The organism is Pseudomonas sp. GM25, assembly GCF_000282255.1.
Lineage (GTDB): Bacteria > Pseudomonadota > Gammaproteobacteria > Pseudomonadales > Pseudomonadaceae > Aquipseudomonas > Aquipseudomonas aphyarum.
This window is the reverse complement of the sequence record NZ_AKJQ01000015.1, coordinates 1-55958: the sequence shown is the minus strand read 5'-3', so window position 1 is coordinate 55958 and position 55958 is coordinate 1. Positions and strand designations below refer to the sequence as shown.

52 protein-coding genes and 1 other RNA gene are annotated in these 55958 nt (G+C 61.7%); 33 read left to right on the top strand and 20 right to left on the bottom strand.

Annotated elements, in window-relative coordinates; genetic code table 11:
* Positions 1-173: 173 nt before the first annotated feature.
* A complete protein-coding gene (locus PMI24_RS05960; RefSeq protein ID WP_007951844.1) occupies positions 174-1574 on the bottom strand; it encodes a COG3014 family protein in 1401 nt (466 codons plus the stop codon).
* Between the two features lie 199 nt (positions 1575-1773).
* On the opposite strand from PMI24_RS05960, the gene PMI24_RS05955 reads away from it, so the two are divergent.
* From PMI24_RS05955 to PMI24_RS05940, 4 genes are all read left to right on the top strand, one after another.
* Complete coding sequence (locus PMI24_RS05955; protein ID WP_007951843.1) at positions 1774-2487, top strand: cysteine hydrolase family protein; 714 nt, start codon at positions 1774-1776, stop codon at positions 2485-2487.
* 8 nt (positions 2488-2495) lie between these two features.
* Positions 2496-3395 (top strand): LysR family transcriptional regulator, encoded by a 900-nt coding sequence (locus PMI24_RS05950; RefSeq protein WP_007951842.1) that lies wholly within the window; start codon positions 2496-2498, stop codon positions 3393-3395.
* 86 nt (positions 3396-3481) lie between these two features.
* A complete protein-coding gene (locus PMI24_RS05945; RefSeq protein ID WP_007951841.1) occupies positions 3482-5377 on the top strand; it encodes an FTR1 family protein in 1896 nt (631 codons plus the stop codon).
* A 4-nt stretch (positions 5378-5381) separates the two neighbouring features.
* Positions 5382-5837, top strand: coding sequence for a YaiI/YqxD family protein (locus PMI24_RS05940; protein WP_045121670.1), 456 nt, complete (start codon positions 5382-5384; stop codon positions 5835-5837).
* Between the two features lie 152 nt (positions 5838-5989).
* On the opposite strand, the gene elbB is transcribed toward PMI24_RS05940, so the two are convergent.
* Positions 5990-6658 carry an isoprenoid biosynthesis glyoxalase ElbB gene (elbB, locus tag PMI24_RS05935; protein WP_007951839.1) on the bottom strand — a complete coding sequence of 223 codons (669 nt, stop codon included), beginning with the start codon at positions 6656-6658 and terminating at the stop codon, positions 5990-5992.
* A 116-nt stretch (positions 6659-6774) separates the two neighbouring features.
* Between elbB and PMI24_RS05930 the strand changes: the two genes are divergently transcribed.
* Positions 6775-8010 (top strand): sterol desaturase family protein, encoded by a 1236-nt coding sequence (locus PMI24_RS05930; protein WP_007951838.1) that lies wholly within the window; start codon positions 6775-6777, stop codon positions 8008-8010.
* Here the strand turns inward: PMI24_RS05930 and PMI24_RS05925 are convergent.
* Positions 7991-8647: a DedA family protein gene (locus PMI24_RS05925; protein ID WP_007951837.1), complete on the bottom strand. Its 657-nt coding sequence runs from the start codon at positions 8645-8647 to the stop codon at positions 7991-7993. The genes PMI24_RS05930 and PMI24_RS05925 overlap by 20 nt on opposite strands.
* 208 nt (positions 8648-8855) lie before the next feature.
* Between PMI24_RS05925 and hemB the strand changes: the two genes are divergently transcribed.
* The gene (gene hemB / locus PMI24_RS05920; RefSeq protein ID WP_007951836.1) at positions 8856-9869 is read left to right on the top strand and encodes a porphobilinogen synthase; all 1014 of its coding nucleotides are present in this window, start codon (positions 8856-8858) and stop codon (positions 9867-9869) included.
* An 18-nt stretch (positions 9870-9887) separates the two neighbouring features.
* Complete coding sequence (gene ppk1, locus PMI24_RS05915; RefSeq protein WP_007951835.1) at positions 9888-12113, top strand: polyphosphate kinase 1; 2226 nt, start codon at positions 9888-9890, stop codon at positions 12111-12113.
* A 66-nt stretch (positions 12114-12179) separates the two neighbouring features.
* On the opposite strand, the gene ppx is transcribed toward ppk1, so the two are convergent.
* From ppx to PMI24_RS05890, 5 genes are all read right to left on the bottom strand, one after another.
* Positions 12180-13682, bottom strand: a complete 1503-nt coding sequence (ppx, locus tag PMI24_RS05910) for an exopolyphosphatase (protein WP_007951834.1) — start codon at positions 13680-13682, stop codon at positions 12180-12182.
* A gap of 208 nt (positions 13683-13890) precedes the next feature.
* On the bottom strand, positions 13891-14628 hold the full coding sequence (locus PMI24_RS05905) for an amino acid ABC transporter ATP-binding protein (RefSeq protein ID WP_007951833.1): 738 nt from the start codon (positions 14626-14628) through the stop codon (positions 13891-13893).
* The gene (locus tag PMI24_RS05900; RefSeq protein WP_007951832.1) at positions 14615-15265 is read right to left on the bottom strand and encodes an amino acid ABC transporter permease; all 651 of its coding nucleotides are present in this window, start codon (positions 15263-15265) and stop codon (positions 14615-14617) included. Before PMI24_RS05900 ends, PMI24_RS05905 begins: the two co-directional genes overlap by 14 nt.
* Positions 15262-15942: an amino acid ABC transporter permease gene (locus PMI24_RS05895; protein WP_007951831.1), complete on the bottom strand. Its 681-nt coding sequence runs from the start codon at positions 15940-15942 to the stop codon at positions 15262-15264. Before PMI24_RS05895 ends, PMI24_RS05900 begins: the two co-directional genes overlap by 4 nt.
* Before the next feature lie 21 nt (positions 15943-15963).
* A complete protein-coding gene (locus PMI24_RS05890) occupies positions 15964-16749 on the bottom strand; it encodes a transporter substrate-binding domain-containing protein (RefSeq protein ID WP_007951830.1) in 786 nt (261 codons plus the stop codon).
* A 256-nt stretch (positions 16750-17005) separates the two neighbouring features.
* On the opposite strand from PMI24_RS05890, the gene PMI24_RS05885 reads away from it, so the two are divergent.
* From PMI24_RS05885 to PMI24_RS05855, 7 genes are all read left to right on the top strand, one after another.
* Positions 17006-17713 (top strand): FadR/GntR family transcriptional regulator, encoded by a 708-nt coding sequence (locus tag PMI24_RS05885; protein ID WP_007951828.1) that lies wholly within the window; start codon positions 17006-17008, stop codon positions 17711-17713.
* A gap of 120 nt (positions 17714-17833) precedes the next feature.
* The gene (trxA, locus tag PMI24_RS05880) at positions 17834-18163 is read left to right on the top strand and encodes a thioredoxin TrxA (protein ID WP_003206727.1); all 330 of its coding nucleotides are present in this window, start codon (positions 17834-17836) and stop codon (positions 18161-18163) included.
* A gap of 249 nt (positions 18164-18412) precedes the next feature.
* Positions 18413-19672 (top strand): transcription termination factor Rho, encoded by a 1260-nt coding sequence (gene rho, locus PMI24_RS05875; RefSeq protein WP_007951825.1) that lies wholly within the window; start codon positions 18413-18415, stop codon positions 19670-19672.
* Positions 19673-19845: 173 nt separating this feature from the next.
* Entirely contained in the window at positions 19846-21843 is a 1998-nt protein-coding gene (locus tag PMI24_RS05870; protein WP_007951824.1) for an acyltransferase family protein, read from the top strand.
* Positions 21844-21912: 69 nt separating this feature from the next.
* Positions 21913-23379 carry a 4-hydroxy-3-polyprenylbenzoate decarboxylase gene (gene ubiD / locus PMI24_RS05865; protein ID WP_007951823.1) on the top strand — a complete coding sequence of 489 codons (1467 nt, stop codon included), beginning with the start codon at positions 21913-21915 and terminating at the stop codon, positions 23377-23379.
* Positions 23379-24347 (top strand): CDP-6-deoxy-delta-3,4-glucoseen reductase, encoded by a 969-nt coding sequence (locus tag PMI24_RS05860; protein WP_007951822.1) that lies wholly within the window; start codon positions 23379-23381, stop codon positions 24345-24347. Before ubiD ends, PMI24_RS05860 begins: the two co-directional genes overlap by 1 nt.
* 197 nt (positions 24348-24544) lie before the next feature.
* Positions 24545-25213: a gamma-glutamylcyclotransferase gene (locus PMI24_RS05855; RefSeq protein ID WP_007951821.1), complete on the top strand. Its 669-nt coding sequence runs from the start codon at positions 24545-24547 to the stop codon at positions 25211-25213.
* Here PMI24_RS05855 and glpT read toward each other — a convergent pair.
* Positions 25189-26538 carry a glycerol-3-phosphate transporter gene (glpT, locus tag PMI24_RS05850; protein ID WP_007951819.1) on the bottom strand — a complete coding sequence of 450 codons (1350 nt, stop codon included), beginning with the start codon at positions 26536-26538 and terminating at the stop codon, positions 25189-25191. The two genes, PMI24_RS05855 and glpT, sit on opposite strands and share 25 nt — an antisense overlap.
* A 328-nt stretch (positions 26539-26866) precedes the next feature.
* Here glpT and PMI24_RS05845 point away from each other — a divergent pair, with 328 nt between their 5' ends.
* Positions 26867-27481, top strand: a complete 615-nt coding sequence (locus tag PMI24_RS05845; RefSeq protein ID WP_007951818.1) for an energy transducer TonB — start codon at positions 26867-26869, stop codon at positions 27479-27481.
* 61 nt (positions 27482-27542) lie between these two features.
* On the opposite strand, the gene PMI24_RS05840 is transcribed toward PMI24_RS05845, so the two are convergent.
* Complete coding sequence (locus PMI24_RS05840; protein WP_007951816.1) at positions 27543-28520, bottom strand: NADPH:quinone oxidoreductase family protein; 978 nt, start codon at positions 28518-28520, stop codon at positions 27543-27545.
* A gap of 150 nt (positions 28521-28670) precedes the next feature.
* Here PMI24_RS05840 and PMI24_RS05835 point away from each other — a divergent pair, with 150 nt between their 5' ends.
* A complete protein-coding gene (locus PMI24_RS05835) occupies positions 28671-29078 on the top strand; it encodes a flagellar basal body-associated protein FliL (RefSeq protein WP_007951814.1) in 408 nt (135 codons plus the stop codon).
* Between the two features lie 140 nt (positions 29079-29218).
* Here PMI24_RS05835 and PMI24_RS05830 read toward each other — a convergent pair whose 3' ends face one another.
* Positions 29219-29671, bottom strand: a complete 453-nt coding sequence (locus PMI24_RS05830) for an EVE domain-containing protein (RefSeq protein WP_007951813.1) — start codon at positions 29669-29671, stop codon at positions 29219-29221.
* A gap of 197 nt (positions 29672-29868) precedes the next feature.
* On the opposite strand from PMI24_RS05830, the gene PMI24_RS29340 reads away from it, so the two are divergent.
* Positions 29869-30024 carry a hypothetical protein gene (locus PMI24_RS29340; RefSeq protein WP_007911192.1) on the top strand — a complete coding sequence of 52 codons (156 nt, stop codon included), beginning with the start codon at positions 29869-29871 and terminating at the stop codon, positions 30022-30024.
* Positions 30025-30059: 35 nt separating this feature from the next.
* Here the strand turns inward: PMI24_RS29340 and PMI24_RS05825 are convergent, their stop codons facing one another.
* The 4 genes from PMI24_RS05825 to PMI24_RS05815 form a co-directional block, all read right to left on the bottom strand.
* Positions 30060-30665 carry a 5-formyltetrahydrofolate cyclo-ligase gene (locus PMI24_RS05825; RefSeq protein ID WP_007951812.1) on the bottom strand — a complete coding sequence of 202 codons (606 nt, stop codon included), beginning with the start codon at positions 30663-30665 and terminating at the stop codon, positions 30060-30062.
* A gap of 80 nt (positions 30666-30745) precedes the next feature.
* A non-coding RNA gene (gene ssrS, locus PMI24_RS28690) (6S RNA) lies at positions 30746-30924 on the bottom strand.
* Between the two features lie 30 nt (positions 30925-30954).
* On the bottom strand, positions 30955-31272 hold the full coding sequence (locus PMI24_RS05820) for a cell division protein ZapA (RefSeq protein WP_007951811.1): 318 nt from the start codon (positions 31270-31272) through the stop codon (positions 30955-30957).
* Positions 31269-31478: a TIGR02449 family protein gene (locus tag PMI24_RS05815; protein ID WP_007940359.1), complete on the bottom strand. Its 210-nt coding sequence runs from the start codon at positions 31476-31478 to the stop codon at positions 31269-31271. Before PMI24_RS05815 ends, PMI24_RS05820 begins: the two co-directional genes overlap by 4 nt.
* A 125-nt stretch (positions 31479-31603) precedes the next feature.
* Here PMI24_RS05815 and PMI24_RS05810 point away from each other — a divergent pair, with 125 nt between their 5' ends.
* The 10 genes from PMI24_RS05810 to gcvP all read left to right on the top strand — a co-directional run bounded on the left by PMI24_RS05810 (position 31604) and on the right by gcvP (position 43989).
* Complete coding sequence (locus PMI24_RS05810; RefSeq protein WP_007951810.1) at positions 31604-32164, top strand: YecA/YgfB family protein; 561 nt, start codon at positions 31604-31606, stop codon at positions 32162-32164.
* A 27-nt stretch (positions 32165-32191) separates the two neighbouring features.
* Complete coding sequence (gene pepP / locus PMI24_RS05805) at positions 32192-33526, top strand: Xaa-Pro aminopeptidase (protein ID WP_007951809.1); 1335 nt, start codon at positions 32192-32194, stop codon at positions 33524-33526.
* Positions 33523-34710, top strand: coding sequence for a 2-octaprenyl-6-methoxyphenyl hydroxylase (gene ubiH / locus PMI24_RS05800; protein ID WP_007951808.1), 1188 nt, complete (start codon positions 33523-33525; stop codon positions 34708-34710). Before pepP ends, ubiH begins: the two co-directional genes overlap by 4 nt.
* Positions 34703-35188, top strand: a complete 486-nt coding sequence (locus tag PMI24_RS05795; RefSeq protein ID WP_007951806.1) for a DUF4442 domain-containing protein — start codon at positions 34703-34705, stop codon at positions 35186-35188. The genes ubiH and PMI24_RS05795 overlap by 8 nt, the downstream gene beginning before the upstream one ends.
* Before the next feature lie 9 nt (positions 35189-35197).
* On the top strand, positions 35198-36415 hold the full coding sequence (locus PMI24_RS05790; RefSeq protein ID WP_162831785.1) for a 2-octaprenyl-3-methyl-6-methoxy-1,4-benzoquinol hydroxylase: 1218 nt from the start codon (positions 35198-35200) through the stop codon (positions 36413-36415).
* 107 nt (positions 36416-36522) lie between these two features.
* Positions 36523-37527, top strand: a complete 1005-nt coding sequence (locus tag PMI24_RS05785; protein WP_007951802.1) for an extracellular solute-binding protein — start codon at positions 36523-36525, stop codon at positions 37525-37527.
* Positions 37528-37690: 163 nt separating this feature from the next.
* Positions 37691-39307, top strand: a complete 1617-nt coding sequence (locus PMI24_RS05780) for an ABC transporter permease (protein WP_045121667.1) — start codon at positions 37691-37693, stop codon at positions 39305-39307.
* Between the two features lie 158 nt (positions 39308-39465).
* Complete coding sequence (gene gcvT / locus PMI24_RS05775) at positions 39466-40548, top strand: glycine cleavage system aminomethyltransferase GcvT (RefSeq protein WP_007951799.1); 1083 nt, start codon at positions 39466-39468, stop codon at positions 40546-40548.
* A 49-nt stretch (positions 40549-40597) separates the two neighbouring features.
* The gene (gene gcvH, locus PMI24_RS05770; protein WP_007951795.1) at positions 40598-40981 is read left to right on the top strand and encodes a glycine cleavage system protein GcvH; all 384 of its coding nucleotides are present in this window, start codon (positions 40598-40600) and stop codon (positions 40979-40981) included.
* A 134-nt stretch (positions 40982-41115) separates the two neighbouring features.
* Positions 41116-43989, top strand: coding sequence for an aminomethyl-transferring glycine dehydrogenase (gene gcvP / locus PMI24_RS05765; protein ID WP_007951793.1), 2874 nt, complete (start codon positions 41116-41118; stop codon positions 43987-43989).
* Between the two features lie 55 nt (positions 43990-44044).
* Here gcvP and PMI24_RS05760 read toward each other — a convergent pair whose 3' ends face one another.
* The 3 genes from PMI24_RS05760 to PMI24_RS05750 form a co-directional block, all read right to left on the bottom strand.
* Positions 44045-44362: a DUF2388 domain-containing protein gene (locus PMI24_RS05760; protein ID WP_007951791.1), complete on the bottom strand. Its 318-nt coding sequence runs from the start codon at positions 44360-44362 to the stop codon at positions 44045-44047.
* 69 nt (positions 44363-44431) lie between these two features.
* Positions 44432-46216: a GspE/PulE family protein gene (locus PMI24_RS05755; RefSeq protein ID WP_007951789.1), complete on the bottom strand. Its 1785-nt coding sequence runs from the start codon at positions 46214-46216 to the stop codon at positions 44432-44434.
* 90 nt (positions 46217-46306) lie between these two features.
* The gene (locus tag PMI24_RS05750; protein ID WP_007951787.1) at positions 46307-46645 is read right to left on the bottom strand and encodes a hypothetical protein; all 339 of its coding nucleotides are present in this window, start codon (positions 46643-46645) and stop codon (positions 46307-46309) included.
* 126 nt (positions 46646-46771) lie between these two features.
* Here PMI24_RS05750 and PMI24_RS05745 point away from each other — a divergent pair, with 126 nt between their 5' ends.
* Positions 46772-47242 (top strand): Lrp/AsnC family transcriptional regulator, encoded by a 471-nt coding sequence (locus PMI24_RS05745; protein WP_007951785.1) that lies wholly within the window; start codon positions 46772-46774, stop codon positions 47240-47242.
* Between the two features lie 85 nt (positions 47243-47327).
* On the opposite strand, the gene PMI24_RS05740 is transcribed toward PMI24_RS05745, so the two are convergent.
* Entirely contained in the window at positions 47328-48698 is a 1371-nt protein-coding gene (locus tag PMI24_RS05740; RefSeq protein ID WP_007951783.1) for a CYTH domain-containing protein, read from the bottom strand.
* 156 nt (positions 48699-48854) lie between these two features.
* On the opposite strand from PMI24_RS05740, the gene argE reads away from it, so the two are divergent.
* Positions 48855-50003, top strand: a complete 1149-nt coding sequence (argE, locus tag PMI24_RS05735; RefSeq protein ID WP_007951780.1) for an acetylornithine deacetylase — start codon at positions 48855-48857, stop codon at positions 50001-50003.
* Between the two features lie 135 nt (positions 50004-50138).
* Positions 50139-51437 carry an amino-acid N-acetyltransferase gene (argA, locus tag PMI24_RS05730; protein ID WP_007951778.1) on the top strand — a complete coding sequence of 433 codons (1299 nt, stop codon included), beginning with the start codon at positions 50139-50141 and terminating at the stop codon, positions 51435-51437.
* An 82-nt stretch (positions 51438-51519) separates the two neighbouring features.
* Here the strand turns inward: argA and tauA are convergent, their stop codons facing one another.
* Positions 51520-52509, bottom strand: coding sequence for a taurine ABC transporter substrate-binding protein (tauA, locus tag PMI24_RS05725; RefSeq protein ID WP_007951777.1), 990 nt, complete (start codon positions 52507-52509; stop codon positions 51520-51522).
* A gap of 365 nt (positions 52510-52874) precedes the next feature.
* Here tauA and PMI24_RS05720 point away from each other — a divergent pair, with 365 nt between their 5' ends.
* The 3 genes from PMI24_RS05720 to ssuE form a co-directional block, all read left to right on the top strand.
* On the top strand, positions 52875-54218 hold the full coding sequence (locus PMI24_RS05720; RefSeq protein WP_007951775.1) for an OprD family porin: 1344 nt from the start codon (positions 52875-52877) through the stop codon (positions 54216-54218).
* Between the two features lie 308 nt (positions 54219-54526).
* The gene (locus tag PMI24_RS05715) at positions 54527-55165 is read left to right on the top strand and encodes a peroxiredoxin (RefSeq protein ID WP_007951774.1); all 639 of its coding nucleotides are present in this window, start codon (positions 54527-54529) and stop codon (positions 55163-55165) included.
* Positions 55166-55406: 241 nt separating this feature from the next.
* On the top strand, positions 55407-55958 hold a 552-nt coding region (ssuE, locus tag PMI24_RS05710; RefSeq protein WP_007951773.1), incomplete at its 3' end, for an NADPH-dependent FMN reductase.

Here is a 55958-nt window from a genome sequence, read left to right as displayed (position 1 = left end):
GGTGCGGGTCGGGCTGCTGGGACCGATCGGCAGTGGCGCTGGCCTCCTGCCAATTCCTCATAACAAGAGGAGCTTTAATGCCGCATCGCGATAGCGCGGGCGCGGCATTATAAGCGGGCGGTGCTGGCTATGTAATAGCTTTTTAATTGCACCGGTTAGTTAGGTGCCATTACTTATTTCAGGCCGGATACCACGCGGCTTTCCGGCGATGTGGAGGCCTGGAAAGCGCTGCCGTTGGCATAGATTCTGTCGCCCAGGGCGCGCAGGCCGATGATCTGACGATCCTGATCGATGCGGATTTTCAGCGGTGCGACACCGGGTGCGGTAGGCAGATTGATCATGTGCTCGCCTTTCTTCAGCCGCAGGCGCACTACCTGGGTGAGGTTGGGCAGGGTGCGCCAGGTGCGGGTGTCTGCGTGCTCGAATCCATCGTAATGGGTCACATAGGACGCCTTGGCCGGGTTGCGCCGATTGTCGGTGCCCTGGACGTCTGCCGCCAGGAACGCGCGATACGTGGTGCGCTGGATGATCCCGGGCATGTCGTCACGCAGAGTGCGCAAGGACATGTCGGTAATGTTGTTGACCGTGATCAGCTTCTTTGGACGACCGTCGAGGCTGATCTGATTGAAGGGTGGGGTGGACGTGTCGGGCACCATCACCGGAAACGACACATTGGCCACGATCACCTGACCGTCCTCAAGCTTCACCGGATACGGCACTCGCACCGAACTGCGAGCCGGCGCCAGCCCGCTTTGCACGATGATCAGCACATCGCTTTCGCCCGCCTTGAGCCCGGGGCTGTCGAGGTCATGCAATGCCTGTTGGAAGAACGGCATGTCAGGACGCAGTTCTATGGCCTGACGGTAACCGGGTGCGGCCAGATCCTTTTCACCCAGGGCTTCATAAGTGAAGCCGGCCAGATAGTGGCTGAACGCACTTTGATAGCCGTTCTTCAGAGCGATGACCGCCGGCGAGTCCAGCATGACCACCGGGTAACCTTGCAGATCCTTGTAATGAACGCGCGCGCCCTGGGCCTTGGCGGCATTTTCAATGCGCTCGTATTCCAGTTCTCGTTGCCGGGCGATCAGGGTTTCGCGCTCGTGGGTTTTCTTGATGTCCGCACGGGCACCGTCGAAATCATTCACGGCCAACTGGTTCAGGGCCATCTGCGTGGTCAGCATGACCTTTTCATAGTCGTAACCATCGTAGCGACGAATCTTGTCGTTGATGATGCTGCCCCATTGATTGCCCAGGGCGGACAGCAACTTGTCGCCGGTGGTTTCTATGGTGTCCTGACGCTGGATCACCATCTGTTCGGCGCTGCGCCAGGCGACCTGACTTTGCGGCAACTCCCCGGCAGCGCTGAGTACCGCGCCTTTCTCGAAGTAATACAGCAGGTCTTTTTCTTCATCCGGGTTATGCGCCTCGATCAGGGCCAGCGCACCGTTGGTGTCGCCCGCTTTCAACTGATCGGTGGTCTGTTGCAGTTCCAGATCGTAATTGCGGTAGGCCCCGCAACCGCTCAACTGCAAGACGATGCTGAACAACAGGGAAAACAGCAGGCAATGGCGCATGGCGAGGGGTTCTTCCTTGAACAGAAGGGCGGCTGAAGTGGCGCATTATAGTGGGAGATGATGGCTAATTGCCGGGCAGATTTTTTCACATGGTCTGTGCAAAAGTTGCACAGATCATGTGCCAATACTGCCGTGGTCAGGCCGTTTGCGGATTCCTAGACTTGGCCCGACTTACACGCCTCTCTACAGGAACCGCGCCATGACTCTCTCGCAAACGTATCGCTGCAGCTCAGTTTTCAGAATCCTGTTCGCCAGTCTTGGTCTCGCTGCGGTCAGCAGTGCGATGGCCAGTACTGCACCGGATGCTCATCCAACCATTCGTGCAATATCCGGCGCGGCGCCGATCGAGCGCCTTGATCCGAAAACTACCGCGCTGGTGGTGATCGATTTCCAGAACGAGTACTTCAGCGGGCGTCTGCCGATTCCCGACGGCATCGCGGCCATGAACAAGGCCCGTGAGCTGATCCGCTTTGCCGATCAGGCGAAGATGCCGGTGTTCCAGGTCCAGCATGTCGCGCCCGCTGGCTCGCCGGTGTTTGCGCAGGGTGGCGAGGCCGTGAAGTTTCATCCGCTGATGCAGCCAAGGGCGCAGGATCATGTGCTGCAAAAGTCTACGGTCAGCGTGTTCGCCAGCACCGACCTTGATCGGCAGCTCAAGCAGGCCGGCATCAAGACCGTGATTTTCGCCGGGCTGATGACCCACGCCTGCGTTGCCGGCGGCGCCCGGGACGCTGCGCCGTTGGGCTATCAGGTCGTGGTAGCATCCGATGCTTCGGCGACCCGGGCGATCACCCGCGTCAACGGCGACACCGTCGACAAGGACAGCCTGCACCGCGCGGCGCTGGCCGAAATCGAAGACACCTTCGGTGACGTCATGACCACGCAGCAGATCGTTCGCCTGCCACTCGACTGAGGGCTTCGATGAATCAGCTGTTGGCCATGCGCGCGTTCCGTTGCATCGTCGAGTGTCGCGGTTTCACTGCCGCCGCCGAGCGGCTCGACACCACGCATTCGACGATCTCCCGCCAGCTCCAGCAACTGGAGGCGGAGCTCGGTACGCGCCTGATCAACCGCAACACCCGGCGCTTCAGCCTGACCACGGCGGGGCAGCAGTATTACGCAGCGTGCGTGGACATTCTCGATCGCCTGGATCAGGCCGCGCTGGCGGTCGGGCAGGCCCGTGAAACCCCCAGTGGACTGTTGCGCATCAGCGCGCCGGTGGTGATCGGCACGCTGGAACTGGCGAGCTGGCTGCCGGCGTTTCAGCAACGCTATCCCGAGGTTGAGGTCGATCTGTCCTGCGATGACCGTTTTGTCGACCTGATCGCCGAAGGCTTCGACGTCGCGCTGCGTATCTGCGGGCCGCTGGCGGATTCATCCCTGGTGGCGCGTCTGCTGACGGTGTCCGAGCTGGTGCTGGTGGCATCGCCAACCTACGTCGCGCGACACGGTTTGGTGCGCCAGGTCAGTGAACTGGCCGACCATCAATTGCTCGCGTTCGCTGGCGGTGGCGACTGGTCGCTGATCGATGCGCGCGGGCTGGCGACAGCGGTGCGCGCTCAGGGGCGGTTCAAGGTTGATTCGATCAGCTCGCTGCATGCGGCGGCACTGGCCGGTGTCGGGATTGCCGCGTTCACCCGGGCCACGGTGCAGGACGATCTGTTGCATGGCCGGCTGGTGCAGATCCTGCCCAACTACAGCCTCGGCCAGCGGCATTACTACGCGCTCTATCCCCACGCCCGGCATGTGGCGCTAAAGGTACAGGTGTTCGTCGAATTCATGGTCGAGCACTACCGCAAGACGAGTGCACCCTTGCGCTAAAACCCGTCGGGCCGCCAAGAAAGCTTGAGGGAAACGCGCTCGACGTGAACAATATGTAACTTCGCATTTCCATTTGAGACTCATTCATGACTGCCGCGTCCCGATTTCTGGCCTGGCTGGTGTTCCCGTTGTGCGCCCTGAGCAGCTTCAATCTGCTGGCCGACACCGTGGAAGGCGCGCCGCAAGCGCTGCACCTGCTCGATTACATCAGCGCCGATTACCCGCCAACGGTAGCGGCAGGCAAAGTCATTGATGACGGCGAATACCGCGAGCAGCTGGAATTCACCCAGGTGCTGCAAGGGCTGATCGCCGGCCTGCCGGCCAAGCTTGAGAAAGCGGCGCTGGAGCAGGGCGTCACCGCCTTGCACGCCGCGATCACGGCGAAACAGGACGGCGCGGACGTGGCCCGTCAGGCCCGGCAACTGGGCGCGAAACTGGCGGTGGCCTATGAAGTCAGCCAGGCCCCGATCATCACGCCTGACCCGACCCGTGGTGCGCCGCTGTACGCGCAAAACTGCTCGGTGTGCCACGGCGACACCGGTGCCGGCGACGGCCCGGCGGGTCTCGGCATGACGCCGGCGCCGGCCAATCTGCGCGACGCTGCGCGGATGGATCACCTGAGCCTGTACGCGATCTACAGCACTCTCGGCCAAGGCGTCGAAGGCACTGACATGCCAGCCTTCGCCGATCAGTTGGATGATCGTCAGCGTTGGGATCTGGCGACCTACATCGCGCAGTTCAGCGCCGATCCGGCCACGGCCAAATCCGACAAGACCTACAACATTGCCGATCTGGCCCGCCAGACCCCGGCCGAAGTGCAGGCCGCCGAAGGCGCTGAAGCCGCCGCGATCTTCCGTGTACAACGGGCGCAGCCGCCGCAGGTCAAACGCGGCCCGGCGCAGTTGCTCGACTACACTGCCGCAACTTTGGACAAGAGCCTGGCGGCATACCGCGCCGGTGAACACGATCAAGCCTATGACCTGTCGGTGGCGGCGTATCTGGAAGGCTTCGAACTGGTCGAAAGCTCGCTGGACAACGTCGACGCCAACGTGCGCAAGGACACCGAAAAATCCCTGATGGCTTATCGGCAATCGCTGCAGGATGGTTTGCCGGTGGAGCAGGCCGAGCAGCGTCTGGACGCGGCCAAGGCCAAACTCAAGGAATCCGCCGGCCTGTTGGGAAGCGATGGTCTGAGCTGGTCGCTGAGCTACATCTCCGGTTTGCTGATTCTGTTGCGCGAAGGTCTGGAAGCGATTCTGGTGCTGGCGGCGATCCTCGCGTTCCTGCGCAACACCGGCCAGCAATCGGCGGTGCGCAGCGTCAACGTCGGCTGGGGGCTGGCGCTGCTCGCCGGCCTCGGCACCTGGGCGCTGGCGGCGTATGTGATCGATGTCAGCGGCTCCCAGCGTGAACTGTTGGAAGGCGCCACGGCGCTGTTCGCCAGCGTCATGGTGTTGTGGCTTGGGGTGTGGATGCACGACCGTCGGCACGCGGCGGCCTGGCAGGATTACATCAAGCAGAGCCTGGTGGGTGGAGGCGGGCGTTTCGGTTTCGCGATCCTGGCGTTCTTCTCGGTGTACCGCGAGCTGTTCGAAGTGATCCTGTTCTACGAGACCCTGTGGCTGCAGGCCGGTCCCGCCGGGCACAACGCGGTACTTGCCGGCGGTGCGACGGCGCTGGTGCTGCTGTTCGGTCTGGCGTGGGTGATCCTGCGTGGCTCGGCGAAACTGCCGCTGACGCTGTTCTTCAGCATCAACGCAGCGCTGCTGTGCGCGTTGTCGGTGGTGTTCGCCGGCCACGGCGTGAAGGCGTTGCAGGAAGCCGGGATCTTCGGCACCCGGCCGGTGGCGTTCTTCGATTTCGACTGGCTGGGGATTCACGCCGATGCGTACTCGCTGACGGCGCAGGCCGTGGCGATTGCGGCGATTATCGTGCTGTACGGTCGCAGTTGGGTGGCTGAAAAGCGCCGAGTGGCGGCTTGAGATGATGCGCGTATGGATCGATGCCGACGCCTGCCCGAAGATGGCCAAGGAGCTGGTGGTCAAGTTCGCCCTCAAGCGCCGCTTCGAAGTGGTGATGGTGGCGGGGCAGCCGCAGAGCAAACCGGCGCTGGCGATCGTCAAGCTGATCGTGGTGCCGAGCGGCCCGGATGCGGCGGATGATTACCTGGTGGAACACGCGGTGCCGGGCGAACTGGTGATCTGCAGCGACATCCCGCTGGCCGACCGGCTGGTGAAGAAGGGTGTGGCGGCGCTGGACCCGCGAGGCAAGGAGTTCGACGCGCAGAACATGGGTGAACGGCTGGCTACACGCAACCTGTTCACCGACCTGCGTGAACAGGGCCAGGTCAGCGGTGGTCCGGCGGCGTTTGGCGACCGCGAGAAGCAGGCGTTCGCCAATGCGCTGGACCGGATCCTGACGCGGCTGGCGCGCCAGGTTTGATCGTCACCCGCAGCGCTTGATCGTTCCCACGCTCTGCGTGGGAATGCAGCCTTGGACGCTCCGCGTCTGATCTGTATCCGCGGTGAGGCTGGGACGCGGAGCGTCCCGAGAGGCATTCCCACGCAGAGCGTGGGAACGATCACGGTCTCCGGTCAGGCGTCGTTTTCGTGAGTCAGTTCCAACACCCGATCCACCAGCTTGTTGATCCCTGAAGCCGCCTCACTGATCGTCTGCGCCAGCATGTACGCCGGGGTGGTCACCAGTTTGCGCGCCTTGTCTTCGATGATGTCGGTCACCGCGCAGTCTTCGTGGGTGGCGCCCATCTTGTTCATGGCGGCGGCCGTGTCGGCGTCGTTGCCGATGGTGCAGGTCACGCCCGGGCCGTAGATCTTCGCGGCCAGCGCCGGCGAAATGCAGATCAGGCCAACAGGCTTGCCCGCTTCGGCAAAGGCTTCGGCCAGCGCCAGCACTTGCGGCTGCACGGTGCAGCCGGCGCCTTCGATGGCGAAGTTCGACAGGTTCTTCGCCGCACCAAAACCGCCGGGCACGATCAGCGCATCGAAGTCCTCGACATCGGCCTCACGCAGATCCTTGACGTTGCCCCGGGCGATGCGTGCCGATTCCACCAGCACGTTGCGCGATTCGGGCATTTCTTCGCCGGTCAGGTGGTTGATCACATGCAATTGCGCGATGTTCGGGGCGAAGCACTGCACCTGGGCGCCGCGCTGGTCGAGGCGCAGCAGGGTGATGACGCTCTCGTGGATCTCGGCGCCGTCGTACACGCCGCAACCGGACAGGATCACTGCAACTTTTTTGCTCATGGGTTTCTCTCCAGATTCATGGCGTTAAATGTCCACTAATTTGTCGTTCGTTGCCATAGGGTCTAGCCGCGGCTACACCTAGGATCTGTCCACACGGATCTCGATCAGGGCGCGTCATGAACTTCATTTTGTATGCGGTGCCTTTTTTCTTCGTATTGATGGCGGCGGAGCTCATCGCCGACCGCTGGCGCGGGGTGAGCAACTATCGCCTGGCCGATGCGGTGAACAGCATCAGCACCGGGGTGTTGTCGACCACCACCGGCCTGTTGACCAAGGGTGTGGGCCTGGTGACCTATGCGTTTGCCCTGGAGCATCTGGCGCTGGTCAGGTTGCCGGCGGACAGTGTCTGGGTCTGGGTGTTTGCCTTTGTCCTCTATGACTTCTGCTATTACTGGCTGCATCGCATGGGCCATGAACGCAACATCCTCTGGGCCGCGCATTCGGTGCATCACCAGAGCGAGGACTACAACCTTTCCACGGCCTTGCGCCAGACCAGCACCGGGTTTCTGCTGGGCTGGATTTTCTACCTGCCGATGGCCGTGCTCGGGGTGCCGCTGCTGGTGTTCGTCAGTGTCGCGGCGCTGAATCTGCTGTATCAGTTCTGGGTCCACACCCGGCACATTCCCAAGCTTGGCTGGTTCGAATGGTGCTTCGTCACGCCGTCCAATCATCGGGCCCACCATGCACAGAACGCTCTCTACATGGATCGCAACTACGGCGGGGTGTTCATTATTTGGGACCGTCTGTTCGGCTCGTTCCAGGAAGAGGACGACAACGAGCCGGTGGTTTTCGGCGTGACCACGCCGCTGGCGAGCTGGAATCCGTTGTGGGCGAACCTGCAGTTCTACGCGCAGCTATGGGATGACGCGCGCCGGGCCGAGCGCACGTGGGACAAGATCCGGATCTGGTTCATGCGCACCGGCTGGCGTCCGGCGGATGTCGCGGCGAAGTATCCGATGAGCAAGCCGGACCTGAGTCAGTTCCGCAAATTCGAGGTGCCGCTGGACAGTCGTCAGCAGTGGTATGTGGGGTTGCAGTTCGGCGTTTATGTGGCGCTGGGCAGTTATCTGCTGAATCTGGAACGCAGTCTGCCCACCGGCGCATTGCTGCTCGGCTGGGGCGCGGTGGCGTTCGGTTTGTTCGTGTTGGGCGTGGCCCTGGAGAATCGCCCGTGGGCGGGGAGGCTGGAAGTGCTGCGGCTGGCATCGAACCTGCCGCTGGTGTGGCTGGCGCCGCTGGTCGGACTCTGGTCGGCCAGCCCGGGAATGTGGGTCGGCCTGCTCAGTTACAGCCTGCTCAGCGGCATCGGGCTGTATTGCTGCCGCCAGCGACTTACTCGGCTGGCGTCTTAGGGTCGGCGGTCTTGGCCATTTCGGCTTTGTGCCGTTCGGCCTTGGCCAGTTGCTCGGCCTGTTCTTCCTCGTAGACCTTTTTCGCCAGCCGGGCATTCTTGAACCGGCGGCGCAGCCACAGGCCCAGGCCAAGCACCAGCAGCGCGCCCAGTACCCACAATTCATACTTCTTGATGCTGCCGAGCATGCCTTCGAGCATGGCGCCGAAGTGGTAGGCGGCAGCGGCCAGGGCGGTGGCCCAGATCGCGGCGCCGATACCGTTGAGCAGCAGATAGCGTCCCGGCGGATAGCCCGACAGGCCGATTGCCACCGGCATCACCGTGCGCAGGCCGTACACGAAGCGAAAGCTCAGGACCCAGATGTCCGGGTGCTTGCGGATGTGTTCCAGCGCGCGGTCGCCCATCATCTGCCAGCGCGGTTTGCGCGCCAGCAATTTGCGCCCGTGCTTGCGGCCCAGGAAGTACCACAGCTGATCGCCGGCATAGCTGCCGAAGAACGCCACGACCACCACCAGTTTGATGTCCATGTATTCACGGAACGCGAGGAAGCCCGCGAGCACCAGGATGGTTTCGCCTTCGAAAAACGTGCCGAGAAACAGGGCAAAGTAGCCGAAGTCATGCAGAAATTGTTGGAGCATTGTCTGGGTGCTGGCGAAATGAACGCGCAGCCTAACCCTTCGGACACATTCAGGAAAGTGTCGAAATGTGTCTCGACGTGAACATTTCCTACACGGACAATGGAAAGCGACTACCTGTCGCAGGGGTGCACATAACTGTAATACGTTGGTCATAATGGCCATCTATAACTGTCACGCTCGCCCGTTTGCGCGGGCTCAGGAGTCTGCCGTGAGCTTTACCCCAGCCAACCGTCTGTTCCCTGCCACCCGCCTGCGTCGCAATCGCCGTGATGATTTTTCCCGGCGGCTGGTGCGTGAGAATGTGTTGACGGTCGATGACCTGATCCTGCCGGTGTTCGTGCTCGACGGTGAAAACCGCCGCGAAGCCGTGGCCTCGATGCCGGGTGTCGAGCGCCTGACCATCGACCTGCTGCTTGAAGAAGCCGCCAAATGGGTCGAACTGGGGATCCCGGCGCTGGCGCTGTTCCCGGTCACGCCACCTGAACTCAAATCCCTCGATGCCGCCGAAGCCTGGAATCCCGAAGGTATCGCCCAGCGCGCCACCCGTGCCCTGCGTGACCGATTCCCCGAGCTCGGCGTGATCACCGACGTCGCCCTCGACCCGTTCACCACCCACGGTCAGGACGGCATTCTCGATGAAGAAGGCTATGTGCAGAACGACATCACCGTCGATGCACTGGTCAAACAGGCCTTGTCTCACGCCGCTGCGGGCGCCCAGGTGGTTGCCCCGTCGGACATGATGGACGGCCGCATTCAGGCGATCCGCGAAGCGCTGGAGCTGGCCGGTCACGTCAACGTGCGGATCATGGCCTACTCGGCCAAGTACGCGAGCGCCTATTACGGCCCGTTCCGCGACGCCGTGGGTTCGGCCGCGAACCTGGGCAAGGCGAACAAGGCTTCCTACCAGATGGACCCGGCCAACAGCGACGAAGCGCTGCACGAAGTGGGCGCAGACTTGTCTGAAGGCGCGGACATGGTCATGGTCAAACCCGGCATGCCGTACCTGGACATTTTGTTCCGGGTAAAAGATGCCTTCAAAGTGCCGACCTTCGTCTATCAGGTTAGCGGCGAATACGCCATGCACATGGCGGCGATCCAGAATGGCTGGTTGAGCGAAGGCGTGATCCTCGAATCCCTGACCGCCTTTAAACGTGCCGGCGCTGATGGCATCCTGACTTACTTTGCTGTCCGTGCCGCTCAATTGTTACGAGAGCAGAAATAGCCCTCCCAGGAACATTCGATGAATACCGAAGGACTCACTGAAGTTGCCGTAAAAGAAGCTCAACCCGTGGTCGAGCAGATTACCGAAACCCCGCCGGAACTGGAGCCTGCGCCACCCGCGCCGGCAACCGAGCCCGCCGCGGCGGTTCCGGCGATCGCGATTCCCGGCCTGGATGACAGCAGCCTGTACATCCACCGTGAATTGTCGCAACTGCAGTTCAACATCCGCGTGCTGGAACAGGCGCTGGACGAGTCCTACCCGTTGCTGGAGCGGCTGAAGTTCCTGCTGATCTTCTCCAGCAACCTCGACGAATTCTTTGAAATCCGCGTCGCCGGCCTCAAGAAACAGATCACCTTCGCCCGTGAACAGGCCGGCGCCGACGGCCTGCAACCGCATCAGGCCCTGGCCCGCATCAGCGAGCTGGTGCACGGTCATGTAGACCGCCAGTACGCGATCCTCAACGACATCCTGCTGCCGGAGCTGGAAAAGCATCAGGTGCGCTTCATCCGTCGTCGCAACTGGACGACCAAGCTCAAGACCTGGGTGCGCCGCTATTTCCGCGACGAGATCGCGCCGATCATCACCCCGATCGGCCTCGACCCGACGCACCCGTTCCCGTTGCTGGTGAACAAGAGCCTGAACTTCATCGTCGAGCTCGAAGGTATCGACGCCTTCGGCCGCGATTCCGGTCTGGCGATCATCCCGGCGCCGCGTCTGCTGCCGCGGATCATCAAGGTGCCGGAAGAAGTCGGCGGCCCTGGCGACAACTATGTGTTCCTGTCGTCGATGATCCACGCCCACGCCGATGACCTGTTCCAGGGCATGAAGGTAAAAGGCTGCTACCAGTTCCGTCTGACCCGAAACGCCGACCTCGCGCTCGATTCCGAAGACGTCGAAGACCTCGCCCGCGCCCTGCGTGGCGAGCTGTTCTCCCGTCGTTACGGTGACGCCGTACGCCTGGAAGTCGCCGACACCTGCCCGAAACACCTGTCGGACTACCTGCTCAAGCAGTTCAACCTGAGCGAGACCGAGCTGTATCAGGTCAACGGCCCGGTGAACCTGACGCGTCTGTTCAGCATCACCGGTCTGGACAGCCATCCGGAGCTGCAATACACGCCGTTCACCCCGCAGATTCCGAAACTGCTGCAAAACAGCGAGAACATTTTCAGCGTGATCAGCAAGCAGGACATCCTGCTGCTGCACCCGTTCGAGTCGTTCACCCCGGTGGTCGACCTGCTGCGTCAGGCCGCCAAGGACCCGCACGTTCTGGCCGTGCGCCAGACCCTGTACCGCTCCGGCGCCAATTCGGAAATCGTCGATGCGCTGGTGGACGCCGCGCGTAACGGCAAGGAAGTGACGGCGGTCATTGAGCTGCGTGCGCGCTTCGACGAAGAGTCCAACCTGCAACTGGCCAGCCGTCTGCAAGCGGCGGGCGCGGTGGTGATCTACGGCGTGGTCGGTTTCAAGACCCACGCCAAGATGATGCTGATCCTGCGCCGCGAGGCCGGCGAGATCGTGCGTTACGCGCACCTCGGCACCGGTAACTACCACGCCGGCAACGCTCGTCTGTACACCGACTACAGCCTGCTGACGTCCGACGACGCCTTGTGCGAAGACGTCGGCAAACTGTTCAGCCAGTTGATCGGCATGGGCAAGACGCTGCGCATGAAGAAGCTGCTGCATGCGCCGTTCACCCTGAAGAAGGGCATGCTCGACATGATCCTGCGCGAGACCCAATTCGCGCTCGACGGCAAGCCGGCGCACATCATCGCCAAGTTCAACTCGCTGACCGATCCGAAGATCATCCGCGCGCTGTACAAGGCCAGCCAGTCCGGCGTGCGCATCGATCTGGTGGTGCGCGGCATGTGCTGCCTGCGTCCGGGCATCGCCGGGGTTTCGCACAACATCCACGTGCGCTCGATCATCGGCCGCTTCCTTGAACACACCCGAGTGTTCTACTTCCTCAACGGTGGCGAGGAGCAGATGTTCCTGTCCAGCGCCGATTGGATGGAGCGCAACCTCGACAAGCGCGTCGAGACTTGCTTCCCGGTGGAAGGCAAGAAGCTGCTGACCCGGGTCAAGAAAGAGCTGGAGCTGTACCTGACCGACAACACCCACAGCTGGAGCCTGCAATCGGATGGTCGTTACATCCGCAACACGCCGACCGGCAACCAGAACCCGCGCAGTGCGCAGGCGACGTTGCTGGAGCGATTGGGCAGCCCGATTTTGCCGGTCAGCAGCTGACCGCAGGTTTCAAAGCCATAAAAAAGGCGATCCATCCGGATCGCCTTTTTTGTGCCTGCCCGTTACTCAATGCACGGTCAGGACAATCCCCACCCGCGTCAGCCACTCCGCCTCAAGCCCGAAATCCGCCTGGGTCAGCTGGTTTTCATCCAGCCAGTTCTCCGGGAATTCCACGTCGAGGTTGCTGCCGTTGGCATGCAGTGCCACTTGCGGCATCGCCTGGGTGCCACGGATGTGGTGGAACAGGATGGCGAAGCGCAGCAACACGCACAGGCGGATCAGCTTGTCGCCCTCTTCGCCGAACTCGGCAAACTTGTCCTTGGGGATGTTGCGGCGGTGGCCGCGCACCAGCAGGGCGAGCATTTGCTGGTCTTCGCGGGAGAAGCCGGCGAGGTCCGAGTGCTCGATCAGGTAAGCGCCATGCTTGTGGTAGTGATAGTGAGCGATGTCGAGCCCGACTTCGTGCACTTTCGCCGCCCAGCCCAGCAGTTCGCGCCAGATGCCGTCGTCCAGCTCCCAGTCCACGGCCACTTGATCAAACGCGTGCAAGGCTTTGCGCTCGACCCGTGCAGCCTGTTCGAGGTCGACGTGGTAGCGCTCCATCAGCGAGGTCAGGGTGCGTTCGCGCACGTCTTCGTGGTGATGGCGGCCCAGCAGGTCATACAGCACGCCTTCACGCAGCGCGCCTTCGCAGTGATCCATGCGTTGCAGCTCGAGGGCGTCGAAGATCGCTTCGAGAATCGCCAGACCGGCCGGGAAGATCGCCCGACGGTCCGGCTTGATGCCTTCGAAATCGATCTTGTCGACATCGCCGAGCTTGAACAGGCGGCGCTTGAGCCATGCCAGACCTTCGGCATTCACTTCGCCGGTGCCGTGACCGCCGGCCTTCAGCGCCAGGCCGATGGCGCGGATGGTGCCCGAGGAGCCGATGGCCTCATCCCAGGTCAGGCGGTGCAGGGCGTGTTCGATGCTCATGATTTCCAGCCGCGCCGCCGTGTACGCCTGGGCGTAGCGGGCCGGGGTGATCTTGCCGTCCTTGAAATAGCGCTGGGTGAAACTCACGCAGCCCATTTGCAGGCTTTCGCGCAGCAGCGGTTCGAAACGCTGGCCGATGATGAATTCGGTACTGCCGCCGCCGATGTCGGCGACCAGGCGTTTGCCCGGGGTGTCGGCGAGGGTGTGGGACACGCCGAGGTAGATCAGGCGGGCCTCTTCACGGCCGGAGATGACTTCCACCGGATGGCCGAGGATTTCTTCGGCGCGGCGGATGAATTCGCCACGGTTGCGCGCCTCGCGCAGGGCGTTGGTGCCGACGATCCGCACGGCGCCCAGCGGCATGCCGTTGATCAGTTGGGCAAAGCGCTTGAGGCAGTCGAGCCCGCGCTGCATGGATTCTTCGTTGAGCTGGCGCTCATCGTCGATGCCGGCGGCCAGCTGAACCTTTTCACCGAGCCGTTCGAGAATACGGATTTCGCCGTTCTGGGCCTTGGCCACGACCATATGGAAGCTGTTGGAGCCCAGGTCGATCGCGGCGATCAGGGACAGATTCTTGGCTTGGGATTGGGGCATGGTCAGGGGGTCTCGGTCGATAACCCCGACATCGTGCCACGATCAAACGCTGCCGCCAACGCGCATGGTTCAAACCCTTGATTCAGCGCATAAAGTCTCAAGACCGCGGCGCGGCCAATCGCGAGCAAGCTCGCTCCCACAGGGGTGCGCGTTCCTTTGTGGGAGCGAGCTTGCTCGCGAATGCGTCCGTCAGGCCCCCGCAGAGCCCTCAGGCAGTCGCTTCGACAGTGCCAATGAAATTCGCCAGCTCCGGCGTCTGCGGATCGGCAAACAGCACTTTCGGATCCCCCACCTCGTGCACCTTGCCCTGATGCATGAACACCAGCTTGTCCCCGACCTCCCGGGCGAAGCGCATTTCGTGGGTGACCATGATCAGCGTCATGCCTTCTTTCGCGAGCTGGCGGACCACGCTGAGCACTTCGTTGACCAGTTCGGGGTCCAGCGCCGAGGTGATCTCGTCGCACAGCAACACCTTCGGCGACATTGCCAGCGCCCGGGCAATCGCCACGCGCTGTTGCTGGCCGCCCGAGAGGCGTTCCGGGAACGCATCGAACTTTTCACCCAGGCCGACGCGCTCCAGCATCTGCCGCGCCAGTTCTTGCGCCCTGGCCTTGGGCACTTTCTGCACCACCTGCGGCGCGAGCATCACGTTCTCGCCGACGGTCAGGTGCGGAAACAGGTTGAACTGCTGAAACACCATCCCGACTTTCTGCCGCAGGCTGCGCAGATCGGCGCGGGCGGCGTCGAGGTATTCGCCATCGACTTCGATCACGCCGTCGTTGATCGACTCCAGGCCGTTGAGGGTGCGCAGCAGGGTGGATTTGCCCGAGCCGCTGCGGCCGATGATCGCCACTACCTGGCCTTCCTCGACGCTCAGGTCGATGCCTTTGAGCACGTGGTGATCGCCGTAGTATTTATGCAGGGCGGAAATTCTAAGCAGAGGCATGCAGTCTCCTTTCCAGGTAGCGCGCACTGAGGGACAGGGGGTAGCAGAGCAGGAAGTAGCCCAAGGCGACGAGGCCGTAGACCATGAACGGTTCGAAGGTGGCGTTGGCGAGCATCCCGCCGGTCTTGGTCAGCTCGGTGAAGCCGATGATCGAAGTCACGGCGGTGCCCTTGACCACTTGCACCGAGAAACCCACGGTCGGCGCCACGGCGATGCGCAGCGCTTGCGGCAGGATCACGTAGCGCAGTTGCTCCAGCGGATTCAGCGCCAGGCTCGACGAAGCTTCCCACTGACCATTGGGAATCGCCTCCACGCAGCCGCGCCAGATCTCCGCCAGGTAGGCGCTGGTGAACAGCGTCAGGGCAATCGCCGCCGCCATCCACGGCGAAATCTCCACCCCGGCCAGCGCCACGCCGAAGAACACCAGAAACAGCTGCATCAACAGCGGGGTGCCCTGGAACAGTTCGATCCAGGTGCGGGCGATGCTGCTGGGCAGCGGGTTTTTCGAGATGCGCATGATCAGGATCAGCAACCCGACGATCCCGCCGCCGATGAACGCCACCAGCGACAGCGCCAGCGTCCATTGCAGGCCGGTCAGCAGGTTGCGCAGGATGTCCCAGAACGTGAAGTCGCTCATTGGCTGCTCCTTGCACTGCTTTTCGACAGGTAGCGCCGGCCGAGCCAGTTCAGCAACTGACGGATCAGCAGCGCCATGCACAGATAAATGAGGGTGGTCAGGGCGTAGGTTTCAAAAGCGCGGAAGTTGCGCGACTGAATAAAGTTGGCGGCGAAGCTCAATTCTTCGGTGGCAATCTGCGAACACACTGCCGACCCGAGCATGACGATGATGATCTGACTGCTAAGCGCCGGCCAGACCTTGCCCAGCGCAGGCAGCAGTACCACGTGGCGGAACGCTTCGAAACGGCTCATTGCCAATGCCGCTGCGGCTTCCAGCTGCCCGCGCGGAATCGCCTGGATCCCGGCGCGGATGATCTCGGTCGAGTACGCGCCGAGGTTGATCACCATCGCCAGCACCGCCGCCTGCCACTCGGAAATCTGCACGCCGAGGGACGGCAGGCCGAAGAAGATGAAGAACAGTTGCACGAGGAATGGCGTGTTGCGGATCAACTCCACATAAACGCCGAAGATCGTCGAGAACGGGCGGATGTTCCAGGCCCGCACCAACGCCCCGATGATGCCCACGCCAACCCCGAGCAGCGCGCCGATGGCCGTCAGCTCAAGGGTGAACAGCGCCCCGCGCAGCAGCAGGTCGGTGTTTTCCACCACCGGCAAGAAATCGAACTGATAGGCCATGAAAGTCTCCCGCGTCGCCGGTCAGAGGTCGGCCGGCAGCGGCTCTTTGAGCCAGGTCAGCGCGTTCTTTTCCAGCGCGCCGTCAGCCTTGGCGGTGGCCAGGATCTCGTTGACCTTGCCCAGCAGCGCCGGCTCGTTCTTGTTCACGCCGACGTAGACCGGCGAGTCCTTGAGCTTCACTTTCAGCGCGGGGACGCGTTTCGGGTTCTTTTCACTGATCGCGACCATCACCACGTTGCCGCTGGCGATCAGGTCGACCTGGCCTGCGAGGTAGGCGGCGATGGTCGAGTTGTTGTCTTCGAAGCGTTTGATGGTCACGCCTTCGGGGGCGACCTTGGTCAACTCGATGTCTTCGATGGCGCCCCGGGTGACGCTGATGGTCTTGCCCTTGAGGTCGTCGAGGGTGCTGACCGCGGCGTCCGGCGGGCCGAATACGGCGAGGTAAAACGGTGCGTAGGCGCGGGAGAAATCGATGACCTTCTCGCGCTCGGGGTTCTTGCCGAGGCTGGAAATCACCAGGTCGACCTTGCCGGTGGTGAGGAACGGGATGCGGTTGGTGCTGTTGACCGGGGTCAGTTCGAGTTTGACCTTGAGCTGCTCGGCCAGCAGTTTCGCGGTGTCGATATCGAGGCCGCGCGGCTTCATGTCCGGGCCGACCGAACCGAACGGCGGAAAGTCCTGGGGCACGGCGACTTTCAAAGTGCCGCGTTTGACCACGTCCTCCAGACCGTCGGCATGGGCGGGGGCCTGGCTCAACATCAGACCGGCAAACAGGGCGGCGAGGAGGGCGCTGTAACGCTTCGTCATGGACAATCTCCGGATCGGCGGGAAGTGAATTCTGCGATCGGACAGAGCATGGGCCGTGCCAAGACTGAGGTTCGGCCCCGCAAAGCCACGGGTTTAGCGGGTTTGTTCGGTCTTACTGGTCTGAACAGTCAGGTCGGGTTTCGCACTGCGATAGCGCATCGATGCGCACCGTCGAACCCCGCTGGGGCACGACTTGCCTGATGCCTCGAATAGCTTTACAACTGGCCGCACCTTGGCCTGGTCCGTCTGGAAAACCATGAACTCGATCTCCCGCGCCGTACCCGAAGTGGCGCTGCAAGCGATCCGCAAACTGATTACCGAGCAGGGCTTCGGCCCCGGCGATGCGCTGCCTTCGCAACGGGATCTGGCGGTTCAGCTGGGTGTCAGTCGCGCGTCATTGCGTGAGGCGTTGTCGTCCTTGAGCGCGCTGGGTGTGGTCAGCATCCAGCCGGGCAAAGGTGTGTTCGTGCAGGCACCGGTGGAATTGCCGCGCGGTGAGGGCGCACCGGCCTGGCCGTTTGCAGCCCAGGCGTCGCCGCTGGAAATCTTTCAGTTGCGCTACGCGCTGGAAGGGTTCGCGGCCGGATTGGCGGCGGTGACGCTGAGCACGTTTGATCTGGACGAACTGGAAGACAACGTCGCAGCCATGCGCGAGCAACTGCGCGCCGGCGATTTCGAGGCAGCGGCGAAACTGGATTTCGAATTCCACCGGCGAATCCTGCTGGCCAGCGGCAATCAGGCGATGCTGAGCATCCTAACCGCCAGCGCCGACATCTTTCTGGAGAGCCAGAAACTACCGTTCATCCGCGCCGAACGGGCCATGGAAACCTGGCAGGAACACCGCAAGATCCTCCGCGCCCTGGCTCGCCGGGCCTCCGCCGCCGCGCAGAAGGCCATGCAGGAACACGTGCGCAACGCGGCCCTGCGCACCGGAATTTCCTTCATCGCCCCCGCCAGCGCGTGACTTGAGCTATACCCAAACTCATCGAGTGCCATAGCAAGACTCAATCATCTGCGGCTTCCTGAACAAGGGAAGGGCGGCTATGATGGGCCACGTTTTTTTGCTTACAACCTGGAGAATTCCATGAGCAGCGATCTGATCAAACACGTTAGCGACGCTAGCTTCGAAGCCGACGTACTCAAGGCCGAAGGCGCTGTCCTGGTCGACTACTGGGCTGAATGGTGCGGCCCTTGCAAAATGATCGCTCCGGTTCTGGACGAGATTGCAGAGACTTACAAAGGCAAGCTGACCGTTGCCAAACTGAACATCGACGAAAACCAGGAAACCCCTGCCAAGCACGGCGTACGTGGTATTCCGACCCTGATGCTGTTCAAGAACGGCAACGTGGAAGCGACCAAGGTCGGCGCTCTGTCCAAGTCGCAACTGGCTGCTTTCCTCGACGCCAACATCTAAGCGTCGCGGTAAAGATTGTCCTCAAAAAGCCCCGCAAATTGCGGGGCTTTTTGCGTATTCAGGGCTAGACGCTCCGAAACTCAGGTGATACATTCGGCCCCGCACTGGTTTCTCCACTGCCCCCTGCTAGCCGTCGCCGACGCACTCCTTTTCGAATAAGTACGCGATCCTGTCGCCTTCTCCGCGGCGCGGCCTCATTAAGCCAAAAGCTTAATTTCCCCCCTCCATAAATGATTACGTCATTCCTATATGAATCTGACTGAACTCAAGCAAAAGCCGATTACCGAACTGCTCGAATTGGCCGAACAGATGGGCATAGAAAATATGGCCCGTTCGCGCAAGCAGGACGTGATTTTCTCCCTGCTGAAAAAGCACGCTAAAAGCGGTGAGGAAATCTCCGGTGATGGCGTGCTGGAGATTCTCCAGGACGGCTTCGGCTTCCTGCGCTCCGCTGACGCTTCCTACCTCGCCGGCCCTGACGACATCTACGTCTCGCCGAGCCAGATCCGCCGTTTCAACTTGCGCACCGGTGACACCATCGTTGGCAAGATCCGCCCGCCGAAGGAAGGCGAGCGTTATTTCGCCCTGCTCAAGGTCGACACGATCAACTTCGATCGCCCTGAGAACGCGAAGAACAAGATTCTCTTCGAGAACCTGACCCCGCTGTTCCCGAACGTGCGCATGAAGATGGAAGCCGGCAACGGTTCCACCGAAGACCTCACCGGTCGTGTGATCGACCTGTGCGCTCCGATCGGCAAAGGCCAGCGCGGTCTGATCGTTGCACCGCCGAAAGCCGGTAAAACGATCATGCTGCAGAACATCGCAGCGAACATCGCCCGTAACAATCCTGAAGTTCATTTGATCGTGCTGTTGATCGACGAACGTCCGGAAGAAGTGACCGAAATGCAGCGCACCGTGCGCGGCGAAGTGGTTGCCTCGACCTTCGACGAGCCGCCGACCCGCCACGTGCAAGTGGCTGAAATGGTGATCGAGAAGGCCAAGCGCCTGGTCGAACACAAGAAGGACGTGGTGATCCTGCTCGACTCCATCACTCGTCTGGCCCGTGCCTACAACACCGTGATCCCGAGCTCCGGCAAGGTGCTGACCGGTGGTGTCGATGCCCACGCCCTGGAGAAACCGAAGCGTTTCTTCGGCGCTGCGCGCAACATCGAAGAAGGCGGCTCGCTGACCATCATCGCCACCGCGCTGGTTGAAACCGGCTCGAAGATGGACGAAGTGATCTACGAAGAGTTCAAGGGCACCGGCAACATGGAGCTGCCACTGGACCGTCGTATCGCCGAGAAACGTGTGTTCCCGGCCATCAACATCAACAAGTCCGGTACCCGTCGCGAAGAGCTGTTGACCGCCGACGACGAACTGCAGCGTATGTGGATCCTGCGCAAGCTGCTGCACCCGATGGACGAAGTGGCTGCCATCGAGTTCCTGGTCGACAAGCTGAAAACGACCAAGACCAACGACGAATTCTTCCTGTCGATGAAGCGCAAGTAACATCGTCGGTTGATTCAGAAAATGGCGTCCCTCAGGGGGCGCCATTTTTTTTGCCTGTTTTCTGTCCGGGACGATGGGAGGTTTGCGATCTGGTAAGGTCATTGAGTTGGCAAAACAAAGAAGCAGCATTCAAGGCTGTACAAAAATAACCATCTGATTGGCATCAAGGATTTATGAGCACACTCGCTTATCGAAGGGATATCGACGGCTTGCGCGCAGTCGCTGTAATTGCCGTGGTGTTGTTCCATTTTGGCGTCCCCGGAATTACCGGCGGTTTTGTCGGCGTGGACGTGTTTTTCGTGATCTCCGGCTACCTCATCACCTCGATCATCTGGAACCAGCGCCAGGCGGGCAGGTTCAGCTTCGTCGAGTTCTGGTCGCGGCGAGCGCGGCGGATTCTGCCGGCGCTGTTTGCGATGATCATCGCGGTGCTGGCGTTAGGCTGGTTCCTGCTGGCGCCCAAGGACTACGAAGAACTCGGGCGCTCGGTGCGCTATCAGGTGATGTTCGTCTCGAACATCCTGTTCATGCGCCAGGACGGCTATTTCGATGTTGCCTCGGACCTCAAACCGCTGCTGCATACCTGGTCGCTGGCGGTGGAGGAGCAGTTCTACATCGTCTTTCCGCTGTTGCTGACCCTGATGTCGAGCCGCTTGAAACACTGGCGGCTGGCGCTGTTCGGCATCTTGCTCGTTTCGTTCGGGTTGAGTGTCTGGGCGGTCCATCATCACCCGGAAAAAGCCTTCTTTCTGTTGCCGATGCGCGCGTGGGAACTGCTGGCCGGGGCGATGCTGGCGATCGCGCCGAAGCATGCCTGGCGCCTCAAGCCGATGGCGGCGCAACTGTTGAGCCTGCTCGGCATGGGCCTGATTCTGTTGGCGGTGTTCGGTTTCGACAAGCGTACGCCGTTCCCCGGTGCGGCCGCATTGCTGCCGGTGCTTGGCGTCGTGCTGCTGATCCTGGCCAACGGTCATCGCCAGACCTGGGTGGGTCAGTTCTTGAGCAGCCGGGTCATGGTCGGCCTGGGTCTGATTTCCTATTCCTGGTACCTGTGGCACTGGCCGGTGTTCGTGTTTTCCAGCTACGCCAGCGTCGAGGAACCGAGCGCCTTCGACAGCGCCGGCCTGATCCTGCTGACGCTGGTGTTGGGTTATCTGTCGTGGAAATTCGTCGAGACGCCCTTTCGCGAGCGGCGCTTGCTCGCCGGGCGTCGGCAGATCCTTCTGGCCGGTGCCTGCGGCGTGCTGGTGCTCGGGTTGGCCGGACAAACACTGCGCTGGACCGATGGCTTGCCGTGGCGCCTGTCCGATCAGGCGTTGCAGTACGCCAATGGCCGCGAATGGCGGCCGGAACTGATGGCATGCCTGGCCGACGACAAGACGCCGGATGACAAACTGTTCTGCCGCTACGGTCTGCAGGACCGCCCGTCACGTGCGCTGGTCTGGGGTGACAGCCATGCCACCGCGCTGATTCCGATATTCGACGATGGCGCCAAAGCCCATGGTGTCAGCGTAGTCCTCGCCAGTTCGGCCGGTTGCGTTCCGGTGGCGGGAATTGAACATGACGCTCGCTGCGTACGGTTCAATCAGCGGGTCGAGCAGGCACTCAAGCCGCAGAAAGCCAGCGATGTGGTGCTGGTCGCGCGCTGGAGCCTGTATCTCTATGGCGACACGAAAAGTGGCCTGGATCACGCATTGAAAGCAGCCGACGGACATTATGACCGGGTCATCGCCGAGCAGCGTCTGGCCGAAGGCCTTCGTGCACGGGTGGCGCAGTTGCGGGCCGGTGGGCATCGGGTCTGGCTGGTGAAAGAGGCGCCGTTGCAGGCTTTCAGTCCGCCGTACCGACTGACGCGGCTGGCGATGCTGGATCGCCCGGTGGATGACGTCGGGCTGAATGTCGCTGAACACCACAAGCGCCAGGCGTTCATCAGTCAGCTGTTCGCCGATCTGGCGAAGGATCCGGCGGTACGTGTCGTCGATCCGGCGCCGAAGCTGTGCGATGAAAGCGGTCTTTGCCGCGCCGAGCTCGGTGGTTACTCGCTGTACACCGATGACAATCACCTGTCGGAAGTCGGTGCGCGCTTCGTGGCGCCGATCCTCGAACCGCTGTTTGTCGGCCTGCAGGCCAGGGCAAATCTCGGAAAAGGTCAGGCGAATGCAGCCAAGTAAGCAGTGACGGGCTGCCAGCGACCGGCATAGCAGGTAGGATGTACGCCTATTTTGAGGGTGCCATCGTCAATGAAATTCAAGGATCTTCGGGATTTCGTGCAGCAGCTTGAGCAGCGCGGAGAGTTGAAACGCATCCAGATTCCCGTCTCGCCGGTGCTGGAGATGACCGAGGTGTGCGACCGCACGCTGCGGGCCAAGGGCCCGGCGCTGCTGTTCGAGAAGCCGACCGGTTACGACATCCCGGTGCTCGGCAACCTGTTCGGCACTCCCGAGCGGGTGGCCATGGGCATGGGCGCCGAGTCGGTCAGCGAGCTGCGCGAAATCGGCAAGCTGCTGGCGTTCCTCAAGGAGCCTGAGCCGCCGAAGGGCTTGAAGGACGCGTGGTCGAAGCTGCCGATCTTCCGCAAGATCATCGCGATGGCGCCGAAAGTCGTCAAAGACGCGCCGTGCCAGGAAGTGGTCATCGAAGGTGATGACGTCGATCTGGCGATGCTGCCGGTGCAGACCTGCTGGCCGGGCGACGTGGCGCCGCTGATCACTTGGGGCCTGACCGTCACCAAGGGCCCGAACAAGGACCGGCAGAACCTTGGTATCTACCGTCAGCAAGTGATCGGCCGCAACAAGGTCATCATGCGCTGGCTCAGCCACCGTGGCGGCGCCTTGGATTTCCGTGAGTGGTGCGAGAAGCATCCGGGGCAGCCGTTCCCGGTGTCCGTGGCCCTTGGCGCGGATCCGGCGACCATTCTCGGCGCCGTTACTCCGGTGCCGGACAGCCTCTCCGAATACGCTTTCGCCGGTCTGCTGCGCGACAGCCGCACGGAGCTGGTGAAGTGCCGCGGCAACGACCTGCAAGTGCCGGCCACTGCCGAAATCATCCTTGAAGGCGTGATTCATCCGGGCGAAATGGCCGATGAAGGCCCGTACGGCGACCACACCGGTTACTACAACGAAGTCGACAGCTTCCCGGTGTTCACCGTCGAGCGTATTACCCACCGGATCAAGCCGATCTACCACAGCACCTACACCGGTCGTCCGCCGGATGAGCCGGCGATTCTCGGCGTGGCGCTGAACGAAGTGTTCGTGCCGATCCTGCAAAAGCAGTTTCCGGAGATCACCGACTTCTACCTGCCGCCGGAAGGCTGCTCGTACCGCATGGCCGTGGTGACGATGAAGAAGTCGTATCCGGGCCATGCCAAGCGCGTGATGCTGGGTGTCTGGTCGTTTTTGCGACAGTTCATGTACACCAAGTTCGTTATCGTCACCGACGACGATATCAACGCGCGGGACTGGAACGACGTGATCTGGGCCATCACCACGCGCATGGACCCCAAGCGCGACACGGTGATGATCGACAACACGCCGATCGACTACCTCGACTTCGCCTCGCCGGTGTCGGGGCTCGGCTCGAAGATGGGCCTGGACGCCACCCACAAGTGGCCGGGCGAAACCACTCGCGAGTGGGGCCGCGTCATCGTCAAGGATGATGCCGTCACCCAACGGATCGATGCCATCTGGAATCAGTTAGGAATAGATTGATGCGTGTAACCCTGCAGCCCTCCGGAGCGGTGCTCGAGATACAGCCCGGAGAGCGGATTCTCGATGGTGCGCGGCGCCTGGGCTACGAATGCCCGCAAAGCTGCCGCAACGGCAATTGCCATGTGTGTGCGGCGCTGCTGGTGGAAGGCCGGGTCGAACAGGCCGGCAAGGTGCATGACCACGGCGAGTTCTACACTTGCATAGCGGAGCCGCTGGAAGACTGCATCGTGCTGTGGGATGGCGTGCTCGCGCTGGGAGAACTGCCCGTGCGCAGCGTGTCGTGTCAGGTCATCGAGTGCCGGGACGTCGGTGGCGATACCTTTCGTGTGCGCCTGCGGGCACCGGCCGGCAAGCCGCCGCGCTACCACGCTGGCCAATACTTGATGATCGAGCGCGAGAACGGCGAGAAGTCGGCGTTCTCCATGGCCTCGGCGCCCCACGGCGGGCGCGATCTGGAAATCCATGTGCTGGCGCGCGAATCCAGTGCGCTGAGCCTGATCGATCAGCTCACGCGCAACCCGATGGTGCGGGTCGAACTGCCGTTCGGCGACACCCATCTGGCGGAACTGCCGGACGGGCCGCTGGTGCTGATCGCCGCGGGCACCGGCATGGGCCAGATCCACAGCCTGATCGAACACTGCCGGGCCAATGGCTTCAAACATCCGGTGCACTTGTACTGGGGCGTGCGTCGTCCGGAAGATTTCTACGAAATCGAACATTGGGACGAATGGCTGAAGTTGCCCAATCTGTTCCTGCACAAGGTCGTCAGTGATCAGTGCGGCTGGGAAGGGCGCTGCGGTATGTTGCATGAAGCAGTGTGTGAGGATTTCCCCGATCTGAAACCGCTGCACGTCTATGCCAGCGGCTCGCCAGCCATGGTCTACGGCACGCTGGATGCGTTGGTCGAGGCAGGGATGGATGCCCATCAAATGCGTGCGGATGTGTTTGCTTACGCACCTCGCTCGTAAGTTCGTTATAACTCTCTATATAGCCGATCGGTATTTATGTAATTGCATAAATGCCGGTAGGTTATATATCAATCAGGCAATCAATTAAGAACTGTGCCATGGCACTCAAATTGCCTTAAAACATATGTGCCTTATTGTTACAGCGGTGCGTTCTATTAAGTAATTCTTCACCCGCGGGGAGCTGAACGCTATTCGCCATGAGCGCCATTGAAAACGCTTTTCTGAACCTGGCTTACCCTCCGCGGCTCGATCTTGGGCCGCAGCTGACGCACGAACAACTTCTCGCTTCCATGCAATCGACCATGGCGCGCCACAAGGGCGGGCCGGTGTGGCTGTTCGCCTACGGTTCGCTGATCTGGCGGCCGGAATGCTCCGCCGTCGAGCGGGTGCGCGGGCGCGTGCATGGCTACCATCGCGGTTTGTACCTGTGGTCCCACGAGCATCGCGGCACGCCGGAAATGCCGGGTCTGGTCTTTGGTCTGGATCGCGGCGGCTCGTGCAGCGGCTTCGCCTACCGGTTGCCGGAAGACAATCTGGACAGCGCGCTGTATGCGTTGTGGAAGCGCGAGATGCCGTTCCCGTCCTATCGGCCACACTGGCTCAACTGCCGACTCGAAGATGGCAGCCAGGTACAGGCCTTGGGATTTGTATTGGAGCGACACCTGCCCAGCTATGCCGGCAATCTGCCGGATCATGTGCTGAGCCAGGTGTTCGAAAGCGCTTGCGGGCGTTACGGCACCACTCGCGATTATGTCGAGCAGACCGCTCACGCCCTGCGCAGCCACGCCATGCCAGACCGGAATCTGGAGGCGCGGCTCAAGCGCTGTAAGTCAAAGGCCGATCAGGCGACAGCTTCGCGGCTCTGACTGGCGACTTGCTTGTGCCACAGGGTCGGGGCCAGGAAGGCCATCGACAGCAGGCAAGCGCCCACCAGCAGCACGAAACCGCCATCCCAGCCGAAATGGTCCACGGTGTAGCCCATTGCTGCACTGGCCGCGACCGAACCACCCAGATAACCGAACAGACCGGTGAAGCCTGCGGCAGTGCCGGCGGCTTTCTTCGGTGCCAGTTCCAGGGCCTGCAGGCCGATCAGCATCACCGGGCCGTAGATCAGGAAGCCGATGGAGAACAGCGCGATCATGTCGACGGTCGGGTTGCCGGCCGGGTTCAGCCAGTACACCAGCGTCGCCACGGTCACCAGTGCCATGAACACCATGCCGGTCAGGCCACGGTTGCCACGGAAGATCTTGTCCGACATCCAGCCGCACAGCAGCGTGCCCGGAATCCCCGCCCACTCGTAGAAGAAGTAGGCCCACGAGGTTTTATCCACGGTGAAACCCTTGGCTTCCTTCAGGTAGGTCGGCGCCCAGTCCAGCACGCCGTAGCGCAGCAGGTAGACGAAGACGTTGGCCATGGCGATGTACCAGAGCATTTTGTTGCGCAGCACGTATTTGACGAAGATTTCCTTGGCGCTGAATTCGTCTTCGTGGCTGGCGTCGTAGCCTTCCGGGTAGTCGTTCTTGTACTTCTCGATCGGCGGCAGGCCGACCGACTGCGGGGTGTCGCGCATGGTCACGAAAGCGAACACCGCTACCGCCAGAGCCACGGCAGCCGGGACGTAGAACGCTGCGTGCCAGTCGTTGAACAGGCCCATGCCGATCAGGAACAGCGGGCCGATCAGGCCGCCACCGACGTTATGCGCCACGTTCCACACCGACACCACGCCGCCACGTTCCTTCTGCGACCACCAGTGCACCATCGTGCGTCCGCTCGGCGGCCAGCCCATGCCCTGGGCCCAACCGTTGATGAACAGCAGGATGAACATCATGGTCACGCTGGAGGTTGCCCAAGGCGCGAAACCGAAAATGAACATGACCCCGGCCGATACCAGCAGGCCGAATGGCAGGAAGTAACGCGGGTTGGAGCGGTCGGACACCAGGCCCATGAGGAACTTGGACAGACCGTAGGCGATGGCGATGGCCGACATCGCCAGGCCCAGATCGCCACGGCTGTAGCCTTCGTCGATCAGGTACGGCATGGCCAGCGAGAAGTTCTTGCGCAGCAGGTAGTAACCCGCGTAGCCAAAGAAGATGCCGGCGAAGATCTGCCAACGCAGGCGTCGGTAGGTGCTGTCGATTTTTTCTTCAGGCAATGGAGCCTGATGTGCGGCAGGACGAAAGAAAGCAAACATTCAAGAGCTCCAGATTTCTTGTTTTGACTGCGGATGCGAATGTTACAGTTTCGTTACCGAAAATAGCACCGCTTCCCATCGGCAAAACAGCGGAAATGTTGGAAGTCGCGCGTTCCTTTATGAACATGTCGCTCAGATATAAGTACGCGGCGTTGTGGGAAAGGTTACTTCGACGTCTTCCTGCCGGGTTTCAGGGTCTTGTAAGACGCAGGTTTGGGAAATGTCCTGCGAACAATACGGAAGGCACGGCGTTCTGTTTCAGGCCGTCGGGCTCTACCCTTTTGACGGTGCCAATCGGGCACTCGTGCGGTGAAGGGGGGGAGGGCTCATGCGGTGGTGTGTGTTGCTGTTTTTGCTGATGGCATCGGGAGGTGCGTGGGCGGTAGAGGTGCTGCTGATCCCGGAAAACAACCCGAAGCCGATCTATCCGTTGGCGCTTTTCAGGGCGGGTGTTACAGGTGAAGTGGGGGCCGAGTTCACCGTCCATGCCGACGGTTCAGTCGACCGGATCAGCTTTGCGCCAAGCAGCCATCCGGAGCTGATCGAGGCGGTCAGGATTGCCGTCGAGCAATGGCGTTTCAAGCCGTGGACCGTCGAGGGCGACAGGCCGGCAGAGAGGCGAGTCCTTGCGCCGATGGTATTCAGGCTGGATCTGGATCAACCCATCCACATCAACCAGCAACTGAAAGCCTTGAAGTGCCGCACCCTGAACGAATATCTCGGCGACATTGCGGAACAGTCGTGGATCGATACGAAGGTGTTCGTTCACACCAGGGCCTACCTTTCCAATGTTTTCCACAAAGCGCAGCTGCCGGACGAACAGCGCCTCGATATGATCGCCAGACTGAACAAGCGGATTCCGACGATTGTCCGGGGATGCCGCGACAGTCCGGTCCGGACTTACATGAGTCTGTTGCCGGAGGACATTCGCAGTTTGATGTAGGGCTGGAGTGCTCTGAAGGGCGACCCGGCAGTTGCCATCAATCCCGGGTCGCCCGATCAGCTCAGCGCACTTGCACCACGACTTTCCCGACAGCCTTTCGCTGCCCGAGATCATTGATCGCCTGTGCGGCATTGCCCAGCGGATAGACCTGCGACACCAGCGGTTTCAGCTTGCCCTCGGCAAACCAGCCGAACAGTTGCTGGAAGTTCGCCGCGTTGTCCTGCGGCTGGCGCTGGGCGAAGGAGCCCCAGAACACGCCGAGCACTGCCGCGCCCTTGAGCAGGGCGAGGTTGACCGGAAGTTCGGGAATGCGGCCGCTGGCGAAACCGACGACCAGCAGGCGGCCGTTCCAGGCGATGGCGCGGATGGCCTGATCGAACAGGTCGCCGCCGACCGGGTCGTAGATCACGTCGGCGCCCTGGCCGTCGGTCAGGCGCTTGATCTCGTCCTTGAGGCTGGTTTCGCTGTAGTTGATCAGTTCGTCGGCACCGGCCGCCTTGGCCACGGCGAGTTTTTCCGCGCTGCTGGCGGCGGCGATCACCCGGGCGCCCATGGCTTTGCCGATTTCCACAGCGGCCAGACCAACGCCGCCGGAGGCACCGAGTACCAGCAGGGTTTCACCCGGTTGCAGGTTGCCGCGCTGTTTGAGGGCGTGCATCGACGTGCCATAGGTCATGCTGAACGCGGCGGCGGTGTTGAAATCCATCGACGGCGGGATCGGCAGCACGTTATAGCCTGGCACCGCGACCTGTTCGGCGAAGCTGCCCCAGCCGGTCAGGGCCATGACCCGATCGCCGACCTTCAGGTGACTGACCTTTTCACCCACTTCGCTGACCACGCCGGAGGCTTCGCCACCTGGCGAGAACGGGAAGGGCGGCTTGAACTGGTACTTGCCCTCGATGATCAGCGTGTCCGGGAAGTTGACCCCGGCGGCGTGCACGTCCAGCAGGATTTCGTTCTTCTTGGCGACAGGACTGGCGACGTCTTCCAGCACCAGCGATTCGGCAGGGCCGAAGGCTTTGCACAGCACGGCTTTCATCAGGGCTATTCCTTTGGGAGTGATGGCCGATAAGTGTAGGTGTGGCAGTCAACGGGTCAACGAGCATGCCCGGCCCTGATAGTCCGCCATAAGCTTGTGCTTGCGCGGCGGGTCGTTATGCTAGGCCGCAAACCGGATAAGGAGCGAATTGTGAAAGCGTGGATCATGTTGTTGCTGGCCCTGTCTCTGCCTGTGGCAGCGCTGGCCGAAGAAGCCAAAGAGGGCGAGGCGCCGAAGGTCAACTACATCACCCTGAGCCCGCCGTTTGTGGGCAACTACGGGCTCGATGGCACCCCGAAGCTCAAGGTCTACAAGGCCGACGTGGCACTGCGGGTGACCGGCGAAGAGGCGACCAAACTGGTCAAGGCCAACGAGCCGCTGATCCGCAATCAGCTGGTGGCGCTGTTCACCCAGCAGACGACTGATGCGATGGGCAGCATCGAAGGCAAGGAAAAGCTGCGTCAGGAAGCCTTGAAGCAGACCCAGCAAGTGATGAATGACGAGACCGGCAAACCGGTGGTTGAAGATCTGTTGTTCAACAACCTGATCATCCAGTAAGGCATTCGTTGTCCGGGCGGGCCTCATCGCGAGCAAGCTCGCTCCCACAGGATTCATGGTGATCACAATTTTGTGATTCACACAGATCCCTTGTGGGAGCGAGCTTGCTCGCGATGGCATTTTGACAAGCGACAAATGACTCAGGGTTTGAGCGCGATCACTGCCGCCCACTGCTCGGCCGTCACCGGCATCACCGACAGTCGCGAACCCTTCTGCACCAGCGGCATCTCGGCCAGCGCGGTCTGCTGTTTCAGGTAATCCAGCTTCAAGACCCGGCTGAAAGTTTCGACGTGGGCAACATCAATCGCGCTCCAGGCGTTTTTCTCCGGCGTGGCTTTCGGATCGAAGTAATGGCTCTCCGGTTCCAGTGCGGTGGGATCCGGGTACGCGGCTTCGATGATTTTGCCGATTCCGGCAATTCCCGGCTCCGGGCAGCTGGAATGGTAGAAAAAGAACTCGTCCCCCACCGCCATGGCCCGCAGGAAATTGCGTGCCTGATAGTTGCGAACCCCGTCCCAGCGCGCTTTGCCGAGCTTTTCCAGGCCCTTGATCGAGAGCTCGTCGGGCTCGGATTTCATCAGCCAGTAGGCCATGGTGTGTGCTCCTCAAGCGGTCATTGGGCAGGTTGTCCGGCAATTTTATGACAAACCGACGGTCGGTTGACGCCAGCATTTGCGCAGAGGTTCACGTTGTCGCAAAATGCCGGCCTTTAAAGCTTGACGCTGCTGCACGGCCTACGAATGGAAACCGCTGCTGTCATCGTGATGATGTGCCTTGAGGGGGGCAATCGATGAAACGCAAACCGGATTTGCTGTGGACTTTGGTGATTTTGTTCGGTCTGGGCGTCGTGACCACCGGTTATGCGCAAAGTCTGTGGGCCAACAAGGCCGATGCACCGATTGAAGTGGCGCAACAAGTACAACAGTCGACAGCCTTCAAACGCTGAAACTGCCTTTTCGACGCCGCTGATCCGCGCGGCGTCTATCCTGCGAAATACCACGCCTTGTCTGTCACCGTTCCCTGCAACGGCACATCCCAGCTCGCTTGCGCGAGACGTTCGACTTTCTGACATTCATGGGCCAGCCCCAACAGTGTCGGCTTGCGCCAGTTCTGGCGTCGGGCCAGATACGCCAGACTGCGATCGTAGAATCCGCCGCCCATGCCCAGACGCCCGCCGACATCGTCGAATCCCACCAGGGGCAACAACACCAGATCCAGTGCCCAGACCTTGCGCTGACGGGCCAGATTGGCGCGCGGCTCGAGAATGCGGAAGCGGTTGGGTTTGAGTTTTTCGCCGGGGCGGATCTGCTGGAAGACCATTTTGGTCCGCGGCCAGGCACTGAGCACCGGCAGGTAGGTTTTCTTGCCCCGACGCTGGGCGGCGCGCAGCAACAGGCGCGGGTCGATTTCACCGTCGGTGGGCAGGTACAGGGAAATGTGTTTGGCCCGGCGAAAGTGCGGGTCTTGCGCGAGCTGCTTGTACAGGCCTTCGGCGGCCTGGCGTTGTTCGCTTCGCGTCAGCGAGCGGCGGGCCTTGCGCAGCAGGCGGCGTAGTTGGGGACGGGGCAGCAACGCGGGTTCGGTCATGGTTCGGCTTCGACAGGGTGGGACGAAAACGTACGCATAAAAAATCCGATGCCGGCATGCACCGGCATCGGATTCGAATCAGGCTCCCCGGATGAGCCGCTGTCGACTTAGCCCTTGAACCCGAGAGTTCAAGGTGGAGGATGCAGTAGGCTTTAAGGCTTTCCGTCTGGCGGACATGCACACCAGCCCAACGTGCAACCCCCAGGGTAGTGCAAATCGGCTCAGGGACATCGTCAACTGGCAAGCACCCCAGGGAGTGCGGCGAGTATAACTCAAGCGGCCTGGCGAATCAGCCCTTGCTGATGTCCGGATCGTCGGCCAGCACCAGATCGACACGATCGAGCAAGTCACGCACCTGTTCACGGGTCGAACCGCTGGCCTGGATGTCCGGACGCTCTTCTTTGTGCAAGAGGTCGTGGGTGATATTCAGTGCGGCCATCACGGCGATGCGGTCGGCGCCGATGACTTTGCCGCTGCTGCGGATCTCGCGCATCTTGCCGTCCAGGTAGCGGGCGGCGCTGATCAGATTGCTGCGCTCTTCCTGGGGACAGATGATCGAATACTCTTTGTCGAGGATCTGCACGGTAACGCTATTGCTTGAACTCATGAGTCTTGCTCCAGGGCCTTGAGGCGCGAAATCATCGATTCGACCTTACGCCGGGCGATTTCGTTTTTTTCAATGAGGTGCGCGCGTTCCTCGCGCCAGGTCTTTTCCTGAGCAAGTAAGAGTGCATTTTGACTCTTTAGTTGCTCGACTCGGGTAATCAGCAGTTCGAGTCTGGCCATCAGCGCTTGCAGGTCGGTGTCTTCCATTGTGTCCACTGATTCGGTCTGATGGGTTTGGCTGGCGGACAGCCTTTAATGGTCTTGGCGAGTCTGTCGATGTAGGATACAAGGCCTTCATTCTAGACATAGCGCCGTCTGGCGCCTAGCTGCCCATGCCCATTCAGAATTCCCCGTACCAAGGCTTTGCCACCCTGCTGAACTCCAGCGGTCACTCCGTTTCGCCTGCCGAACTGCACGGCCTGTTGCTGGGCCGCAGTTGCGCCGGCGCCGGCTTCAATGCCGAAGAGTGGCTGATCGATGCCGCCGAGCTGCTCGAAAGCGAGCCGCAGGACAACGTCCGCAACGCGCTGATCGGTCTGCAGGAGATGGTCAAGAGCGAACTCACTGGCGACGATGTCACCGTGGTTCTGCTGCTACCGAACGATGACGCACCGCTGGCCGAGCGCGCTGCCGCGCTGGGCGAGTGGTGCCAGGGCTTCCTCACCGGTTTCGGTCTGAACTGCCGCGACAGCAGCATGCTGAGCACCGAAGCCACTGAAGTGTTGCAGGATTTGGCAGCGATCTCCCAGGTGCAAGACGCACTGGAAGAATCCGAAGACGGCGAAAGCGACTATATGGAAGTCATGGAGTACCTGCGTGTCGCTCCGCTGCTGCTGTTCTCCGAAACCAAAAAGGCCGACGTGCCGCCAGCGGCCAAGCCGTCGCTTCACTGATCGCGTGCCAGGGAAAGCCATCTGCCCATGATCCATATCCCGAAAGCGGAATACGCCCGGCGCCGCAAGGCGCTGATGGCACAGATGGAACCCAACAGCATCGCGATCCTGCCTGCCGCCGCGGTCGCCATTCGCAACCGCGACGTCGAGCATGTCTATCGTCAGGACAGCGACTTCCAGTACCTCAGCGGCTTTCCTGAGCCACAAGCTGTCATCGTCCTGATGCCCGGTCGCGAACACGGCGAATATGTACTGTTTTGCCGTGAACGCAACGCCGAACGCGAACTCTGGGACGGCCTGCGCGCCGGCCAGGAAGGCGCGATTCGCGATTTCGGCGCCGACGACGCCTTCCCGATTACTGACATCGACGACATCCTGCCGGGCCTGATCGAAGGCCGCGACCGGGTGTATTCGGCGATGGGCAGCAACCCGGAATTCGACCGTCACCTGATGGACTGGATCAACGTGATCCGCTCAAAGGCGCACCTCGGCGCCCAGCCGCCGAACGAATTCGTTGCCCTGGATCACCTGCTGCACGACATGCGCCTGTATAAATCGGCGGCAGAAGTGAAGGTGATGCGCGAAGCGGCGCGGATTTCCGCCCAGGCCCACATCCGGGCGATGCAGGCCAGCCGCGCCGGGCTGTACGAGTACAGCCTCGAAGCCGAACTGGATTACGAGTTCCGCAAGGGCGGGGCGAAAATGCCGGCCTATGGTTCGATCGTCGCTGCCGGGCGCAACAGCTGCATCCTGCACTACCAGCAGAATGACGCGTTGCTCAAGGACGGCGATCTGGTGCTGATCGACGCCGGTTGCGAGATCGACTGCTACGCCAGCGACATCACCCGCACCTGGCCGGTCAACGGCAAGTTCTCCGCTGAACAGAAAGCGATCTACGAATTGGTATTGGCTTCGCAGGAAGCGGCGTTCGCCGAGATCGCTCCGAACAAGCACTGGAACCAGGCGCACGAAGCCACGGTTCGGGTCATCACCGCCGGACTGGTGAAGCTGGGGCTGTTGCAGGGCGAAGTCGACGAGTTGATCGCCACCGAGGCCTACAAGGCGTTTTACATGCATCGCGCCGGCCACTGGCTCGGGATGGATGTGCATGACGTCGGCGAATACAAGGTCGGCGGCGAATGGCGAGTGCTGGAGGTCGGAATGGCGCTGACCGTGGAGCCGGGCATCTACATCGCCCCGGACAATCAGAACGTAGCGAAGAAATGGCGCGGCATTGGCGTGCGCATCGAGGATGACGTGGTAGTGACCAAAAGCGGTTGTGAAATCCTGACGGGTGGCGTGCCGAAAACCGTCGCCGAGATCGAAGCCCTGATGGCGCAAGCACGGACCTGCGCGGCATGAGTCGGGTCAATCTGGCAATCATCGGTGGCGGTCTGGTCGGCGCCAGTCTGGCGTTGGCCTTGCAGGCCGGGGCCAAGGCCCGTGGCTGGAAGATCGTGCTGATCGAACCGTTCGCCCCCGGTGACACCTGGCAACCAAGCTACGACGCGCGCTCCTCGGCGCTGTCCTTCGGTTCGCGGCAGATTTATCAGCGGTTGGGCGTGTGGCAGGAAATCTCCCGCCGCGCCGAGCCGATCAAGCAGATTCACGTGTCCGACCGTGGACGTTTTTCCACTGCTCGCTTGTCGGCGATGGAAGAGGGCGTCCCTGCGCTCGGCTATGTCGTTGAAAACGCCTGGCTCGGCCAGTGCCTGTGGCAGCACCTCGATAAAGAGGTGATCAGTTGGCGTTGTCCTGCGGAAGTCACTCGCATGGAGCCGTTGCCGGACGGCTATCGCCTGACCCTCAACGACGAAACCACGGTCGAATGCGATCTGGCGGTACTCGCCGATGGCGGTCGTTCCGGTCTGCGCGAGCAACTGGGCATCAACGTGCGCAAGCGCCCGTACAACCAGAGCGCGCTGATCGCCAACATCACGCCGAGCGAAGCGCACAACGGCATGGCCTTCGAGCGCTTCACCGACGAAGGCCCGATGGCGCTGCTGCCGTTGCCGGAAAACCGCTGCGCGCTGGTCTGGACCCGACTGGGGATGGACGCGCAACGGCTGGCGGATTTGAGCGAGCGTGATTTCCTCAGCGAGCTGCAAGGCGTGTTCGGCTACCGCCTCGGTACGTTGAAACAGGTCGGCGCGCGGCATCTGTATCCGCTGTCGCTGGTGGAAGCCGAAGAGCAGGTGCGCTCGCATCTGGCCGTCCTCGGCAACGCTGCCCACAGCCTGCACCCGATTGCCGGGCAGGGTTTCAACCTGTCCCTGCGCGATGCCGATGCGTTGGCCGCCGCGCTGCTGGCCAGCGACAAACCGCTGGGGGATTTCGCCACGCTACAGGCCTATCGCGAGCGTCAGCGCCTCGATCAGGACCTGACCGTGGGTTTCTCCGATCAGGTCACGCGCCTGTTCGGCAGCACCCAGCCGCTGGTCTCGCTGGGGCGCAACATCGGCCTGCTCGGTCTCGATCTGCTGCCGCCGGCCAAACGCTGGTTCGCCCGTCAGGCCATGGGGCTGGGGACGCGGCCGGATGCGTGAGTGGCTGATCAAGCAGTTTGGCAAGGCGCGGCTGATGCGCTGGATCATGACGTTCTACCCGCCGTATTTCGGCGCCGGTGTCCGGGTGAAGCACATCAGCGATGATTTTCGTGACATCCAGGTCTCGATGGGCCTGGGCTGGTACAACCGCAATTACGTCGGCACCCAGTTCGGCGGCAGTCTGTATTCGATGGTCGATCCGTTCTTCATGTTGATGCTCATGGAGAACCTCGGCTCGCGGTACATCGTCTGGGACAAGGCCGCCGACATTGATTTCATATCGCCGGGCAAAGGCCCGGTGTTCGCCCGGTTCAACATCGACGACACCCTGCTCGACGAGATCCGTCGACAGACGGCCAGTGGCGAGAAATACCTGCCGCAGTTGCAGGTCGACATTCATGACGGCGCCGGCAACCTGGTGGCGCGGGTCGGTAAAACCCTTTACGTGCGGCTCAAGCCGCCAGCGAGACAGGCTTAAAGCATGGAAATGCGCGCGGATGTGCTGATTGTCGGAGCCGGAATGGTCGGCAGTGCCCTGGCGCTGGCGTTGCAGGGTAGCGGGCTGGAAGTGCTGCTGCTCGACGGCAGCCCGTTGAGCGTCAAACCCTTCAATGGCGACGCGCCGTTCGAGCCACGGGTGAGCGCACTGTCGGCGGCCAGCCAGCGGATCCTCGATCGCCTCGGCGTGTGGGACGGCATCGTCAATCGACGCAGCAGCCCTTACACCGACATGCACGTCTGGGACGGCAGCGGCACTGGCCAGATCCACTTCTCGGCCAGCAGCGTGCACGCCGATGTGCTCGGCCATATCGTCGAAAACCGGGTGGTCCAGGATGCCTTGCTCGACCGTCTGCACGATTGCGATATGGGCCTGCTGGCCAACGCGCGGCTGGAGCAGATGCGCCGTTCCGGTGACGACTGGCTGCTGACCCTGGCCGACGGCCGCACCTTGCGCGCGCCGCTGGTGATTGCGGCGGACGGCGCCAATTCCGCTGTGCGCCGTCTGACGGGCGTCGCCACTCGCGAGTGGGATTACCTGCATCACGCCATCGTCACCAGCGTGCGCAGCAGCAAACCGCACCGCATGACCGCATGGCAGCGCTTTACAGATCACGGGCCGCTGGCGTTTTTGCCGCTGGAGCGTGACGGTCAGCAGGACTGGTGCTCGATCGTCTGGTCGACCACGCCGAGCGAAGCCGAACGGCTGATGGCGCTGGATGAAGCGGATTTCTGCCGTGAACTGGAGCGCGCTTTTGAAGGTTGCCTCGGCGACGTCATCAGCGCTGACCCGCGCCTTTGCGTGCCGCTGCGTCAACGTCACGCCAAACGCTACGTGGCCGAAGGCCTGGCACTGATCGGCGATGCCGCGCACACCATTCACCCGTTGGCGGGGCAGGGCGTGAACCTCGGCTTCCTCGATGCCGCCGTGCTGGCCGAAGTGTTGTTGCAAGCCAACGAACGCGGCGAACGCCTGGCGGACGTGAAAGTCCTGAGCCGCTACGAACGCCGGCGCATGCCGCACAACCTGGCGCTGATGGCCGCGATGGAAGGCTTCGAGCGGTTGTTCCAGGCCGATCCGTTGCCGCTGCGCTGGTTGCGCAACACCGGACTGAAAATTGTCGAGCAGATGCCCGAGGCCAAGGCGTTGTTCGTGCGCGAAGCATTGGGGCTGACCGGGGACTTGCCGGCACTGGCCAAGGCCTGACGAATGTCGTGCAACATCTGGTAACTCCTTGGGAAAGTGTTCGATTGAGCTCGTAAATGTGAGTCCTTATCATTTGGGCCACTTTTCCCGACCGAGAGACCGCTCCCATGTTGGCATCCAAGCGTGTTCTGACCGCACTGGCCCTGACCCTGATCGGCAGCACTGCCGCCCAGGCCGCCGACGAGGTGGTGGTCTACTCCTCGCGTATCGATGAGCTGATCAAGCCGGTGTTCGATGCCTACACCGCCAAGACCGGAGTGAAGATCAAGTTCATCACCGACAAGGAAGCGCCGCTGATGCAGCGGATCAAGGCCGAGGGCGAGAACGCCACCGCCGACCTGCTGCTGACCGTCGATGCCGGCAACCTCTGGCAGGCCGAGCAGATGGGCATTCTTCAGCCGTTCACCTCGAAAACCATCGACACCAACATTCCCCTGCAATATCGCTCGTCCAGCCACGCCTGGACCGGTCTGAGCCTGCGCGCGCGGACCATCGCCTACTCCACAGAACGGGTGAAGCCGGGCGAACTGACCACCTACGAAGCACTGGCCGACAAGAACTGGGAAGGCCGCCTGTGCCTGCGCACGGCGAAGAAGGTCTACAACCAGTCGCTGACCGCCACCATGATCGAAGTGCATGGCGCCGAGAAGACCGAGAAGATCCTCAAGGGCTGGGTCAACAACCTGTCCACCGACGTGTTCTCCGACGACGTCGCGGTGCTGGAAGCGATCAACGCCGGCCAGTGCGACGTCGGCATCGTCAACACCTACTACTACGGCCGCCTGCACAAGCAGAAGCCGGAGCTGCCGGTAAAACTGTTCTGGCCGAACCAGGCGGATCGCGGTGTGCACGTCAACCTGTCGGGCATCGGCCTGACCAAACATGCACCGCACCCGGAAGCGGCCAAGGCGCTGGTCGAGTGGATGACTACGCCTGAGGCGCAGAAGATCTTTGCCGATGTGAACCAGGAGTTCCCGGCGAATCCGGCGGTGAAGCCTTCGGAAGAAGTGGCGGCGTGGGGGCAGTTCGTGGCTGATACGTTGCCGGTTGAAGTGGCGGGCAAGCGTCAGGCTGAAGCGATCCGGATGATGGATCGGGCGGGTTGGAACTGAGTCTTTCCTGACAGCACTGTTTGATCGTTCCCACGTCGAACCGTCTGCGTGGGAATGCAGCCCTCGACGCTCTGCGTCGCATCATCGACAGCGTGACGCAGAGCGTCACAGAATGTGTGCCCACGCAGAGCGTGGGCACAATCATTTGAACGAGACTGTTTCCTTGGCCCACCCCGCCCAACGCCGCTGGTACCCCATCGTCTTCGCCATCGCCGCGTTGGTGCTGCTCCCCCTCAGCGTGCTCCTGCTCTCATGGCAAACCATCGATCACCAAATCTGGTCGCACCTCTGGGAAACCCAGATGCCACGCCTGCTGGGCAACACCCTGACACTGGTCTTCGGCGTAGGCATCGGCGTAACCCTGCTGGGCGTAAGCCTCGCCTGGCTCACCAGCCTCTGCGAATTCCCCGGCCGCCGCTGGCTCGACTGGGCACTGATGCTGCCGTTCGCAATCCCGGCCTACGTGCTGGCGTTCGTCTTCGTCGGCCTGCTGGACTTCGCAGGCCCCGTGCAAACCCTGCTGCGCGAATGGTTCGGCACCGGCCTGCGCCTGCCGCGAGTGCGCTCCACCGGCGGGGTGATTCTGGTGCTGGTGCTGGTGTTTTATCCCTACGTCTACCTGCTGGCGCGCACCGCGTTCCTGGCCCAGGGCAAAGGACTGATGGAAGCCGCGCGAGTGCTCGGTCAGTCACCCTGGCAAGCGTTCTGGCGCGTGGCGCTGCCAATGGCGCGACCAGCCATCGGTGCCGGCGTGGCACTGGCGCTGATGGAAACCCTGGCGGATTTCGGCGCAGTCTCGGTGTTCAACTTCGACACCTTCACCACCGCGATCTACAAGACCTGGTACGGCTTCTTCAGCCTGCCCAGCGCCGCGCAACTGGCCAGCCTGTTGCTACTGGTGGTGATGTTGGTGCTGTACGGCGAACGTCGCGCGCGCGGTGCCAATCGGGCAAGTAATGAACGGCCACGGGTCAAGGCGCTCTACCACCTGCGTGGGCCCAAGGCCTGGGCGGCGACCGGCTGGTGCGGTCTGGTGTTTGCCTGCGCGTTTGTCATTCCGGTGCTGCAACTGGTGGTGTGGTTCTGGCAGCGCGGACGATTCGATCTGGATGAGCGCTACGCGGGGTTGATTCTCCATACGTTATATCTGGGCGGCATGGCGGCGTTGATCACGGTCAGCGTGGCGATGTTGCTGGCGTTCGCCCGGCGCCTGGCGCCCACCCGGACGATCAATTCGGCGGTCGGTCTGGCCAATCTCGGTTATGCCTTGCCGGGTTCGGTGCTGGCGGTGTCGATCATGCTCGCGTTCAGTTATCTGGATCGGGAGCTGGTGATTCCGCTGTCCGGCTGGCTCGGCGGTGCGGGCAAACCGCTGCTGCTGGGCAGTCTGGCGGCGTTGCTGCTGGCGTATCTGGTGCGGTTCGTGGCGGTGGCCTATGGGCCGCTGGAAAGCAGTCTGGCGCGTATACGGCCATCTTTGACTGAAGCGGCACGTAGCCTGGGTGTCAGCGGGCCGCGACTGTTTTTCAAAGTGTATCTGCCGTTGTTGTTGCCCGGCACGCTCAGTGCCGCGTTGCTGGTGTTCGTCGATGTGCTCAAGGAAATGCCCGCGACCCTGCTGATGCGCCCGTTTGGCTGGGACACGCTGGCGGTGCGGATCTTTGAAATGACCAGCGAAGGCGAATGGGCGAGGGCGTCGTTGCCGGCGCTGACCCTGGTGCTGGTCGGCTTGTTGCCGGTCATCGGACTTATTCGCCGTTCGGCGCATCGAAACACTTAGTCGTCAGTCCTGAATCATGCGGCTACAATGCGCGGCATTCGGTGCGGTCCGTCTGACAGACCCTGTCGCTGAAATCGGCTGAAAGCCCTTTTTTACAGGGGTTTTCCGATCCGTGCAGCAGCGCTCCGCACCTTCGCCACGCCCGGAAGGAGAAACCCATGGGACAGCGTACGCCTCTGTATGACCTGCATCTCGCCCTCGGCGCGAAGATGGTCGATTTTGGCGGTTGGGACATGCCCCTGCATTACGGCTCGCAGGTCGAGGAACACCATCAGGTGCGCCGCGATTGCGGGGTGTTCGATGTTTCCCACATGACCGTGATCGATGTCACCGGCCCCCAGGCCAAGGCCTGGCTCCAGCATTTGCTGGCCAATGACGTCGAACGCCTGCACAGCCCCGGCCGTGCGTTGTACAGCACCATGCTCAACGAGCGCGGCGGCATCGTCGACGACATGATCGTCTACCGCCTCGAAGACGGTTATCGTCTGGTGGTCAACGCCTCCACCCGCGATCAGGACCTGGCCTGGATGCAGGCACAGCTGGGCAGCTTCGATGTGCAAATGCACGAACGCTCCGAGCTGGCGATGCTCGCCATTCAAGGTCCCCATGCCCGGCACAAGATTGCCGAGCTGGTGACTCAGTCCCGCGCCAACCTGATCCAGATGCTCAAGCCTTTCGAAGGCCACGTCGACGGCGACTGGTTCATTGCGCGCACCGGCTACACCGGTGAGGACGGTCTGGAAATCGCCCTGCCGGCCGATCAGGCCCCCGGATTCTTCAACGATCTGGTGGGCGCCGGCATTTCCCCCATCGGCCTCGGTGCCCGCGACACGCTGCGGGTCGAAGCCGGCATGAACCTTTACGGTCAGGACATCCACCAGGACGTTTCGCCACTGGCCTCGAACATGGCCTGGAGCATCGCCTGGGAGCCGGCCACGCGCCGGTTCATCGGTCGCGACGCGCTGGAAGCGGAAAAAACCGCCGGCGTGCAGCACAAACTGGTCGGTCTGGTGCTTGAGGAACGCGGGGTTTTGCGGGCCCATCAGGTGGTTCGTATCGCTGATGTTGGCGAAGGGGAGATCACCAGTGGTAGTTTCTCTCCTACGCTTAGCAAGTCGATTGCCCTGGCGCGTGTACCGATGGCGACTGCCGACCGCGCCGAAGTGGAAATCCGTGGCAAGTGGTATCCGGTACGAGTGGTCAAACCGACCTTTGTCCGTCACGGCAAAACCTTGATCTAAACCTTTTCCGGCGGGCACGACCGCTGACAATTTCTTGAGGACACCGAGCATGAGCAACATCCCAGCTGAACTGCGTTTTGCCGAAAGTCATGAATGGGCGCGTCTGGAAGCCGATGGCACCGTCACCGTGGGCATCAGCGATCACGCCCAGGAAGCGTTGGGTGATGTGGTGTTTGTCGAGCTGGCAGAAGTGGGCAAGGTGTTCGCCGCCGGTGATGCCGCCGGTGTCGTCGAGTCGGTGAAGGCTGCTTCCGACATCTATTCCCCGGTTGGTGGCGAAGTGATTGCCGTCAACGAAGACCTGGCCAGCGCGCCGGAAGAACTCAACAACGATCCGTACGCCGCGTGGATCTTCAAGCTCAAGCCAAGCGACAAGGCCGAGCTGGACAAGCTGCTCGACGCTGCCGGCTACAAGGCTGCCATCGGCGAATAAGCTGCAGGCGAGATCCCAAAGCCCCGACCCGTCGGGGCTTTTTTCTGCCCGGGACTTTGGCCGTCGGGGTGGCTGCTATGCTGGTTTGACCGTGTTGCATTGACGCCGAGCCGCCAGCCAAGAGAGAGCCCGTCATGTCCCAGTTGCCATCCTTGAGCCAGTTACGCGATCCCCATGCCTTTCTGCGCCGCCACCTCGGGCCCGATGCCGCCGAGCAGCAGGCGATGCTCGACAGCCTCGGCCTCGGCAGCCGGGTCGAACTGATCGAACAGACCGTGCCACCGGGCATTCGCCTCAACCGCGAGCTGGACCTACCGCCGGCGCTGGACGAACAGGCAGCGCTGGCAAAACTGCGCGGCTATGCCGAGCAGAACCAGGTCTGGACCAGCCTGATCGGCATGGGCTACCACGGCACCCTGACGCCGACCGTCATCCTGCGCAACGTGCTGGAAAATCCCGGCTGGTACACCGCCTACACGCCTTACCAACCGGAAATCGCCCAAGGCCGGCTCGAAGCGTTGCTCAACTTTCAGCAACTGACCATCGACCTCACCGGCCTTGAACTGGCCAACGCCTCCCTGCTCGATGAAGCCACCGCCGCGGCGGAAGCCATGGCCTTGGCCAAACGTGTGGCGAAGTCGAAAAGCAATCTGTTCTTCGTCGACGAAAACTGTCATCCCCAAACCATTTCCGTGGTGCAGACCCGCGCCGAAGGCTTCGGCTTCGAGCTGATCGTCGACACTGTGGATAACTTGAAGCAGCACCAGGTGTTCGGCGCGCTGCTGCAATACCCCGACACCCACGGCGAAGTCCGCGACCTGCGGCCACTGATCGATCACCTGCACGCGCAGCAGGCGCTGGCCTGCGTGGCGGCCGATCTGCTCAGTCTGTTGTTGCTGACCCCGCCGGGCGAACTGGGTGCCGACGTGGTGTTCGGCTCATCCCAACGCTTCGGCGTGCCGATGGGTTACGGCGGCCCGCACGCGGCGTTTTTCGCCAGTCGCGAGGAATACAAACGGGCGATTCCCGGACGGATCATCGGCGTGTCGAAAGATGCCCGCGGCAACGTCGCGCTGCGCATGGCCCTGCAAACCCGCGAGCAGCATATTCGTCGGGAGAAGGCCAATTCGAACATCTGCACCGCCCAGGTCTTGCTAGCCAATATCGCCAGTTTCTATGCGGTCTATCACGGCCCGGAAGGGCTGAAACGAATCGCCCAGCGCGTGCACCGGCTGACCTGCATTCTCGCCGCCGGGCTCGAACGCCATGGCATCAAGCGCCTCAACCAACACTTCTTCGACACCCTCACGCTGGACGTGGGCGGGGCGCAAACCGCGATCATCGAAAGCGCCCAGGCCGCGCAGATCAACCTGCGCATCCTCGGTCGTGGCCAACTCGGTCTGAGCCTCGACGAGACCTGTGATGAAAGCACCGTGGCCAGACTGTTCGATGTGCTGCTGGGCGCCGATCACGGGTTGAGCGTCGATGAGCTCGACGCCGAAACGCTGGCCTCCGGCATTCCCGACACGCTGCAACGCAGTACGCCTTACCTGCGCCACCCGGTGTTCAATGCTCACCACAGCGAAACCGAGATGCTGCGCTACCTCAAGCAACTGGAGAACAAGGATCTGGCGCTCAACCAGTCGATGATCCCGCTGGGCTCCTGCACCATGAAGCTCAACGCCACCAGCGAAATGATCCCCATCACCTGGCCGCAGTTCGCCAACCTGCACCCGTTCGTGCCCCGGGAGCAGGCAGTCGGTTACACGCTGATGATCGAAGAACTGGAGCGCTGGCTGTGCGCGATCACCGGGTTCGATGCGATCTGCATGCAGCCAAACTCCGGCGCCCAGGGCGAGTACGCCGGGTTGCTGGCGATCCGCAAATACCACGAGAGCCGCCAGCAGGGTGGGCGCGACATTTGCCTGATTCCTTCTTCGGCCCACGGCACCAACCCGGCCTCGGCGCAGATGGCCGGGATGCGCGTGGTGATCGTTGAGTGCGACGACGCCGGCAACGTTGATCTGGAGGACTTGAAAGCCAAGGCGTCCGAGGCCGGGGCAAAGCTGTCGTGCCTGATGGCGACCTACCCGTCGACCCACGGCGTGTACGAGGAAGGCATCGGCGAAATCTGCGAAGTTATCCACAAGCACGGCGGCCAGGTGTACATGGACGGCGCCAACCTCAACGCTCAGGTCGGGCTGGCGAGGCCGGCGGACATCGGCGCCGACGTGTCACACATGAACCTGCACAAGACCTTCTGCATTCCCCACGGCGGAGGCGGGCCGGGCATGGGGCCGATTGGCGTGCGTGCGCATCTGGCGCCGTTCGTTGCCAACCATCCGGTGATTCCGATCGACGGGCCGCAACCGCAGAACGGAGCGGTCAGCGCCGCACCGTGGGGCAGCGCAAGCATTCTGCCGATCAGTTGGATGTACATCGCGATGATGGGGCCACAACTGGCGGATGCCAGCGAGGTGGCGATCCTCGCGGCTAACTACCTGGCGCAGCATCTGTCAGGTGCGTTCCCCGTTCTGTACACCGGTCGCAACGAGCGGGTCGCCCATGAGTGCATTCTCGATCTGCGGCCGCTGAAAGCGCAGACCGGTATCAGCGAAGAAGACGTCGCCAAGCGCCTGATGGATTACGGTTTCCACGCGCCGACCATGTCGTTTCCGGTGCCGGGTACCTTGATGGTCGAGCCGACCGAGAGCGAGTCCAAGGCCGAACTGGATCGGTTCATCGGCGCGATGCTGAGCATCCGCGCAGAAATCACCGAGGTACAGAATGGCAACTGGCCGGCCGAGGACAACCCGCTCAAACGGGCGCCGCATACCCTGGCCGATATCACCGGCGTGTGGGAGCGGCCGTACAGCATCGAGCAGGGCATCACGCCGGATGCGCACACCAAAGCGCACAAATATTGGCCGGCGGTGAACCGGGTCGATAATGTCTACGGCGACCGCAACCTGTTCTGCGCCTGCGTGCCGGTGGACGATTACCGCTGAACAGCGGGCAAAAAAATGCCGCTCGTGTGAGCGGCATTTTTGTCTGTCCGGAAGGTTATTCCGACGCCACGGCGTTCTTCGCCAGGATCGCGTTCGCCAGTTCCATGTCCGTTGCCTGCAGGCCCGGGTTGTCGGCGCGGACTTTCTGCATCGCCGCTTCCAGATACGGGCCACGGATACCGCCGTCGCTGGCGACGAAGCTGCCCGCGTCGTCCTGGGCGGCAACGATCAGTTTGTGATCCTTGAAGGTCAGGTAGGTCGAACCGGTGGTGGCACCGGACGAAATGACGTTACGCCAAAAGCTGTCGGCCATTGCCGAACCGACGGGCAGAGACAGCAGGGCAAGGGTGGCGACAGCAAGTTTGAGACGCATGTTGGGTGACTCCACTGGTGTTGAATAACCGGTTGGATCGCCGTTTCCCCGATCCGGTTCCGTGAGCGGCTATTTCTGCTCGCTCTGTGGTGTCACCCGCAACACTTCCTCAAGGGTTGTCAGCCCGGCCGCGACTTTCTGCGCGCCGGACAATCGCAGGCTGCGCATGCCTTCCTTGAACGCCTGCCGACGGATCGCGGTGAGGTCGGTGTCGGGGCTGATCAAGGTCTTGAGGCTGTCGCTCAGTTGCATGATTTCATAGACCCCGGCGCGGCCGTGATAACCGGTGTCGCGGCACTCCAGGCAACCGATGGCCCGTTGCGCATTGCCCGGCAGCGGCGCCTGCCACGGTCGGGTCAGGGTTTGCCAGTCTTCTTCATCAAGAGTCAGCGGCGCCTTGCAGTGCGGACACAGTGTTCGCACCAGTCGTTGCGCCATCACACCGAGCACGGTGGCCTTGATCAGGTAATGCGGCACGCCGAGTTCCAGCAGACGGCTGATGGCGCTCGGCGCGTCGTTGGTGTGCAGGGTCGAGAGCACCAGGTGCCCGGTCAACGCCGCCTGGATCGCCATTTCGGCGGTCTCCAGATCGCGGATCTCGCCGATCATGATGATGTCCGGGTCCTGCCGCATCAGCGCCCGCACGCCGGCGGCGAACGTCAGGTCGATGTTGTGCTGGACCTGCATCTGGTTGAAGGCCGGCTCGACCATCTCGATCGGGTCCTCGATGGTGCAGAGGTTGACCTCCGGGGTCGCCAGTTTTTTCAGCGTCGTGTACAGCGTGGTGGTCTTGCCGGAACCGGTCGGCCCGGTGACCAGGATGATGCCGTTGGGCTGACGGGTCATGTCCTGCCAGCGCCGCAGGTCGTCGGCAGAAAAGCCCAGCTGATCGAAATCCTTGAGCAGCACCTCCGGGTCGAAGATCCGCATCACCATTTTTTCGCCGAACGCAGTGGGCAGGGTCGACAACCGCAACTCGACCTCGCCGCCGTCCGGGGTCTTGGTCTTGACCCGGCCATCCTGGGGTTTGCGCTTCTCGGCGACGTTCATCCGGCCAAGGCTTTTCAGGCGGCTGACGATGGCCATCGTCACCTGCGGCGGAAATTGATAGACGTTGTGCAGCACGCCGTCGATGCGAAAACGCACCGTGCCTTGCTCGCGCCGGGGTTCGATGTGGATATCGCTCGCCCGCTGCTGGAAGGCGTACTGGAACAGCCAGTCGACGATGTTGACGATGTGCGCGTCGTTGGCGTCCGGCTCCTGATCGCTGGCGCCGAGGTTGAGCAGTTGTTCGAAGTTGCCGAGGTTGCCGCTCTGCGCATCGGCATTGCTGGCGCCGCTGACCGATTTGGCGAGACGGAAGAACTCGACACTGAAACGCTGAATGTCCGCCGGGTTGGCCACCACCCGTTTGATCGGCAATTTGAGGACGTGAGTCAGATCCGCCTCCCAGCCGCTGACATAGGGCTGGGCGCTGGCCACGGTCACCGCGTCTCGGTCGACCGATACCGCGAGGATCTTGTGGCGCTGGGCGAAGGCATAGGACATCAGCGGCGTGATGGCCGCGACGTTGATCTTCAGCGGATCGATCCGCAGGTACGGCTGGCCGGCCTGTTGCGCCAGCCACAGGGTCAGGCTTTCCAGGTCGAGGTGTTTGCCCGGACGGCTGAGATCGTCCAGTTGCTGGCTGGCGATGAATTCCAGCGGGTGCTTCTGGCCGTGGGCGGCATGCCGACGCCGGGCATTCAGCGCCTGCTCGGCCGAGTCCTGGCAGATGAAACCCTGAGCGACCAGTTCACGCAGTACCTCATTGAGATCCAGCCAGCGGTCCTGAGTGGCGAGTTGAACGGACATGCGGGCTCCTTTTGAACGACAGTGCGCAAAGGATAGTCGTGGCCCCGCCGACCGTTGGGCCACTACCCGACGAAGACGTTTCGGTTCTTGTCAGCCGGCCGCCTGCGCCGGCGCATCCCACGCCTCGTCGGGGTTCTGCAGGTTCACCGAGCAGACGCTGATCAGGTTACGAAGTTTTTCCGCGATCACTTGGGCGCGGTGCCAGCTCAGGCGGCTCATGACGATGTCGATCGACAGCAGATCGTCCAGCCGCTGGACATTCACCTGTTCCGGGGTGAGGCACTGCAAGGCGAACAGGTTCAGCACCCGCACCAGCAAATCCGGCTCGGCCTCGGCCAGGATCTGGTACTGCGCAAGGCAATGGGCATTGCTGGCGTTCCACACATCGGCACGGGGCGCAGGGGTGTTGACGGCTTCGAGGTGTGGCATGGCAGGTCTCCGGAGTCAGTGGAGGAATTTTTACATCCGATGCCGGGCATTTCTTGTCTAAGATGAGCTGATTACGCGATTGATAAGGTGGATCAATTCGCCATCAGCTGATTTTGAGGATTATTTATGCACAGCGAGCTGGACAGCTACGACCGGCGCATTCTCGCCCTGCTGCAAGAGGACGCTTCCTTGTCCAGCGCACAGATCGCCGAGCAGGTGGGTCTTTCGCAGTCGCCGTGCTGGCGGCGGATTCAGCGGATGAAGGAGGAGGGGATCATTCGTGGTCAGGTGACATTGCTCGATCGCAAGAAGATCGGCCTGAACACGCAGATCTTCGCCGAGATCAAACTCAACGCCCACGGCCGTTCGAATTTCACCGAGTTCACCGAGGCGATTCGTGGCTTTCCCGAAGTGCTGGAGTGTTATGTGCTGATGGGGGCGGTGGATTTTCTGTTGCGGATTGTCGCGGCGGACATCGAGGCGTATGAGCGGTTCTTCTTCGAGAAGCTGTCGCTGGTGCCGGGGATTCAGGAAGTGAACTCGATTGTGGCGCTGTCGGAGATCAAGTCGACGACGAGCCTGCCGGTACTGCGCTGAATGTGCTGGCCTCATCGCTAGCAGGCTAGCTCCCACAGTTGGAATGCATTTCCCTGTGGGAGCGAGCCTGCTCGCGATAGGGATGTTACATGCGCAGCAGCATTTTCCACGCGCGGTTCTGGTACACCGCAATCGCCTGATGCTTGCGTGCATCGAGCAGTTCGTCGGTGATGGTCGGCTCGTTGGCCAGTTGCGCCAGTTTGTTCAGCTCGCCGTACAGGCGATCCATTTCCGGGATTTCCAGCACGTTGCGCGCGTGGTGCAGCCAGACCTGGATGCGTTCGATGCGTGGCAGTTGCTCGGCCAGATCTTCCGGCTGCTGCTGATAACGCTGCAGTTGCAGCGAAGTGGCTTCTTCGCCCAGCAGGCGCGGCAGCCAGCTTTGCAACTGCGCGGCACCCTGGCGATTGCCACGGGTGTTGCGGTCAGCCGTCCAGGTGCGGGCCAGCAACCAGCGCGAAGCGTTCAGCGAGAACAGGCCCCAGCGCGGATCTTCCAGCTCTTCGAGGAACTGCTCCGGCGCGGCTTTGCGCACGTCCTCGTCTTCGATGCCGACCTGTACCAGCGGGCGCCAGTCTTCCAGCAGGGCATCGAGGGCAACGCGCAAGTCGTGGGTCGACGGACGCGGTGCGGCCTGGCCGAGGCTGCTCAGCAGCGCGCGCATTTCCGCGAGGTTCTCGACCCAGTCCTGCAGCAGGCGCCAGTGGCCGTTGAAGCGATACTGTTCGGCCAGACGCTGGCTGCTGCCGAGCAAGTGCCAGGCCAGGGCGGCGAAGGCATCGTCCAGCGGGGTTTCGGCGGTGATGGCCGGCGCCGGCAGGCTCAGCGAGTAGCTGTTGGCGTCGTACAGACGATAGCCGCGCTCGGCCTTGCTGATGTCGCACGGCATCAGGGCCAGGGTTTCGGCCAGCTCGGCGGCCAATTCCAGCAGCGCGGCAGGTTCGCCTTCGCGCAGTTCCAGTTCCAGCTCGCAGATTTCTTCTTTCTGCTTGCCGACCACCACGTGGCCCAGGTCCAGCGCGGCTTCGATGACCACTTTGGTCTTGCCACGGCCCCAGGCGATTTCGGCGCGCTCGCGGACGAAATCGGTGGTGAAGATCGGCTTCAGGGTTTTCTTGTCCAGCTCGGCGAGGGACTCGGGCCAGCATTCGCCGTCGAGTTTCTTCACGTCGAGCTTGGCTTTGGGCAGGTTCCAGTCGTACTCGTTACGCTCGGACAGACCGGCAACGCTCTGGCCACGAGTCTTGAGGGTCTGAATCACTTCTTCGCCGTCCTTGCGCAGGCGCAGGGCAACCTTGGCCCGGGCCAGGTCACGCTCAGGCGTATCGAAGTACTGATTCATCAACTCACGGCGTTCCCAGCCACTTTTGTTGCGTTTTTTCAGGAGAGGGTGCTCGCGCAGGGCGGCGAGGGTTTCGCGGCTGACGCGGAGTTTGATTTCGGTTTCTTTCTGCATGGCCGGAAAATCCAGGATCGGGAGCGCAGCCGGGGGAATGTGTGGCTGCCAAGGCCGTGCAGTGTACAGGACTGAACCTTCCTACGCTTTGCGGCGGTTTATTCTCGGCGCCGGATGGTTCTATGATGAACCTCAATCCGGGAGTTGGAGTCAGCGATGCCTTTGCCGTCCATGCAAGACCAGTTCGCTGCACTGATCGCCGCGCCGTCGGTCAGTTGCACCCAGCCGGGCCTCGATCAGTCCAACCGGGCGGTGATCGATCTGCTCGCGGGCTGGCTCGGCGACCTCGGTTTCAGTTGCGATATCCAGCAGGTCAGTCCCGGCAAATTCAACCTGCTCGCCAGTTTCGGCAGCGGCCCCGGCGGGCTGGTGCTGGCCGGGCACAGCGACACGGTGCCGTACGACGATGCGCTGTGGAAAACCGATCCGCTGAAACTCACCGAAATCGACGGCCGCTGGGTCGGTCTCGGCAGTTGCGACATGAAGGGCTTTTTCGCCCTGATCATCGAAGCCGTGCAACCGCTGCTCGATCAGCCGTTCAAGCAACCGCTGCTGATCCTCGCCACCTGCGATGAAGAAAGCTCGATGTCCGGTGCCCGTGCGCTGGCCGAAGCGGGGCGACCGCTGGGCCGGGCGGCGGTGATCGGCGAGCCGACCGGGCTCAAGCCGATCCGCATGCACAAAGGCATCATGATGGAACGCATCGATATCCTCGGGCAGAGCGGCCATTCGTCGGATCCGCGCCTGGGGCACAGCGCCCTCGAAGCGATGCACGATGCCATAGGCGAACTGCGCGGCCTGCGCCTGCTGTGGCAGCGTGAATTCAACAACCCTCAGTTCAGTGTGCCGCAACCGACCATGAACTTCGGCTGTATCCACGGGGGTGACAACCCCAACCGCATTTGCGGCCAGTGTTCGCTGGAGTTCGACCTGCGGCCGCTGCCGGGAATGGACCCCAAGCTCTTGCGCAGCGAGATTCTGCGCAGGCTCAACCCGGTCGCCGAACGCCATCAGGTGAAGATCGATTACGCGCCGCTGTTTCCCGAAGTGCCGCCGTTCGAGCAGGCCGAAGACGCGGAGCTGGTGCGAATTGCCGAAAAACTCACCGGCCACACGGCCGAAGCGGTAGCGTTCGGCACCGAAGCGCCTTATCTTCAGCGCCTTGGCTGCGAAACCATCGTGCTCGGCCCCGGCGACATCGCCTGTGCGCACCAGCCGGACGAGTACCTCGAAATGTCACGTTTGCAGCCTACCGTGCATCTATTGCGGCAGTTGATCCAACATTACTGTCTCAAAGCTGTATAAATTGCCCAAACACCCACCCGTATTCATGAGGAGAGCGCGCGTGTCGCCAAGCCTGTTCCGACGATAACCATCAGCCCGCTGTGCGTTTTCCGTTTCGCCCCTTTTCCGGCTGCTATTTATTACAGGCCCAGGTTCATGCCCGAATACGTCAATTGGCTTCGCCACGCGTCTCCCTATATCAATGCTCACCGCGATTGCACCTTCGTCGTCATGCTTCCGGGCGACGGCGTGGAGCATCCGAATTTCGGCAACATCGTCCATGACATCGTGCTGCTGCACAGCCTCGGCGTACGGCTGGTACTGGTTCATGGTTCCCGGCCGCAGATCGAAACCCGCCTCGCCGCCCGCGGCCTGACTCCGCATTACCACCACGGCATGCGCATCACCGATGCCGCGACGCTGGAATGCGTGATCGACGCGGTCGGCCAACTGCGCATCGCCATCGAAGCGCGGCTGTCGATGGACATGGCTTCGTCGCCGATGCAGGGCTCGCGTCTGCGGGTGGCCAGCGGCAACCTCGTTACCGCGCGGCCGATCGGCGTGCTGGAAGGCGTCGACTATCACCACACCGGCGAAGTGCGCCGGGTCGACCGCAAAGGCATCAACCGTCTGCTCGACGAGCGCTCCATCGTGCTGCTGTCGCCGCTGGGTTATTCGCCGACCGGTGAAATCTTCAACCTGGCCTGCGAAGACGTGGCGACCCGCGCTGCCATCGATCTGGGCGCCGACAAACTGTTGCTGTTCGGTGCCGACCTCGGTCTGATCGACGAAAACGGCAAACTGGTGCGCGAGCTGCGCCCGCAACAGGTGCCGGCGCATTTGCAGCGTCTGGGCAGCAACTATCAGGCGGAACTGCTGGATGCCGCCGCCGAAGCCTGTCGTGGCGGCGTGGCGCGCAGCCATATCGTCAGTTATGCCGAGGACGGCGCGCTGCTGACCGAACTGTTCACCCGCGACGGTGGCGGTACGCTGGTGGCCCAGGAGCAATTCGAACTGGTGCGCGAGGCGGCGATTGAAGACGTCGGTGGCTTGCTTGACCTGATCAGCCCGCTGGAAGAACAGGGCATTCTGGTGCGTCGCTCGCGCGAAGTGCTGGAGCGTGAGATCGAGCAGTTCAGCGTGGTCGAGCGTGAAGGGATGATCATCGCCTGTGCGGCGCTGTATCAGATTGCCGACTCGGATGCTGGCGAGCTGGCGTGCCTGGCAGTGAATCCCGAGTATCGCCATGGCGGTCGCGGCGACGAATTGCTCGAGCGCATCGAGACCCGTGCCCGGGCGCAGGGCCTGAAGACCCTGTTCGTCCTCACCACCCGCACCGCCCACTGGTTCCGTGAGCGCGGCTTTGAGCCGAGCAGCGTCGAGCGCCTGCCGGCGGCGCGGGCTTCCCTCTATAACTATCAGCGCAATTCGAAGATCTTCGAAAAGTCTCTGTGATATGACGCCCTCATCGCGAGCAGGCTCGCTCCCACAAAGGTTCACTGAGCCTGTGTGGGAGCGAGCCTGCTCGCGATAGCGTTTATTCGGTTACAAACTTCGCACTGACATACGGCGAGTAGTCAGGCAGTACGCTTTCGACCTTGCCCTGTTCCTTCAAAAACTTCGCCGTCTCACCAATCGCCTTCGCCGTGCCGCCGTCCAGCAGCGCTGTGGTCTGTTGCGCTTTGGCGTCCGGGAAGGCCGAACCGGCGAGCAATTCCGGAACGTCGGCAGCATTGGCACCGGTCAGTTTGGCGATTTTCTGTACAGGCACCGAGTCGGCTGTCCAGCTGTCTTTATGGGCGGCGTAATCAGCGAACGAGTCCAGAGTCACCTTGGCGAATTTGGCCACTACTTCAGGATGCTTCTCGGCAAAGTCCTTGCGTGCGACCCAGACTTCGAAGGTCGGCGCGCCCCACTGGCCAACCTGCGCGGCATCGGTCAGGGTCTTGCCGGTCTTGCGGATTTCACCCAACGCCGGCGACCAGACAAAAGCGCCGTCGATGTCGCCACGTTTCCAGGCGGCCGCGATTTCTGCAGGTTGCAGGTTCACCACTTTGACTTTCGAGGTGTCCAGGCCCCAGTGCTTGAGCGCACCGAGCAGGCTGTAGTGGGAGGTGGAAACGAACGGGGTGGCGATGGTCTTGCCGATCAGGTCTTCGGGCTTGTTGATACCGCTGCCGTTACGCACCACCAGCGCTTCGGCGGCGTTGATCTGCGCCGAGACGATGAAGGCAACGATCGGCAGATTGCGCGAGGCGGCGGCCGCCAGCGGGCTGGAGCCGAGGTTGCCGATCTGCACATCGCCGGAGGCAATGGCTGTCACAACTTCCGGGCCACTGTTGAATCGGCGCCAGTCGATCTTCTCGCCGATGGTCTTCTCGTAGACGCCGTCGGCCTGGGGGACTTTGCTCGGGTCGATACCGGTCTGGTAGCCCACGGTGAGGTTGGCGGCATGGGCTGAAAAAGAAATCAGCGCCGACACACAAACTGTAACAAATTGACTAGATAGTGCGCGTTTGGCCATCATGGCGTCGCCTTTTTGATAGGGATTGACGAATCGGGGTTGCGTCAAAGCTAATCGATCTAAAAAAAGGCTAACAAATACCATTTAGTAATGAGCTTAGTCGCCGATACGCTGTATCCCGGTGCAGATGGCCATTACAGGGCCATATAGCTTAATGGTATGAAAAAGAATGAATAAATTCTTTTTGGGTTTATCAGGAAGTCTTTACCCTGCAGGGACCAAATAACTGCGATTAGACCTTGGTCGTAGACACACAAGGTTACGATTGACTTGTCAGTCACGGTCTGGCGCTAATCGCGCATCTTAGGATCCAGGGGCATCAGACCCCGGACCAGGAACACAAGAATTAGAAACGAGAGGAGCGAAACATGAACAAGTCCACCTTGGCCCTGGCCGTGGCCGTAGGGGTTTTGGCGCAGCAGGCAGGCGCCGCCGGTTTCATCGAAGACAGCAAGGCTACTTTGGGGCTGCGTAACTTCTACATCAACACCGACAACCGCGACGGCACTGGCCCGAACAAGAACGAAGAGTGGGGCCAAGGCTTCGATCTGCGTTTCATCTCCGGCTACACCCAAGGCACCGTAGGCTTCGGTATCGACGCCATCGGCCTGCTGGGCGTGCGTCTGGATTCGGGCGGCGGCACCAACGGCAACAGCGGCACCGCTTACGGCGGCACTGTGTTCCCGAGCGAGTCCAACGGTAAAGCCGTGGACAACTTCTCCAGCCTGGGTCTGACTGCCAAAGCCAAGATCTCCCAGACTGAACTGAAGCTGGGTACCCTGCAGCCGAAGAACCCGGTCATCGTGACCAACGACGGTCGTCTGCTGCCACAAACCTGGCAGGGCGGCCAGATCACTTCCGGCGAAATCAAGGACCTGACTCTGGTCGGTGGTCAGATCGAAGCCGTGAAAGGCCGTAACTCCAGCAACAACGAAAACCTGTCCATCAGCGGTGCAAACACCCGTGGTGCTGGCTTCCGTGACAGCAACAAGTTCATCTACGCCGGTGGTGACTACAAAATCACCAAAGACCTGACTGCCCAGTACTACTACGGCAACCTGGAAGACTTCTACAAGCAGCACTTCCTGGGTCTGGTACACAACTGGGCCATCGGCCCGGGCGTATTGAAGTCTGACTTCCGTTACTTCAACAGCTCCGACGACGGCAAGAACGGCACTGATCCTGCGTACTTCAGCACTGGTAACTACACCGGCGTGCGCAACGGTCGTGGCGAAGTCGACAACAACCTGTACAGCGGCCTGTTCCTGTACACCGTTGAAGGTCACACCTTCGGTGGCGGTTACCAGGTTTCCAACGGCAGCTCCGACTTCCCTTGGCTGAACCAGGGCGACGGTTCGTCGAACTACACCATCACCGACATGCAGATCCAGAAGTTCGGCCGTGCCGGCGAGAAAACCTGGCAAGCTCGCTACTCCTATGACTTCGCCAAAGTCGGTATCCCTGGCCTGACCGCCGGTGTGGTTTACCTGAAAGGCGACAGCATCGACACCGTTGGCACCAACGGCCGCGAAAACGCTTCGGATCGTTCCGAGTGGGAACGCGACCTGACCATCGGTTACGTCGTACCTGAAGGTCCGTTCAAGAACGTCGGCCTGATGTGGAAAAACGCTGTATGGCGCACCGACCTGCCGAACACCCGTTCGCAGGATGAAAACCGCCTGATCGTCAGCTACTCGATCCCGCTGCTGTAATAGCGCGCTCCTGCACTGATGTAAAAAACCGATGTAAAAAAAGCCCCGTCCGGCATCGCGCCGGACGGGGCTTTTGCGTTTTCGGGTCCGGCTCACCCCCGTAAGCCGTTCCCGATGTTCCCCTCTTTACAGCAACTCAAGGCCTTCTCGAACCTTGAGGGTGATGTTCGTCGCGATGCTGCGGGGCGTCCAGTGAACAGATGTTTAATATTCTTTAAGGGTATAAATATCTAGTTATTTATTCTTTTTCAGAAGATCGAATCCCGAGCTACAGTTGAGGTCTCCAACAACTCATCAGGAGCCGCACCATGAGCCTCAGACTTGGCGATATCGCCCCCGATTTCGAACAGGATTCCAGCGCCGGCAAGATTCGTTTTCACGAATGGCTGGGCGATAGCTGGGGCGTGCTGTTTTCCCACCCGGCGGACTTCACCCCGGTCTGCACCACCGAGCTGGGCTTCACTGCCAAGCTCAAGGACGAGTTCACCCAACGTGGCGTGAAAGCCATTGCACTGTCGGTCGACCCGGTGGACTCGCACCACAAGTGGATCGAGGACATCAACGAAACCCAGAACACCATCGTCAACTTCCCGATCCTGGCCGATGCCGATCGCAAGGTGTCCGATCTGTACGATCTGATCCACCCGAACGCCAACGACACCCTGACCGTGCGTTCGCTGTTCGTGATCGATCCGAACAAGAAGATCCGCCTGACCATCACCTACCCGGCGAGCACCGGGCGCAACTTCCACGAGATCCTGCGGGTGATCGATTCGCTGCAGCTCACCGACAACTACAAGGTGGCCACCCCGGCCAACTGGCAGGACGGTGAAGAAGTGGTAATCGTGCCGTCGCTCAAGGACGAAGACGAAATCAAGCAGCGCTTTCCGAAGGGCTACCGCGCGGTGAAGCCGTACCTGCGCCTTACCCCACAACCGAACAAATAACCTACCTCGGATCGTTCCCAGGCTCTGCGTGGGAGCGATCAGCAAAAACCACGATGCAGGGTTTCAGGCCGTTTTCACGGCCTGTTTTTTTGCCCGCAGGAAAGTGAAATGCATATCTCCATAAAGAATAACCAAATGAATAAATATGATTTATGGATATATGAATCAGCTGGTAAGGTCACTGACATCGAAGCGAGATCGCAACCCGCGAATCGCCTGTAACGCGCAAGGAATCGTCTGAATGCTGGTCGTCTCACTCGGTGGCAGTCCCAGTCAACGTTCCCGCTCCGGGGTGTTGCTGGAGCGCTCGCAACGCTGGTTGCAGCAGCAAGGGGTGGAAGTGGTGAGTTATCAGGTGCGGGATTTCCCGGCCGAAGACCTGCTCCACGCCCGCTTCGACAGCCCGAAGGTGCTCGACCTGCTGCAACAGATTGAAAACGCCGATGGCCTGCTGATCGCCACGCCGGTGTACAAGGCGTCGTTCTCTGGCGCCCTGAAGACCGTGCTGGATCTGCTGCCCGAGCGTGCGCTGAACCACAAGATTGTTCTGCCGATGGCTACCGGCGGCAGCATCGCCCACATGCTGGTGGTCGATTACGCCCTCAAGCCTGTGCTGTCGGCGTTGAAGGCCCAGGAAATGCTGCAAGGGATTTTTGCCGAGGACAACCAGATCGCCTACGGCGAAGGCAGTGCCCAGGCGCAGTTGGCGCCGGCCCTGGAACAGCGACTGCATGAAGCGCTGGATCAGTTTGTCAGCGCCATGGCTCCCCGGCCCAAGCCGCTGGAGCCGGGG

Excerpts from the sequence above, each read along its gene's own strand:
- ppk1 (WP_007951835.1), top strand. The coding sequence starts at position 9,888 with ATGAATACCGAAGGACTCACTGAAGTTGCCGTAAAAGAAGCTCAACCC.
- PMI24_RS05870 (WP_007951824.1), top strand. The coding sequence starts at position 19,846 with ATGAGCACACTCGCTTATCGAAGGGATATCGACGGCTTGCGCGCAGTC.
- PMI24_RS05945 (WP_007951841.1), top strand. The coding sequence starts at position 3,482 with ATGACTGCCGCGTCCCGATTTCTGGCCTGGCTGGTGTTCCCGTTGTGC.
- argE (WP_007951780.1), top strand. The coding sequence starts at position 48,855 with ATGCCTTTGCCGTCCATGCAAGACCAGTTCGCTGCACTGATCGCCGCG.
- ubiH (WP_007951808.1), top strand. The coding sequence starts at position 33,523 with ATGAGTCGGGTCAATCTGGCAATCATCGGTGGCGGTCTGGTCGGCGCC.
- PMI24_RS05845 (WP_007951818.1), top strand. The coding sequence starts at position 26,867 with ATGCGGTGGTGTGTGTTGCTGTTTTTGCTGATGGCATCGGGAGGTGCG.
- PMI24_RS05955 (WP_007951843.1), top strand. The coding sequence starts at position 1,774 with ATGACTCTCTCGCAAACGTATCGCTGCAGCTCAGTTTTCAGAATCCTG.
- PMI24_RS05755 (WP_007951789.1), bottom strand. The coding sequence starts at position 46,216 with ATGTCCGTTCAACTCGCCACTCAGGACCGCTGGCTGGATCTCAATGAG.
- PMI24_RS05790 (WP_162831785.1), top strand. The coding sequence starts at position 35,198 with ATGCGCGCGGATGTGCTGATTGTCGGAGCCGGAATGGTCGGCAGTGCC.
- PMI24_RS05905 (WP_007951833.1), bottom strand. The coding sequence starts at position 14,628 with ATGCCTCTGCTTAGAATTTCCGCCCTGCATAAATACTACGGCGATCAC.
- PMI24_RS29340 (WP_007911192.1), top strand. The coding sequence starts at position 29,869 with ATGAAACGCAAACCGGATTTGCTGTGGACTTTGGTGATTTTGTTCGGT.
- PMI24_RS05745 (WP_007951785.1), top strand. The coding sequence starts at position 46,772 with ATGCACAGCGAGCTGGACAGCTACGACCGGCGCATTCTCGCCCTGCTG.
- PMI24_RS05930 (WP_007951838.1), top strand. The coding sequence starts at position 6,775 with ATGAACTTCATTTTGTATGCGGTGCCTTTTTTCTTCGTATTGATGGCG.
- PMI24_RS05820 (WP_007951811.1), bottom strand. The coding sequence starts at position 31,272 with ATGAGTTCAAGCAATAGCGTTACCGTGCAGATCCTCGACAAAGAGTAT.
- PMI24_RS05855 (WP_007951821.1), top strand. The coding sequence starts at position 24,545 with ATGAGCGCCATTGAAAACGCTTTTCTGAACCTGGCTTACCCTCCGCGG.
- PMI24_RS05740 (WP_007951783.1), bottom strand. The coding sequence starts at position 48,698 with ATGCAGAAAGAAACCGAAATCAAACTCCGCGTCAGCCGCGAAACCCTC.
- PMI24_RS05760 (WP_007951791.1), bottom strand. The coding sequence starts at position 44,362 with ATGCGTCTCAAACTTGCTGTCGCCACCCTTGCCCTGCTGTCTCTGCCC.
- PMI24_RS05720 (WP_007951775.1), top strand. The coding sequence starts at position 52,875 with ATGAACAAGTCCACCTTGGCCCTGGCCGTGGCCGTAGGGGTTTTGGCG.
- PMI24_RS05750 (WP_007951787.1), bottom strand. The coding sequence starts at position 46,645 with ATGCCACACCTCGAAGCCGTCAACACCCCTGCGCCCCGTGCCGATGTG.
- elbB (WP_007951839.1), bottom strand. The coding sequence starts at position 6,658 with ATGAGCAAAAAAGTTGCAGTGATCCTGTCCGGTTGCGGCGTGTACGAC.
- PMI24_RS05715 (WP_007951774.1), top strand. The coding sequence starts at position 54,527 with ATGAGCCTCAGACTTGGCGATATCGCCCCCGATTTCGAACAGGATTCC.
- ppx (WP_007951834.1), bottom strand. The coding sequence starts at position 13,682 with ATGCCCCAATCCCAAGCCAAGAATCTGTCCCTGATCGCCGCGATCGAC.
- gcvH (WP_007951795.1), top strand. The coding sequence starts at position 40,598 with ATGAGCAACATCCCAGCTGAACTGCGTTTTGCCGAAAGTCATGAATGG.
- PMI24_RS05900 (WP_007951832.1), bottom strand. The coding sequence starts at position 15,265 with ATGAGCGACTTCACGTTCTGGGACATCCTGCGCAACCTGCTGACCGGC.
- PMI24_RS05885 (WP_007951828.1), top strand. The coding sequence starts at position 17,006 with ATGAACTCGATCTCCCGCGCCGTACCCGAAGTGGCGCTGCAAGCGATC.
- pepP (WP_007951809.1), top strand. The coding sequence starts at position 32,192 with ATGATCCATATCCCGAAAGCGGAATACGCCCGGCGCCGCAAGGCGCTG.
- PMI24_RS05815 (WP_007940359.1), bottom strand. The coding sequence starts at position 31,478 with ATGGAAGACACCGACCTGCAAGCGCTGATGGCCAGACTCGAACTGCTG.
- gcvP (WP_007951793.1), top strand. The coding sequence starts at position 41,116 with ATGTCCCAGTTGCCATCCTTGAGCCAGTTACGCGATCCCCATGCCTTT.
- PMI24_RS05825 (WP_007951812.1), bottom strand. The coding sequence starts at position 30,665 with ATGACCGAACCCGCGTTGCTGCCCCGTCCCCAACTACGCCGCCTGCTG.
- PMI24_RS05795 (WP_007951806.1), top strand. The coding sequence starts at position 34,703 with ATGCGTGAGTGGCTGATCAAGCAGTTTGGCAAGGCGCGGCTGATGCGC.
- PMI24_RS05925 (WP_007951837.1), bottom strand. The coding sequence starts at position 8,647 with ATGCTCCAACAATTTCTGCATGACTTCGGCTACTTTGCCCTGTTTCTC.
- PMI24_RS05890 (WP_007951830.1), bottom strand. The coding sequence starts at position 16,749 with ATGACGAAGCGTTACAGCGCCCTCCTCGCCGCCCTGTTTGCCGGTCTG.
- glpT (WP_007951819.1), bottom strand. The coding sequence starts at position 26,538 with ATGTTTGCTTTCTTTCGTCCTGCCGCACATCAGGCTCCATTGCCTGAA.
- trxA (WP_003206727.1), top strand. The coding sequence starts at position 17,834 with ATGAGCAGCGATCTGATCAAACACGTTAGCGACGCTAGCTTCGAAGCC.
- PMI24_RS05810 (WP_007951810.1), top strand. The coding sequence starts at position 31,604 with ATGCCCATTCAGAATTCCCCGTACCAAGGCTTTGCCACCCTGCTGAAC.
- PMI24_RS05860 (WP_007951822.1), top strand. The coding sequence starts at position 23,379 with ATGCGTGTAACCCTGCAGCCCTCCGGAGCGGTGCTCGAGATACAGCCC.
- PMI24_RS05950 (WP_007951842.1), top strand. The coding sequence starts at position 2,496 with ATGAATCAGCTGTTGGCCATGCGCGCGTTCCGTTGCATCGTCGAGTGT.
- tauA (WP_007951777.1), bottom strand. The coding sequence starts at position 52,509 with ATGATGGCCAAACGCGCACTATCTAGTCAATTTGTTACAGTTTGTGTG.
- PMI24_RS05830 (WP_007951813.1), bottom strand. The coding sequence starts at position 29,671 with ATGGCCTACTGGCTGATGAAATCCGAGCCCGACGAGCTCTCGATCAAG.
- ubiD (WP_007951823.1), top strand. The coding sequence starts at position 21,913 with ATGAAATTCAAGGATCTTCGGGATTTCGTGCAGCAGCTTGAGCAGCGC.
- PMI24_RS05840 (WP_007951816.1), bottom strand. The coding sequence starts at position 28,520 with ATGAAAGCCGTGCTGTGCAAAGCCTTCGGCCCTGCCGAATCGCTGGTG.
- gcvT (WP_007951799.1), top strand. The coding sequence starts at position 39,466 with ATGGGACAGCGTACGCCTCTGTATGACCTGCATCTCGCCCTCGGCGCG.
- argA (WP_007951778.1), top strand. The coding sequence starts at position 50,139 with ATGCCCGAATACGTCAATTGGCTTCGCCACGCGTCTCCCTATATCAAT.
- PMI24_RS05940 (WP_045121670.1), top strand. The coding sequence starts at position 5,382 with ATGCGCGTATGGATCGATGCCGACGCCTGCCCGAAGATGGCCAAGGAG.
- PMI24_RS05785 (WP_007951802.1), top strand. The coding sequence starts at position 36,523 with ATGTTGGCATCCAAGCGTGTTCTGACCGCACTGGCCCTGACCCTGATC.
- PMI24_RS05895 (WP_007951831.1), bottom strand. The coding sequence starts at position 15,942 with ATGGCCTATCAGTTCGATTTCTTGCCGGTGGTGGAAAACACCGACCTG.
- PMI24_RS05960 (WP_007951844.1), bottom strand. The coding sequence starts at position 1,574 with ATGCGCCATTGCCTGCTGTTTTCCCTGTTGTTCAGCATCGTCTTGCAG.
- rho (WP_007951825.1), top strand. The coding sequence starts at position 18,413 with ATGAATCTGACTGAACTCAAGCAAAAGCCGATTACCGAACTGCTCGAA.